This is a genomic window from Marinobacter sp., assembly GCF_041686475.1.
GTDB lineage: Bacteria > Pseudomonadota > Gammaproteobacteria > Pseudomonadales > Oleiphilaceae > Marinobacter.
Genome location: NZ_JAWLDU010000010.1, coordinates 1 through 56,601, shown reverse-complemented (window position 1 = coordinate 56,601; position 56,601 = coordinate 1). Strand labels below are relative to the sequence as shown.

Below are 56,601 nucleotides of genomic sequence, written 5' to 3'. Positions count from 1 at the left end.
CAATCCGCATTTTTATCAATCGGGAGCTGGAAGACCTGGAGGCGGGGCTCAGTGCTGCCGCCGAAAAGCTCATGCCCGGCGGAAGGCTGGTGGTGATCAGTTTTCACTCGCTGGAAGACCGGCTGGTCAAGCGGTTCATGCGGGACCTGGCGCGCGGTCCGAGGTTGCCAAAAGGGGTTCCGGTAACCGCGGAACAGGAAGCATCGGCATTCCGGCTGATAGGCAAAGCAAACAAGGCAGATACAGCAGAAGTCAGCGATAACGTACGGGCGAGAAGCGCGGTCATGCGTGTTCTTGAACGGATACCGGAACAACATAAGCAGGGGAGCGCGTAACCATGGGCGCGATTGCCATTGAAAAGCCAACAAAAACAGCGCGGCTGAACAAGCAGCGCGTGCGCGACGGCGTGGCTACGGCGGTCAGGTTGTCGCAGCAGGTGTTTGCAGCACTTCAGCAGAAGCGCGTTTTGATCTCCATGGGGCTGGTGATGCTCCTGGTGGCGTCATCACTGGGTGTGGTGGTCAGTGCCCACGAAAATCGGGAGTTGTTCAATACCCTGTCGCAGTTGCAGGAGAGGCGAGACAATTATCAGCGTGAGTGGAGCCAGTTACTGCTGGAGCAAAGCGCGCTGAGCGCACATGGCCGGGTGGAGCAGTTGGCATCCGAGCGTTTTGACATGGTTGTGCCAGGCAAGCAGGACATTGTCCTGGTGCCACTGATGGCGCCCCTTGTCGGGGCGCGCTGAGCAAATATAACAAACCGTAAGGTGAAGACATTGTCTGATCAGGGAAAGACAGCATCATGGGGCCAGCGACTGGCTGCCGGGCTTGGAGCCTGGCGGTATGGCACCGTGCTGGGCGTCTTTCTTCTGGTGGTGGGCGCTCTTGCATGGCGTCTGGTTGATCTGCACGTCGTGGATAACGAGTTCCTGCGAAAGCAGGGCGATGTGAGAACGATACGGGTAGAAAGTATTGACGCTCACCGGGGTGTTGTTTCTGATCGTCATGGCGAGTCACTGGCGGTCAGCACTCCGGTTCAGACTATCTGGGCCAATCCCTCGGAAATCGCGGCCGATGAACCGCGCCTGACCAATGTTGCGAGGTTGCTCGGACTAAAGGAGGCCAGGCTGCGGGAACGCCTGCACAAATATGCGGACAAGGAATTTATATACCTGCGCCGTAAATTGCAGCCGGAAACCGCAAAGCAGGTGCTTGCCATGGGTATTCCGGGGTTGTACAGCCGCCAGGAATATCGCCGTTACTATCCGGCTGGTGAGGTAACCGCCCATGTTGTCGGTTTTACCAATATTGATGAGAGTGGCCAGGAGGGCATTGAGCTTGCCTATAACCAGTGGCTGAGCGGTGAAAGCGGGCGCAAACGCGTGCTCAAGGACAATCGTGGTCGCGTGATCAAGGATCTGACCCTGATTCGTGATGCCAAGCCGGGCCGTAACCTGTCCCTCAGTATTGATCTGCGGCTGCAGTATCTGGCCTATCGTGAGCTTAAGGCTGTGGTCGGCGCCCACGGCGCCAGGGGCGGTACCCTGGTAATGCTGGATGTAGACACCGGTGAAGTGCTGGCGATGGTGAATCAGGGATCCTACAACCCCAACGACCGCACCCAGCTCAGTCCCGACCGGTTGCGGAACAAAGCGATTACCGACCTGTTTGAACCCGGGTCGACCATGAAACCGGTGTCCATGGCGGCAGCCCTGGAGTCGGGAAAATTCAAGGCATCCAGCACGATAGACACGGCGCCGGGGTTCCGGCGCTTTGGTCGTTTTACGATCCGTGATAATCGCAACTACGGCGTGATCAGTCTGACTGATGTGATTGCCAAATCAAGTAACGTAGGTATCAGCAAGATCGCCACCGAACTGGGTGGTGACTCCATCAGGGATCTGTATGCCCGCCTCGGGCTGGGCCAGCCCACAGGCATCGGATTCCCCGGAGAGGCAGTGGGCGTGCTGCCTGCGCCACCCAAATGGAGGCCGGTGGAGGAGGCAACGCTCTCTTACGGCTACGGTATGAGCGTTAATGCGCTTCAGTTGGCTCAAGCCTATATGGTGCTTGCCAATGGCGGAATCCGCTACCCGTTAAGCCTGCTCAAAACGGATGAACGTCCTGTCGGGGAACGGGTGCTTTCCGAGGAAGTCTCATTCCAGGTCAGGGGAATGTTGAGAGAAGTGGTGGAGAACGGAACCGGGAAGCGGGCACAACCCGGGTTTTATTCCGCTGGTGGCAAAACCGGAACCGTTCACCTGGTCGGCAAGGGCGGATATGAAAAGAGCCAGTACAAAGCAATATTTGCAGGTATGGCTCCGATCGATAATCCGAGAATTGTCACGGTAGTGGCTGTTGATGCTCCCCAGTCCGGAGAATATTACGGTGGCGAAGTGGCTGCACCGGTATTCGCCAGGGTCATGGGGGATGCGCTGCGGCTGCTGAATGTAAAGCCGGAACTGGAACTGGGCGAAGCCAAAGAACTGCATCGCACTTCCGGGGAGCGGGGTTAGGGTTATGTGTATTACATCACTCAGCACATTGTTGCAGGGGATCGCGCCGGTGCCGTCGGTATTCGATGTCACTATTCACGGCCTGAAAACCGACAGCCGGGAGGTCAGATCCGGCGATGCGTTTATTGCCCTCGCTGGCGCCCGAACGCCCGCAGACCATTATGTCGAACACGCCATTGGCGCTGGCGCCACTGTTGTGCTGCTGGAAGTGGCGCAGGCCGGTGAATGCCACGAGCACGCGGGCGTGCTGATTGTGCCGGTGACAGATCTACGGGCCCAGCTTGGCAAGATAGCTGACCGGTTTTTCGAGCACCCGTCCCAGCGGCTGCGCCTGATAGGAGTGACTGGCACCAACGGCAAGACCTCGGTGAGTCATTTCCTGGCCACACTTTTGCAGGAAACCGGCACGCCCTGTGGCGTTATAGGCACTCTCGGTTACGGTATGCCCGATGCATTGCAGGAGGGGGGGCATACAACCCCGGATGTTGTCCAGGTAAACCGTGTTCTGTCGAGGATTCTGGCTCAGGGTGGGCGTGCAGCGGCCATGGAAGTGTCGTCCCATGCTCTTGATCAGGGGCGAATTGACAACCTGACCATGACCGGCGCGGTGTTTACCAACCTGACCAGGGATCATCTCGATTACCACGGCTCCATGGAGGCCTATGGTGCTGCCAAGGCGCGTCTTTTCGAACGTGAAGAACTGCATTTCGCGGTGGTCAATTTCGACGATCCGTTCGGCCGGCAGCTTTATGAGCAGCTAGAAGGAAAATGTGACCGTGTCCGTTACAGCCTGCACGAAGCGCAGACTGAACTCTGGCTGACGGAATTCTCGCCATCCATAGACGGGTTCACGGCAAGTGTTGATGGGCTTTGGGGGCACTTCGACATTTCCGCACCGGTATTGGGCAGTTTCAACGTCAGCAATATTCTCGCTGCGATGGCCGCGGTTCTCAGCCTGGGTGTGCCGGTTGAACGGGTTCAACGTGCCGTTGAGAAACTGTCGCCTCCACCCGGGCGCCTTGAGCCGTTCGCAGGTAGTAACGGTGTTCGTGTTGTCGTGGATTATGCCCACACGCCGGATGCCCTGAACAGTGCGCTGGCGGCGCTGCGCCCCCACATCAGAGGTCGCCTGCTCTGCGTGTTCGGCTGCGGTGGTGATCGTGATTCCGGGAAACGCCCTGAGATGGCGCGGGAAGCCGAGAGTGCGGCCGACGTGGTAATCGTGACCGATGACAATCCCCGCAGTGAGGAGCCTGCCCGCATTGCTGCCGACATCATGGCCGGTTTCAACCATCCGGAGCAGGTGACAATTATTCATGACCGCGCCGAAGCCATCCGTCAGGCAATTCACTCGGCCGCGGCGGGCGATATCGTGCTGATTGCCGGTAAAGGGCACGAGGCCTGGCAGGAGACGGCCGGCCAGCGTCTTCCATTCAGCGATGCCGAACAGGTTCGACACGCACTGTCACTGAACGGGGGTGTCGCATGATGCAGACGGTCCCGTTGGCTGATGCAATGAGCTGGGTTGGCGGCACGTCAGCCGGAGCCGACCTGGCAGGCCTAGTATTCCACGGCGTCTCCACTGACACGCGCAACATTGCCAGAGGCGACCTGTTTGTGGCGCTGAGAGGCGATAACTTTGACGGACACGATTACCTGTCTGTTGCCGAACAGGCGGGAGCGGTGGCCGCGGTCGTGGACACAGCGGATACTGCGCTGGCAATTCCGCAAATTCTGGTATCAGACACCATAGACGCACTGGCAAAACTTGCCGCAGGCAATCGGAACAACAGCCCGGCGCGATTTGTGGCCATCACCGGCAGCAGTGGCAAAACCACGGTGCGTGAAATGGTTGCCGCCATCCTTTCGGGTGTCGGCAATACCCTCGCCACCGAGGGAAATCTCAATAATCACATCGGTGTCCCCCTGACTCTGTTCCGGCTTGCCCCGGAGCATGAGTACGGAGTGATAGAGCTTGGTGCCAGCGGGCTGAACGAAATTGCCCATACCGTGAGTATCGTGCGCCCGGACGTGTCGATCCTGACCAATGCGGGGCAGGCTCACCTGGAGGGTTTTGGCAGCTACGACAACATCGTGCGCGCCAAGGGTGAAATCATCGATGGTGTTGTGGAATCCGGCCTGGTGGTACTCAACCGGGACGATCCGGCCTTTGATCAGTGGCAGTTGAGAGCAGGCGCGCGTCGGGTCATGGCTGTCAGCAGACAGACCGAAGGCGGTGGAGATTACTTCGCGGAGAGCGTCCGCGATGATGGCAATTCGCTGGTTTTCCGTGCTTGTGGCCCGGAAGGCTGGGCTTGTGATGTCAGCCTGCCATTGCACGGGGAGCACAATGTTACTAACGCATTGCTGGCAATTGCGGCTGCACGTGATCTGGGTGCCAGTGATGGAGCAGTGCAACAGGGGCTTGCTGCAATGCAGGCGGTCAAGGGGCGGCTGCAGATTCTTGAGCTGTCGCCCTCACTAACGGTTATTGATGACAGCTATAACGCCAACCCTTCGTCGATCAAAGCGGCACTCGGAGTGCTGGCGTCGCGGCCGGCCAGCCGTGTTGCTGTCTTGGGCGCAATGGCAGAGCTGGGGGCAGACAGCCTCGCGCTGCATCGGGAAGTGGGTGAGTTTGCCCGGCACCATGGCATCGAGCGCCTGCTGGTCGTGGGTGATGGCTGTGAAGGATACGTTGAAGGGTTCGGGGATACCGCTGAGGTATGTGCGACCCATGGCGATGCGGTGCGTCGTCTGTTTGAGGGGCCTGCCGATTCACAGACGGTTCTGGTCAAGGGTTCTCGCAGTTCCGCCATGGATCGCGTGGTGGAGGGAATAAAAGAAAAGGTGGGTAACGCATGCTGCTCTGGCTGACAGAGGCTCTTTCACAATATTTTTCCGCGCTGACAGTCTTCCAGTACCTGACGGTCCGGGGGATTTTCGGCGTGCTGACGGCTTTGCTGATTTCCCTGCTCATCGGCCCGTTCATGATCCGCAAGCTGAGCCAGTACCAGATCGGTCAGGCGGTTCGTGACGACGGCCCACAGACCCACCTGAGCAAAGCAGGTACCCCGACCATGGGTGGCGCGTTGATTCTCGTTGCAGTAGGGGTCAGCTCACTGCTTTGGGCTGACCTCAGCAACCGGTATGTCTGGGTCGCGATTCTGGTCACCCTGTTTTTCGGGGCCATTGGCTGGGTGGATGACTATCGCAAGGTGGTGGAGCGCAATCCCCGCGGACTGCCAGCCCGCTGGAAGTATTTCTGGCAGTCGGTGATCGGTGCCACGGCTGCAATTGCGCTGTTCATGAGCTCCTCACTGCCCCAGGAAACGTCGCTCTACGTGCCGTTCCTGAAGAATGTGTCGCTGACGCTGGGGCCGGTACTGTTCATTCTGCTGAGTTACTTCGTGATTGTGGGCAGCAGTAACGCGGTCAACCTCACTGACGGCCTTGACGGCCTGGCGATCATGCCCACCGTCATGGTGGCCGCGGCCCTGGGCATCTTTGCTTATGTATCCGGCCATGCGCAGTTTGCCGACTATCTGCTGATCCCCCACCTGCCGGGCACCGGCGAGCTGATTGTTTTCTGCGGGGCGCTGGTTGGAGCGGGGCTTGGGTTCCTGTGGTTCAACACCTATCCCGCTCAGGTATTCATGGGCGATGTGGGTGCCCTGGCCCTGGGCGCGGCCCTGGGCGTTGTGGCTGTCATTGTCAGGCAGGAGATCGTGCTTTTCATCATGGGCGGTGTGTTCGTGATGGAGACCATTTCCGTGATCCTGCAGGTGGCGTCTTTCCGGCTCACCGGTCGGCGGATATTCCGCATGGCGCCGCTACACCATCATTTTGAACTGAAAGGCTGGCCCGAGCCGCGGGTTATCGTGCGCTTCTGGGTCGTCACCGTTGTACTTGTACTGGTTGGCCTCGCCAGCCTGAAACTGAGATAGGGAAGCAGAGCACCATGGGTGTCATCGTTTCAGATCGTCGCACACTGGTTGTAGGGCTCGGTAAAACCGGGCTCTCCTGCGTGCGCTATCTGTGCGAAAAAGGCCGTGATGTTGCAGTGGCCGACAGCCGTTTGACGCCGCCCGGTCTGGGAGAGCTCGAGTCCGGCTGGCCAGAGCTGCCTGTCTACCTGGGTGATTTTGATCCTGAGGTATTTGCCGGTTTCAACGAGCTGGTGGTCAGCCCGGGAATCAGTGTCGCCGAGCCCGCTATCCGTCACGCGGCGGAAAAAGGCGCCGCTATCCGTGGCGATATCGACCTGTTTGCCGAAGCGGCGGATGCGCCGGTTGTTGCCATTACCGGCTCTAACGGTAAAACCACGGTGACCACACTGGTGGGAGAAATGGCGAAGGCGGCCGGCCGCCAGGTGGAAGTAGGCGGCAACATTGGCACCCCGGCTCTGGATCTTCTTGGCCGAGGTGCTGACCTCTACGTGCTTGAACTGTCCAGTTTCCAGCTGGAGACAACCCGTGAGCTCAATGCGCTGGCTGCGACCGTTCTGAACGTCAGCGACGATCATATGGATCGCTACCCCACCAAGATGGAATATTTCCAGGCCAAGCAGCGGATATTCAATGGCTGCAGGAATGCTGTGGTGAACCTTGATGACGCGTTGAGCACGCCCATGGCGCGGGACAATCTCCGGTTTCTGTGTTTCGGTTTTAATCGGATCAATCCGGAGACTTTCAGCACCCGTGACGATGATGAGGGAACCTGGATAACCTTCGGTTTCGATAACCTGCTATTGGCCGACGAGCTGGGTCTGATGGGCCGCCACAACATCAGTAACGTGATGGCCGCCCTGGCACTGGGGCACGCGGCGGGTCTGCCAATGGAGGTGATGCTGGAGACGGCGAAACAGTTCAGGGGGCTGCCGCATCGCTGTGAGTTCATCCGGCGGGTTGGTGATGTGGACTACATCAATGACTCCAAGGGAACCAATGTGGGTGCCACTGTCGCCGCTATCCAAAGCCTGGCGCCCGTCAACGGGAAAGTTGTTCTTGTTGCCGGTGGTGAAGGCAAGGGTGCGGATTTCTCACTGCTGGCGGAACCGGTCGCGGCCCATTGCAGGGCAGCGGTGCTGATTGGCACCGATGCAGGGCTGATTGCCTCTGCTCTTGGCCCCCGGGTTGACATTGTTAATGCCTCCACTATGGAAGATGCAGTCCGCAAGGCGGCGAGTCTGGCAGAACCGGGGGACAGGGTGTTGTTGTCACCGGCCTGCGCCAGCTTCGACATGTTCCGTGATTACAACGATCGCGGAGACAGTTTCCGTAAACAGGTGGAGGGGCTGTGATGCACGCTGATCTGTCTCTGCCTGGCCAACAGGGCCTGTTCCGCGACCTGCGGCCGCTGCCGTTGCTGATCATCAGTTCCGCCGCGTTGCTGGTGATGGGCATTGTGATGATTTCTTCCGCGTCCATGGACATGGCAGCGGAGACGATGGGCAACAGCTACCACTACGTGATCCGGCAACTGATGTTTGCCGGCATTGGCTGTGTGTTTGCCCTGATTGCCGTCAATGTGCCGATTTCCTGGTGGGAGCGCAGCGGCTGGTTGCTGCTGGGCATCGGGTTGTTGTCCCTGTTGCTGGTGTTGACGCCGCTGGGGCGCACCGTTAATGGCTCCACCCGCTGGATTTCATTCGGTCTGTTCAATGTGCAGGTGTCCGAGATTGCAAAACTTTGCCTGATTGCCTATCTGGCAGGTTATGTGGTGCGTCGGCGGGAAGAGTTGCTGAATACCTGGGCAGGCTTCCTGAAGCCGCTGGGTGTTCTCGGTATCGCCTCTGTACTGCTGGTTATCGAGCCCGATTTCGGGGCCACGGTGGTGCTGGTCGCCGCCGCAGCCGGCATGATTTTCCTGAGCGGGGTTCGTCTCAGCCGCTTTATGCCGCTGATCGGCGTGCTGATCGTAATGGGCGCTGTGCTGGTGTTTACCCAGCCTTACCGCCTGAAGCGTGTTGTCAGTTATCTCGACCCCTGGAAAGACCAGTTTGATACCGGCTACCAGCTTACCCAGTCACTGATTGCCTTTGGCCGTGGCGACTGGGCAGGCACCGGTCTCGGTAACTCGGTGCAGAAGCTGTTCTACCTGCCCGAAGCCCATACCGACTTCATCTTCGCCATTATTGCCGAAGAGTTCGGGTTGCTGGGCTCGCTCATTGTACTGGGGCTTTTCACCGTTCTGGTGGTGACAGGATTCGTGATAGCCCGAAGAGCCGAAAAAGCCGGGATGCCGTTTGCTGCGTGCTTCTCCTATGGCATCACGCTGCTCATTGGTCTGCAGGCGAGCATTAACATGTCCGTCAGCACCGGTCTGCTGCCCACCAAGGGCCTGACTTTGCCCCTGGTAAGCTATGGCGGTTCAAGCCTGATGATCACCGCCATCTGTATCGGGGTGTTGGCACGGGTGGAAATGGAACGTCTTGACCGTGAAAAAGTGGCCGGCGAGAAGTCCCGTAAACCGGCAGCCAGGGGAGGTGCGGCCTATGACTGACAAAAAGCGCTTCCTGATGATGGCCGGTGGTACCGGTGGCCATGTGTTTCCGGCACTGGCAACAGCGAGGAATCTCCAGGAAAAGGGCCACCAGGTTTTCTGGCTTGGCTCCAGGGGCGGCATGGAAGAGCGCCTGATTGGGGAAACCGACATATCACTGTCTTTGATTCAGGTATCCGGTTTGCGGGGCAAAGGTCGGCTCGCGTTGGTAATGGCGCCGTTCCGGTTGATGCGGGCATTGGCGCAGGCGTTTTCGGTTGTCCGTGGTATCCGCCCCCACTGCGTTATCGGGATGGGTGGATTTGTGACCGGGCCCGGAGGTATTGCAGCTTGGCTGACCAAAGCGCCACTGGTGATCCATGAACAGAACGCAATTGCCGGCATGACCAACCGGATCCTGGTGCGTTTTGCCACTACCGTGCTGGAGGCCTTCCCGGGCAGTTTCGGTGCCGACGTGGTAACCCGCTGTACCGGCAACCCGGTGAGGCAGGATCTGGCGTCTCTGGCGGAGCCCGAGCAGCGGATGTCAGGACGTGCTGGCGCACTCAGGTTGCTGGTGGTGGGAGGCAGCCTTGGTGCCCAGGTTTTCAACAGCACCCTGCCGGCGGCATTGGCCAAAATGCCTGAAGACGAGCGCCCGACGGTACGGCACCAGTGCGGTGAAAAGAATGTAGAGGCGGCGGGGGAGGCCTACAGCGAGCATGGTGTGGAAGCGTCGGTAGAGCCCTTTATCAAGGATATGGCCGAGGCTTACGGCTGGGCAGATGTAGTGCTGTGCCGGGCCGGTGCCCTGACCGTATCCGAGCTGTGCGCCGCCGGTATCGGCGCGATTCTGGTGCCGTTTCCCCATGCCGTGGACGACCATCAGACCAGAAACGCACAGCAAATGGTCAATGCAAAAGGTGCCGTCCTGATCCCACAGCCAAAGCTGTCGGCGGAGCTGCTGGCGGAAACACTTACGGATCTGGGTAAGGATCGCAACCGGATTATCGATATGGCGAAGGCGGCAAAGACGCTGGCCCGCCCTGATGCAACGGAGAGAGTCGTGAATTACTGTCTGGAGGCCGCTAATGGCTGAGCCCACTAATCCCCCGCTGGTCTATCAGGTGCCCGAGATGCGCCGTATCCGCAATATTCACTTTGTGGGGATTGGCGGCGCCGGCATGAGCGGTATTGCCGAAGTACTGAAGAACCAGGGCTACGATGTTTCCGGATCGGACATCCGCAGGGGCGCAGTGACTGACCGGCTGACTGCCATGGGCATCGAGGTGTTTATTGGCCATCTCGAGGAGAACAGTGCCAAGGCAGATGTAGTGGTGGTTTCTTCGGCCGTGACCGGAGACAACCCGGAAGTTGCCTCTGCCCGCAGCCGGCGCGTACCGATTGTACCCCGAGCTGAAATGCTGGCGGAGATCATGCGCTATCGCCACGGAATTGCCGTCGCCGGTACCCATGGTAAAACCACAACCACCAGCCTGATTGCCTCAGTGCTGGCGGAGGCCGGGTTGGACCCGACTTTCGTGATCGGTGGCAAGCTCAACAGTGCCGGTACCAACGCGCAGCTGGGCGGGTCCCGCTATCTGGTGGCGGAAGCCGATGAAAGCGATGCATCGTTCCTGCACCTGACCCCGGTTATTTCCGTTGTCACCAATATTGAAGCCGACCATATGGACACCTATGGCGGCGACGTGGGGCGCCTGAAGCAGACCTTTGTGGACTTCCTCCACAACCTGCCGTTTTACGGCATCGCAGTGATGTGCGTGGATGACGCCTATGTGCAGGAGATTATCCCAAGGATTTCCCGCGCCATTATTACCTACGGCATCGATAATCCGGAGGCCGATTACCGCGCCGAGAATATCCAGTCTGACGGACTCAGAACCCGCTTTGTCGTTCGTCGTCCCGGCGGGCGTAGTGACTTGGATGTCGAGCTGAAAATGCCGGGTCGCCATAACGTCCTGAATGCGCTGGCTGCCATTGCGGTGGCCACGGATGAAGGTGTGGAAGATGCAGCCATCTGCAGGGGGCTGGCAGGCTTTGCCGGTGTTGGTCGCCGGTTCCAGGTCTATGGTGACTACAAGACTCGCAAAGGCACGATCACGCTGATTGACGATTACGGCCATCACCCCACGGAAGTCGAAGCGGTTATTCGCGCGGCCCACGACGCATGGCCAGATCGCCGCCTGGTGATGCTGTACCAGCCCCATCGCTACACGCGGACACGGGATCTCTACGAGGATTTCGTGCGCGTGTTGTCGGAGGTGGATGGCCTGCTGCTGATGGAAGTTTACTCCGCTGGCGAAACCGCCATTAACGGTGCTGATGGTCGTGCACTTTGTCGCAGTATTCGTCAGCGCGGCAGTGTTGAACCGGTCTTCGTGGAAGACAACAACGAGATTGAAACACTGCTTGCCAACATCCTGCGTGACGGTGACCTGCTGATCACCCAGGGCGCGGGGGATATTGGTGGTGTCGCCAGCCGACTGGCGGCGGCAGGAGTGATTGCTGATGAGTGAGGTGAACCGGATGGACACGCAGGGTTATCAGGCCGATCCGGAAACCCTGAAGGCGCTCGGGCGAGTCGCTGTCTTTATGGGCGGAGATTCCGCCGAGCGCGAGGTTTCCCTGAAGAGCGGACATGCAGTTCTGTCGGCCCTGCTTTCTGCCGGTGTTGATGCCTATCCGTTGGATGTACAGGGCTGCCTGCTCAAAACCGTTGAGGATCCGCAGTTTGACCGGGTATTCATTGCGCTGCATGGCCGCGGAGGAGAAGACGGCACCATCCAGGCGATTCTCTCCCAGGCGGGTATTCCCTACACCGGCAGTGAACTTCTGGCCTCCGCGCTGGCCATGGACAAACTGCGGACCAAGTATGTCTTCGAGGGCTGCGGACTGCCGACCCCACGGTTCCGTGCCATGGCTTCGGTGGATGAAGCAGACAGCATTCTGCAGGCCTTAACGCTGCCACTGAGTGTGAAGCCTTCGAGAGAGGGTTCCAGCATTGGTATCCGTAAGGTGGCGAACCGGCAGGAACTGGTTGAAGCCTATGGTCAGGCCGCGGTTCTGGACCCACTGGTCCTGGTGGAGGAGTGGGTCGAAGGGCCGGAGTTCACGGTCAGCCTGTTGCAGAACCAGGCACTGCCGGCCATCGGGCTGAGTACGGATCACGTGTTCTATGACTACGACGCCAAGTACCTGGCAGACGATACCCGCTACCAGATTCCCTGCGGGCTTGACCCGGACAGTGAACTGAAACTTCAGCATCTGGCGCTGGAGGCGTTCCGGGTGCTGGGCTGCCGCACCTGGGGGCGCGTGGACATCATGCAGGATCGCAAGGGCGATTTCTGGCTGCTGGAAGTGAATACGGTACCGGGTATGACGGACCACAGCCTGGTGCCCATGTCTGCGAAAGCGGCGGGTATCAGTTTCGAAGAACTGGTCGTGCGGATTCTTACCGACACGCTGGAGGCTGGTGATGCTTGAACGGCTGCTGATCCGGAGTCGGGCGGTACCGTCCGATCCGCCCAGGCGCAGGGGAGCAACTTCCCTGGGGCCGGAGCGGGACCGGTTTGGTTTGCTGAAGGCGGTGCTGGCTGCGGCGCCGTGGGGCCAGGTGGTGATGGGTGCGGCCATTGTTCTGCTGGCTGCCATGGTGCCCTGGGGAACCAGCCAGGTTCTCAGTGCCATGGACCGACAGGTGATGGGCATTGATGTGACCGGCACTCTGGTAGGCGAGAACCGCACGTCGCTGGAGCGAAGTGCCGGCAAATGGATCGGGCGGAGTTTTTTCGCCACGGATCTTTCTGAAATCAAGGACAGCCTTGAACAACGTCCATGGGTCGAGTCTGCTGCGGTCAAACGGGTCTGGCCGGACCGGTTGCAGGTAGAGGTTCGCGAGAAGAAGCCGTTGGCCTACTGGAACAGCGACCAGTTGGTGAGCCGCAATGGCGAGCTGTTTTCGCCGGGCAATCCCGAAGTCGCCGGCAAACTGCCGCGGCTCGCCGGCCCGGACGAGCGGGTAAACGAGGTGATCACCATGGCACGTGACATGGCAGACACGCTATCGGGTCACGACCTGGGATTTGCGGGGCTGAGCCTGGAGCAGCGGGGAGCCTGGACGCTGACCCTCGCCAACGGCATCGAAGTGGTGCTCGGCAGGGATCAGGTGGAACAACGGTTTGAACGGTTTATTACGGTTTATCAGGAACGGCTGGCGTCACGTTCGGACGAAGTCAGCCGGGTGGATGCCCGCTACAGCAATGGAGTGGCGGTTCAGTGGAAGCCGGTAGAAACGGCATCCCGGTCAAAATCATAGCAACGCACAATTCAGACCTACGGTTTGGTGGAATACATGTCATCGGTTGAAACGGAAAACATGATTGTCGGCCTCGATATCGGAACCTCGAAAGTGGTTGCGATTGTCGGCAAGCGCAAAATGGACGGGACCATTGAGGTGGTGGGAATTGGTTCCAACCCGTCCCGCGGGCTCAAGCGTGGCGTGGTGGTCAATATCGAAACCACGGTCCAGGCGATACAGCGGGCCGTGGAAGAGGCGGAGCTGATGGCAGGCTGCCGGATTCACTCGGTTTATGCGGGTATTGCCGGCAGCCACATCAAGAGCCTGAACTCCCATGGCATTGTCGCCATCCGCGACCGGGAGGTAACCCAGGCGGATATCGACCGCGTCATAGACGCGGCCCAGGCGGTGGCCATTCCGGCGGACCAGAAAATCCTTCACATCCTGCCCCAGGAGTTCGTGATTGACAGCCAGGAAGGCATCAAGGAACCCATGGGTATGTCCGGGGTTCGCCTGGAGGCCAAGGTACACCTGGTGACCTGTGCGGTGAACGCCGCCCAGAACATTGAAAAGTGCGTGAAACGCTGCGGCCTGGAAGTGGATGACATCATTCTGGAGCAACTCGCCTCCAGCCACGCCATCCTCACCGAGGATGAAAAGGAGCTGGGTGTCTGTGTTGTGGATATCGGTGGTGGCACCACGGACATCGCGGTGTTTACCGGTGGTGCCATTCGTCATACGGCGGTAATTCCCATTGCCGGCGACCAGGTCACCAACGACATTGCCATGGCTTTGCGCACGCCGACGCAGAATGCCGAGGAAATCAAGATCAAGTACGCCTGCGCCCTGACACAGCTGGCCGGTGCGGACGAAACCATCAAGGTGCCCAGTGTGGGTGATCGGGCGCCGCGGGATCTGTCCCGCCAGGCCCTGGCCGAGGTGGTGGAGCCACGCTACGAAGAGCTGTTCACCCTGGTGCAGTCAGAACTTCGCCGTTCGGGATTTGAAGACCTGATCCCGGCCGGCATCGTGATTACCGGCGGTTCCTCCACCATGGAAGGTGTGGTGGAACTGGCGGAGGAAATCTTCCATATGCCGGTAAGGCTGGCCTGTCCGCAGGCGGTCTCCGGCATGACGGAAGTGGTCAACAACCCGATCTACGCCACCGGCGTGGGTTTGTTGATTCATGGCTTCCGCCAGATGGATCTGGGGCGGGCGCCGGCGCTTAAGGGTGAGGATGCACCCACGCTGTTTGAGCGCATGAAAGCCTGGTTTACCGGTCATTTCTGACGGTAGCCAGTAGAAGACGTACACGAAGGTATCTCGAAAATCATAATCTCGAAAAATCAGTCTGGAAAAGGCTGATAAACAGCACGAAGGAGTAGGGGAATGTTTGAACTCGTCGATAATGTCCAGCAGAACGCTGTCATTAAAGTAGTGGGAGTTGGCGGTGGTGGCGGCAACGCCGTTCGCCACATGCTCAACAGTGATATTGAAGGTGTGGAGTTCATCTGCGCCAATACCGATGCCCAGGCCCTGACGGACCTGGATGCGCGTCAGATTATCCAGCTTGGTGGCAACATCACCAAGGGCCTGGGTGCTGGCGCCAACCCGGAAGTGGGGCGCCAGTCAGCCCTGGAAGACCGGGACCGCATTGCCGAAGCGCTGAAAGGTGCCGACATGGTCTTCATTACCGCGGGCATGGGTGGTGGAACCGGTACCGGTGCTGCGCCCGTGGTTGCTGAAGTTGCCCGGGAACTGGGCATCCTGACCGTGGCGGTGGTTACCAAGCCGTTCATGTTCGAGGGTGGCAAGCGCATGAGTGTTGCCGATGTCGGCCTCAAGGAACTGGAAGAGACCGTTGACTCGCTGATCACCATCCCCAACGAGAAGTTGCTGGCGGTGATGGGCAAGAAAACCAGCCTGCTGGATGCGTTTGCCTCGGCCAACGACGTTCTGCTGGGCGCGGTTCAGGGTATTGCGGACCTGATTACCCGCAACGGAATGATCAATGTGGACTTTGCCGACGTAAAGACCGTGATGTCGGAGATGGGCAATGCCATGATGGGTACCGCGCGCGCTACCGGCGAGAACCGGGCCCGTGAGGCCGCAGAAGCCGCAGTACGCAGCCCGCTTCTGGAAGATATCAACCTGCAGGGCGCCAAGGGTATCCTGGTCAACATCACCGCGGGTATGGATCTCAACCTTGGCGAATTCTCCGAGGTTGGCGATATTGTTCGCGAATTCGCATCGGATTCCGCCACTGTTGTGGTGGGTACGGTGATCGATCCGGATATGACCGACGAACTCAAGGTGACGGTGGTTGCAACCGGCCTGGGTGGGGATCGTGATAAGCCCACCAAGGTAGTGGACAACACCCGAAGCCTTGACGGAACAACGGATTACAACCAGCTTGATCGTCCCGCAGTTCTGCGTCGCAGGGCAGTAGCCCATGGCAACGTGGCGATTGATCAGAGCAAGGACAGCGAAGAGCAGGGTGTCGACTATCTCGATATTCCCGCATTCCTTCGTCGTCAGGCTGACTGATAATCTGTTGCAAATGCGTTCAAAAGTGGAACCATTTTCGCTGATTGACGTGTGCTGACTATCTGTCCCCGGCCCCGCGCCGGTAAACCAGTCGGGAAGTTACCAACCGACACGATTGGTTAAATGGTATTCAGTTTTACTTTCTGGTATTCTCCGGGCAGATTTTTGCCCAGACTATATCGCACTTATGTGACGGAAATATGTACCGATGATCAGACAACGGACACTCAAAAACACCATCCGTGCCACCGGTGTTGGGCTTCACTCAGGTGAAAAGGTTTACCTGACCCTGAAGCCGGCACCCGTGGACTCGGGAATCGTATTCCGCCGTACCGATCTCGACCCTGTGGTCGAAATCCGGGCCTGTGCGGAAAACGTGGGTGAGACCATGCTTTCCACGACACTGCTGAAAGACGGTGTCCGGGTTGCAACAGTAGAGCATTTGTTGTCAGCCATGGCTGGTCTCGGGATCGATAACTGCTTCGTCGAACTCAGCGCAGCGGAAGTGCCCATCATGGACGGCTCAGCCGGACCTTTTGTGTTTCTTCTGCAGTCTGCCGGCATTGCCGAGCAGGACGCGGCCAAGCGATTTATCCGCATCAAGCGCGAAGTGACGGTTGAAGAAGGTGACAAGAAAGCGACCCTGCTGCCTTTCGAAGGCTTCAAGGTGAGCTTCGGCATTGACTTTGACCACCCAGTATTCAAGGGGCGCGCCCAGACCGCCACCGTTGATTTCTCCAGCACGTCTTTCGTAAAGGAAGTCAGTCGCGCACGGACTTTCGGGTTCATGCGTGATATCGAAAAGCTGCGGGCGATGAACCTGGCGCTGGGCGGGAGTGTGGATAACGCGATTGTCGTTGACGATTACAAGATCCTCAACGAAGACGGTCTGCGTTACGACGATGAATTCGTCAAGCACAAGTTGCTGGATGCCATCGGTGATCTCTACCAGTTGGGTAACAGCCTGATTGGCGAGTTCCGTGGTATCAAATCCGGCCATGACCTGAATAACAAGCTGCTGCGCAAGCTCAGGGCAGAAGAGGATGCATGGGAAGTGGTGACCTTCGACGATGAGGCCGCTGCCCCGATTTCCTACATGAAACCTGTGCTGGCGGCGGGCTGAGGCAGGACGCCTTAGTCCCGGACGTGGCTTGCGAGTTTTTCGAGAACCTCGCGTAACTGTTTGTCCTTCGTGTGCCCGGCTTCCTCTCTGAGGAGCCGGGCATTTTCGTTACTCAGGGGTGTCATCTTCACTTTGGGTCGTTCGCTGAACCTGGGTGGGGCCACCTTGACCTTGAGCTTCCAGACAAAGCGGAACAGCTCCTGTTTGCGCAGCTCTTCCATGATTTCATGCTGGCGAAAACGTATCTGGCTGGCGGTAGTCGCAGCAGAGGCGGAGAGTATCAGCTCGCCTTCCTTGCAACTGACAAAACGTGTGCCTTTCGCCAGGCTCTCCGGCAGCGCCGCAACCACCAGTTTTTCCGCCTGGGCGTGATGCTGGGCCTTTGCCATCAGCTCACGCAGGGTTGAAGCTCTGGAAAAGCTGTCTGGTGTCAATTCGAGGTCGGTTTTCTTTTTCATGGCAATCAGTAGTTCTCGACGACAACGGTAACGATTGGTTACACTTCGGCACGGTTAATAGGCAGAGCCTGTATTACACTCGTTTTACATTGTCTGACGCGTGTATGTCCACGGGTGACTGCTATTTTATCAAATGTAGTCGTTGCAATGGATGGCACGTGCGTTTTCAGGCGCGGTCTATGCTGCCCAGGATTGAGTAGTCGGAGAGGAGCTCCGCAATCTGGCAAAGGATGCCTCGGCAGGCCCAGTCAGATCACTCGGGATGCAACACTACAGGATCAGGTTGCGTCCCCATGAAACCAGAAGACGATATGAATATTATCCTAGTTGGCAAGCGCCATGGGCAATCCCGTGCGGTTTCGATAAACGCTCCGGTCGCAGTCGGCCTGGTGTTTATCGTAACCGCGCTACTGGCATTGGCAGGCTGGTCTGGTTATCAGGTGGCTTTAGGTCAGGTTGAGCCGGCCGAATCCGAAGAGTCAGAGTTGATGGCAGAATGGCGTTCAAAACTCCATCAACAGAAAGACGAACTCGCGCAACTGGAGCAGAATGTCCAGCAGCAGGTGGATGCCCTAACACTTCGCCTGGGTGAAATGCAGGGGCGCCTGCTGCGCCTGGACGCGCTCGGCCAAAGGTTCGTGGAATCCGGCCTGGTGGCCAGTGACGAATTCGATTTTGATCAGCCGGCGGCAGTAGGTGGTCCCGAGGACAGTCTGGACGGTGATTCCTACACGGCCCCCGAGCTTACCGGTATGATAGACAAGCTGGCCAAGCGTATTGAAGACCGTGAACAGCAGCTTCGCATGCTGGATATGGTGACCTCCCGCCAGAAGCTCGAAAAAGAACGTTATGTGCAGGGCCGCCCAATCACCTGGGGCTGGCTATCGTCCAAGTATGGCTACCGCTCGGACCCTTTCACCGGAAAGCGTACCTGGCATGCCGGTGTCGACCTTGCAGGCAAAGAGGGTAGCGATATCATCTCCGTTGCCGGCGGCGTAGTGACCTATGCCGATGAGCGCTATGGTTACGGCAACCTGGTGGAGGTTGACCACGGCGACGGTCTGGTTACCCGTTACGCACATGCCAAGACGATCGAGGTCAACGTGGGAGATGTTGTCCAGAAGGGTGAGGTTCTGGCTCTGATGGGCAGTACAGGGCGCTCTACCGGCCCGCACGTGCATTTCGAGGTGATTCGTAACGGCAAGAGCGAAAACCCGGAAACCTATATCAAGCGAGCCAGCCGCTAAGCGGTCTGTCAGGCGTCCCAGGCGGCGCCTGACTCCTTCCTGTTACCCCGGCCCGACCTTTTTTTCAATCTTTTCAGCGTTGTGACAGGCTTCTATAAGCCCTGACTTTTGTACTGCTGCGAAATAAGGTTAGAATGCCGGCTTCCTCCGTTTAATCAAAGAAGCAGTGGTCTATGTTCACAAAGCTTGCAACCAAGATGTTCGGCAGTAAGAACGCCAGAGAAATCAAGCGAATGCGCAAAACTGTCTCGCGCATTAACGAACTTGAAGAGCAGTATGGCAATTTGTCGGACACCGAGTTGCAGGGCAAGACCGCGGAATTCCGCCGCCGCTACGACGAAGGCGAGACCCTCGATGCATTACTTCCGGAAGCCTTTGCCACCACCAGGGAGGCAAGCCGGAGAGTCATGGGCATGCGTCATTACGACGTACAGATGATCGGCGGTATCACGCTGCACGAAGGCCGGATTTCCGAAATGAAAACCGGTGAGGGTAAAACCCTTGTGGCCACTCTGGCCGTCTATCTCAATGCCCTGACCGGAAAAGGCGTTCACCTGGTTACGGTAAACGACTACCTGGCCCGCCGGGACGCAGAATGGATGGGCAAACTCTACCGTTTCCTTGGCCTGCAGGTGGGCGTTGTTGTCGCCGGCCAGCCTCAGGAAGAGAAGCGCGCGGCCTATCAGGCTGATATTACCTACGGCACCAACAACGAATTCGGCTTCGATTACCTCCGGGACAACATGGCGTTCAGTACCGAAGACAAGGTACAGCGCACTCTGCACTTTGCCATCGTGGACGAAGTGGACTCCATCCTGATCGATGAGGCCCGCACACCGCTGATTATTTCCGGTGCGGCTGAAGACAGCTCGAAACTCTACCAGGCCATCAATGAACTTGTGCCCAGGCTGGAACAGGGCGAAGTGAGTGAAGAAGAGGGGGAGCCCAGTGGCGACTTCACTATCGATGAAAAATCGCGTCAGGTGGAACTCACGGAAGGTGGTCATGAGAGAGTGGAAGAGCTTTTGCTGGAGCGGGGCCTTTTGAAAGAGGGCGAGAGCCTGTATTCCGCTGCCAACCTCAGCCTGCTGCACCATATCCATTCGGCCCTCAGGGCCCATCATCTGTTCCAGAAAGACGTCGACTATATCGTCCAGGGAGACCAGGTGGTTATCGTGGACGAGCATACCGGCCGCACCATGCCCGGCCGCCGCTGGAGTGAGGGTTTGCACCAGGCGATTGAGGCCAAGGAAGGGGTCCGTATCCAGGCAGAGAGCCAGACCCTGGCTTCCACCACTTTCCAGAACTACTTCCGCCTTTACGACAAGCTGGCCGGCATGACCGGCACCGCCGACACCGAAGCCTTCGAATTCCGCCAGATCTACGGCCTGGATGTTGTGGTTATCCCGCCCAACAAGCCAATCCAGCGGATCGACTACAACGACCTGATCTACCTGACCCAGGAAGAAAAATTCCACGCCATTATTGACGAGATCAAGGACGTTACCGCCGAGGGCAGGCCGATTCTGGTGGGTACTGCCTCCATCGAGGCGTCCGAACTGCTGTCCATGCTGCTCAAGAAGGCGCGGATAGACCACAAGATCCTCAACGCCAAGCAGCACGAAAGCGAAGCCCAGATCATCGCCCAGGCTGGTCGCCCTGGTGCCGTCACCATCGCCACCAACATGGCCGGCCGTGGTACCGATATCGTCCTGGGTGGTAACTGGGAGTTCGAGGTGGCGGGTATGGACAACCCCACCGAAGAGGAAGTTGCCCGTATCAAGGCAGAGTGGACTGAGCGCCACAATCAGGTGCTGGAAGCCGGCGGCCTCCATATCATCGGTACCGAGCGTCACGAATCCCGTCGTATTGACAACCAGCTTCGCGGCCGTGCCGGCCGTCAGGGTGACCCTGGCTCGTCGCGTTTCTTCCTGTCCCTGGAAGATAACCTGATGCGGATCTTTGCCCCGGACCGGGTGAAGAGCCTGATGCAGGCCATGGGCATGAAGAAAGGCGAGGCCATAGAGCATCGCATGGTCACCAATGCGATCGAGAAGTCCCAGCGCAAGGTGGAAGGCCGCAACTTTGATATGCGGAAAACCCTGCTGGAATACGATGACGTTGCCAATGATCAGCGTACGGTAATCTACGACCAGCGTAACGAGGTGATGTCCTCGGAAGACATTTCTGACATGGTCAAGACCATCCGCGAGGATGTAGTCGACTCGCTGATCAGCGAATTCATACCACCGCAGAGCATGCCCGAGCAGTGGGACGTGCCTGGCCTTGAGAACCAGCTGCAGTCGGAGTTGGCCATCAACCTCCCGATCCAGAAGTGGCTGGACGAAGACAGTAAACTGTTCGAGGAAAATCTCCGTCAACGAATCCTGGACGAGGTTGTTGCAGCCTACGACGCCAAGGAAGAGATTGCCGGTTCCGAACCGATGCGCAAGTTCGAGAAGCAGGTGTTCCTGCAGGTGCTCGATACCCTGTGGAAGGAACACCTCTCGAACATGGATCATTTGCGCCGCGGTATCCACCTGCGCGGTTATGCCCAGAAGAATCCGAAGCAGGAATACAAGCGCGAGGCGTTCAATCTCTTCGAGACTATGCTTGAAACCATGAAGCGCGATGTCGTGCGGGTACTTTCCCACGTTCGCGTGCAGAGCCGTGAAGAGATGGAAGAGGTGGAGCGTCGCCGCAAGGAAGAGCTGGAGAGAGAGCTCGCCCAGGCCCGTCTGCGCCATGACGAGACCAGCATCACCGGCCAGAAGCAGGATGACAATTCCGCTGCTGCCGGCGCACAGTCCCAGAGTACTCCGGAAACCTTTGTGCGGCAGGACAGAAAAGTGGGCCGCAATGAGCCCTGTCCTTGCGGGTCCGGCAAGAAATACAAGCAGTGTTGCGGAAAGGTCAGCTGATTCCCGATACTGGCCAGTAGAATACCGACCCGCACCCTGGTTCACTCAGGCTGCGGGTTTTTCGTTTGGTAGCGATTGATGAAAGGAGATTGAAGATGGCAGTTGGTCCAGGAGCCTTGCCGACATTTTTCCCGGTTGCCGGCGTCAAGCTGGGTATCGGTAGCGCAGGTATCAAGAAACCGGGCAAAAAGGACCTTGTGGTTATTGAGCTGGCCCGGGGCAGCCGTGTGGCCGGTATCTTTACCCGCAACCAGTTCTGCGCGGCGCCTGTACATATCGCCCGACGCCATCTTGCCAGCGACGCCCCCCGATACCTGTTGATCAATACCGGCAATGCCAATGCGGGTACCGGGGAGCGGGGCATTCAGGATGCACAGGCCTGCTGCCAGGCGCTGGCTGACAATGCCGGGGTAGCTGTTGACGCGGTGCTGCCCTTTTCAACGGGCGTGATCGGTGAGCCCCTGCCGGTGTCCAGGATTGTGGAGGCATTGCCACAGGCTCTGGCAGATGTATCGGAGTCACACTGGGCCGAGGCGGCCTCCGGAATCATGACTACGGATACCCGGCCAAAAGGCGCTAGCCGCCAGATTGAACTGGAAGGCCATAGGGTATCCATCTCGGGAATCAGCAAGGGCGCAGGGATGATTCGCCCCAACATGGCCACCATGCTCGGGTTTATCGCCACCGACGCAAAGATTGCTCCGGATCTGCTGTCCGCCCTGACGTCGGAACTGGGAGAGAAGTCTTTCAACCGCATTACCATTGATAGCGACACTTCCACCAACGATGCCTGCATGCTGATTGCCAGCGGTCAATACGATGGCCCGGAAATCACTTTCGACAGCCCCTGTCTTCCGGAACTCAGGGCGGCGCTGCAGGACGTGTTCCTGGAACTGGCTCACGCCATTGTCCGCGACGGCGAGGGCGCCACCAAGTTTGTCACCATCGAAGTCAGCCGGGCCGGGTCGGTCCAGGAGGCTCTGGACGTTGCCTACACTGTGGCCCACTCACCCCTGGTCAAGACCGCTCTGTTTGCGTCTGACCCCAACTGGGGGCGGATCCTGGCGGCTGTAGGCCGTGCCGGCGTTGAGGGGCTGGATCTTGAGGCACTGGAAATATGGCTGGGGGATGTCTGCCTGGTACGCAATGGTGGCCGGGCAGAGGATTACAGTGAGTCCCGGGGGCAGGCGGTGATGGACGCAGAGGAAATTACCATTCACATCGACCTGAAGCGTGGTGATGTCATGGAGCGGGTCTGGACCTGCGACTTTTCCCACGACTATGTCACCATCAATGCCGAGTATCGTACCTGACTATGGGGGCTGTTGAGGAAATACACGTTGCGGTGGGGGTCATTTTCCGCGCGGGAAAAGTACTGATTGCCCGGCGCCCGGATCATCTCCACCAGGGTGGCCTGTTGGAGTTTCCGGGCGGCAAGGTAGAGAGCGGTGAAACCGTTCAGCAGGCGCTGGTCAGGGAGATTCTTGAAGAAACCGGGCTGCGGATTGCACCAGACTCCCTTGAACCGGTTATCGAGGTTCGTCATGACTATGGCGACAAGCGTGTGTTTCTCGACGTCTGGGAAACGTCATCAGCCGAGGGAGATCCGGAAGGTCTTGAGGGTCAGGCGATACGCTGGCTCGATCCCGGCCAACTGAGCGACGCTGACTTTCCTGCTGCCAACCGGCCGATTATCCGCGCGCTGCGCCTGCCCAGCCACTACGCCATTACCGGGGCCGCAGCCGATGGCAATGCATATGGTGAACAACTGACGCAGAGTCTGACTGCCGCAGCGCCGGAGCTTTGCCTGTTGCGGGCGCCGGAGCTTGGGGACGGTGCCTATGAAAAGCTGGCCGAATGGGCGCTTGAGGCCTGCGCCGCATGCGGTGCAGAACTGATGCTGCATGGCGCGCCAACGCTGATCAGGCAGTTTCCCCGAGCCCGCGGTCTGCATCTGCCGTGGCGTGAAGCCAGACAGATTTCTGCCCGCCCCCTCACAGCTGATTACCTGCTGGCGGTCTCCTGCCACAATGAGGAGGAGATTGCTCATGCGTTGCAGCTTCAGGCAGATTTCATCACCCTGGGACCGGTCAGGCCCACCCCCTCGCATCCTGGTGAGCCGGGAACAGGATGGCCTCGTTTCCGGGAGCTGGCGGCAGCCTCCACGGTTCCCGTGTATGCCCTGGGTGGTCTTGATTTGACCGATATTGCTGAAGCCCGCAGTGCCGGCGCTCAGGGTATTGCCGGCATCAGTTTCTGGTGGCATAACGCCTGATATTGGTCAGGCCGCAGGCATTGCACCCTCTGGTATGATGTACAGCTCAAACCCACCCCATGATGATTCCCTGGAGCGATTGTGAGCAAACTGACGCATCTTGATGAAAAAGGCGCCGCGAGGATGGTGGACGTAACGTCCAAGGCCGTCACTGAACGCGAGGCGAGAGCAGAAGCCCTGATCAGAATGGCGCCTGAAACCCTCTCAATGATTGTGGAAGGGCAGCACCCCAAAGGTGATGTGCTGGCAGTCGCGCGAGTGGCAGGCATTATGGCGGCCAAGAAAACCCATGACCTGATTCCGCTTTGCCATGCGTTAAACCTGACATCGGTAAAAGTGGAACTGACACCGGGCGAGGATGGTGCATCGGTTCATATTGCCACTTTCTGCAAGCTCTCAGGGCAGACAGGTGTGGAAATGGAGGCCCTGACCGCCGCCAGTGTTGCAGCACTGACACTCTACGACATGTGCAAGGCCGTTGATCGGGGCATGGTTGTGGACAATGTCCGCCTGCTGGAAAAGAAAGGTGGCCGCAGTGGTCACTGGTCTGCATCAGACTCCGCTTCGTAAGTCCTGTACGAATCAGTTATACCGGAGGATAGACCGTGCAGAGACTACGCCAGGACGGTGGCCACGTGATAGAATGCGCGGCCCGATTGACTGAACCACGAGGAAGCACTGTGGCCGTTCGTTACATCCAGACATGCCGGTTGCCCACCCCTTTCGGCGTTTTCGACATGCACGGCTTCGAAGAGCCGGATACCGGGAAGGAACATGTGGCGCTGACGCTGGGTGACCTTGGCAGCCCCGAGCCGATGCTGGCGCGCACTCATTCCGAGTGCCTGACTGGAGACGCCCTGTACAGCATGCGTTGTGATTGCGGTTATCAACTGGAAGAAGCGCTGCGTAGCATTGCCCGCGAAGGTCGTGGCATTCTGATGTATCTGCGCCAGGAGGGCCGTGGTATTGGCCTGCTGAACAAGATCCGCGCCTATAATCTGCAGGATCAGGGCGCCGATACGGTCGAAGCGAACGAGCAACTTGGGTTTGCGGCTGATCTGCGGGACTACAGTATGTGCCGCGATATGCTGGAGCATCTGGGCGTCAGCAGCCTGAAGCTGATGACCAATAATCCCCGCAAGGTGGACGCCCTGGCCGACCTGGGGATCGAAATTGCAGAGCGTGTACCTCTGCACGTAGGACGCAACCCCCACAACGAGCACTACCTGAACACCAAACAGAGCAAGCTCGGCCACTGGTTCGAAACACACCAGGACGACGATCCCACCGTCTGATTTTCAGCGCTCCTACTTTACCGCCTTGAGTGACTGGTTGTATTTCATGTACTCCAGGCGGCCTTCGATAGTGCGCTTGATGCCTTCGGCGTCGAGACCGCAGGAAGACAGTAGCTCACCGTGTTTGCCGTGATCGATGAAGGTGTCCGGAAGGCCAATCTGCAGCACGGGCTGGCTGACATCTCGGCTATTGAGAAACTCCGTTACCGCACTGCCTGCACCGCCCGCAATAGCATTCTCTTCGACGGTGACCAGAAGGCCATGCTGTTCCGCCAGTGACAGAATCAGCTCCTCGTCCAGCGGCTTCACAAATCGCATGTCGGCGACGGTTGCTCCCAGAGCCTCGGCGGCTTCAAGGGCAGGCGTCAGCAGGGTGCCGAAGTTCAGGATGGCGATACCCGAGCCTTCTCTGACCAGGCGACCCTTGCCGATGGGCAGGGCAGCGAGTTCGCTGACGATCTCTGTGCCTGGCCCGGTTCCCCGGGGATAGCGCACCGCCGCAGGGCCTTCGAACAGCATGCCGGTATGGAGCAGCTGACGGGTTTCGTCTTCGTCAGAGGGCGCCATCACGATCATATTGGGGATGCAGCGCAAATAGCTGATGTCGAAGGCACCCGCATGAGTGGGGCCGTCCTCACCCACCAGGCCGGCGCGGTCAATGGCAAACAGAACGTCCAGGTTCTGTATGGCGACATCGTGGATCAACTGGTCGTAGGCGCGTTGCAGGAACGTGGAATAAATTGCCACTACCGGTTTTGCGCCATCGCAGGCAAGACCTGCCGCCAGTGTTACCGAATGTTGCTCGGCAATGGCGACGTCGAAATACCGGTCCGGGAAGCGCTGTGAAAATGCCAGCAGATCAGAGCCTTCACACATGGCCGGGGTAATACCGACAATGCGTTCGTCCGCTTGCGCAGCGTCGCACAGCCATTGACCAAAGACATTGGCATACTTGGGCCTGGATGGCTTTGGTGTAACCGGCTCCGGTTTGCTGGGCGGTACCGGCTCGATCTTGTTGATGGCGTGGTAGCCAATGGGGTCGACTTCGGCAGGGGCAAAACCCTTGCCCTTGGTGGTTACCACATGCAGGAACTGGGGGCCATCAAGCTCGCGGATGTTCTCCAGGGTTTCCACCAGCAGGGGCAGGTCGTGGCCGTCGATGGGGCCGATGTAGTTGAAGCCGAGCTCCTCGAACAGGGTGCCCGGAGCAATCATGCCCTTGAAGTGTTCCTCGGTCTTGCGGGCCAGGGCCATGAGGTGCGGTGCCGCCTGCAGTACCCGTTTGCTGCTGTCGCGCACCTGGTTGTAAGTGCGGCTTGCCAGCAACTTGGCGAAATAGTTCGACAGCCCACCCACATTGCGGGAAATGGACATGTCGTTGTCGTTGAGGATAACCAGCATGTCAGCGTGCAGATGGCCGGCATGATTCAGCGCCTCAAAGGCCATACCGGCGGTCATAGCGCCGTCACCGATGACCGCAATGCTCTTGCGGCCGGTTCCCTGCAGGCGCGAGGCCACGGCCATGCCCAGTGCTGCACTGATCGAGGTGCTGGAGTGACCCACGCCGAAGGTGTCGTATTCGCTCTCGGCCCGTTTGGGGAAGCCCGCCAGTCCGCCCTTGCGCCGTATGCTGTTCATACGCTCGCGCCGACCGGTGAGAATCTTGTGGGGATAGGCCTGGTGCCCAACATCCCACACCAGACGGTCTTCCGGGGTATTGAACACATAATGCAGGGCTACTGTCAGTTCCAGAACCCCCAGTCCGGCACCGAAGTGCCCACCCGTCTGGCCCACAGACCAGAGCAGGAACGCACGCAGCTCTCGGGCCAGCTGAGTCAGCTGGTCGTCTGCCAGCTCTCGCAGCTGTGCTGGAGCATCAATCCTGTCCAGAAGCGGCGTGTTGGGCCGTTTTGACGGGATTTCCTTGAAAGTATATGTATCCTGCATCTGCTCGGGTCTTTTCCGGATGGTTCAAAAATGTCGGTACTATTATAGGGGATGAAGTGGCCCGGTTTCACACCGATCGGGCCAGTCGGGTTCCACAAGTTTTGTACAACCAGTGTGCACCCCAGTCCCCCGGTGTATCAATGGGTGCGGGCCACCACATAACCGGCCATGTCCCTGAGAACATCGCCTTCCTTGCCAAACCCCTCCAGACTGGACAGGGCAGAATCCAGAAGCTGGGACAGGTAGGCTCTGGCCCCGGCCGTTCCAAGCAGGGATGGATAGGTGGGCTTGGCGCGGGCCATGTCCGACCCCTGGGGCTTGCCGATCACTGTTGTATCACCTTCGATATCCAGCAGATCATCCTGTACCTGAAAGGCAAGCCCGAGAGTTTGTGAATATACGGTAAGAGCTGCCAGTTGGTTGTCACTGACTTCGGGGGCAGTCAATGCCCCCATGCGGACACTCGCAGCAATCAGGGCGCCGGTTTTGTGGCGGTGCATTTTCTCCAGCTGGTCGATGGTCAGACTCTTGCCAACCGACTCCAGGTCGATGGCCTGGCCGCCCACCATGCCTCTGTGCCCGCTGGCGGAGGCCAGCTCCCGTATCATCGAAAGACGCACCTGCTCATCCAGTCCCGGTGCCTCTGCCAGCCAGCCGAACGCCATGGTCTGCAACGCATCGCCTGCCAGAATGGCCGTTGCCTCGTCAAAGGCGATATGGGTTGTGGCGCGGCCCCGGCGCAGTTCGTCATCGTCCATGGCCGGCAGGTCATCGTGAATCAGCGAATAAGCGTGGATCAGCTCCAGGGTGCACGCAGGAACAAGTGCGTTTTCCTGTGGCTGGCCCACCGCGATCGTCGCAGCGATGCACAGGGCAGGGCGAATGCGCTTGCCGCCGCCCAGCACGCTATACCGCATGGCCTGCTGAAGGCGCTCAGAACCGCTGCCGGCTCCGGAAAGCTGGAATTCCAGTTCCGCGTCGATCCGGTTGCGGCAATGTTCGAGGAACGTCTCCAGGCGGGTATTCGATGTGGGCATCAGGCAGGTTCGTCCGGTGTAAAAGGCCTGGTTTGCAGGGTCCCATCGCTGTTTTCAACCAGCTGTTCCACGCGCTGCTCTGCCGTCTTGAGGGCCTGCTGGCACTCGCGTGTGAGCTTCACGCCCCGTTCAAAGGCTGTCAGCGATTGCTCCAGGGACAGTTCGCCCTGCTCGAGGTCACGGACCAGTTTTTCCAGCTCATCCAGGGACTTTTCAAAGTCGGCGATGGACGCCGTGCTTTTCTCACCGGCCATACAGGGCCTCCGGTTGCTTCGCGGAATTTCGCGGATTATACCAAAGCTTCACGCCGGCCGCTGCCAGCAGAATGCCCCGGCACCTTCCTTTTTGCCGCCCGGGCCCCATACCTGTTCTGTTACGCGGATCTCACCGGAGGCACTGACGGTAACCACGGTAGTGGCGCGGGTGCCGTATTCGCTGCCGACGATAAACGGAGATGACAGGAATCGCTCTCTCTCGAGGCCGATACCCGTGTCCGGCAGCTCATGGTCAGGGGCAGGGGTGGTGTCATACAAACGCTCGATCAGGTTCTGGTGGAGCGCCTCTGTGGTTCCGGAGCCGGCACTCTCCAGCAGCCCGGTGACCGAGTTCCTGAGCCGGAGCAGCTTGGGCCATGGCGTTTGCAGCAGGTGATTGCTGAGGCCGTAGGTGCCCCGGTGGACGTGGCGTCCGTGGTGAACGTCGTGATTGCTGAAATACCAGCCGTGTCGGGTATTCAGGCTGACCAGGTTGAATCCCGAATACTGGTTCCCCCGTTCCCGTACCAGGGATTCAAGGGTTCCGGTTTCCCCGGCCAGAGCCATCAGTGGGAGTTCTCCCCGGGATTTCGGGCCCGCTACCGGAGAAGCTTCCCGCACATTGGTGACGGCTGACACCCGGCCATCAATGTCTACGGCAAGCCAGGTACCGCCTGAGAGCAGATCGCGGCCTGCAAGCACCTGCCGCCCGGCGATTTCGCTGTTCCACCAGTCCATGGCTGCGGTGGGGCGTTGAAAGAACTCGTCACGGTTGGCGGCCACCACCAGTGGGAAGTCAGGATTCTGTCGCAGGGAAAAAACTATCAGGCACATGAGGCGGGCTCTTCCATCGCGAGTGAACAAAGATGCGTCGGTGTGTATCATACCAGCCTGTTTTATTCTCTGCGTGTGGCTGAGTATGACCCTGATTGCTGTAATTGGTCTGTATCTGGCTCTGGGCGCCCTGGCGGGCACCATGGCTGGCCTGTTTGGTATTGGCGGCGGCCTGGTCATCGTGCCGGTGCTAATCTTCAGTTTCGGCCTGCAGGGGATCAGTAGTGAAATAGCGGCACATCTGGCTGTCGGTACCTCCCTGGCCACCATCGTTTTCACGTCAGTCAGTTCCATCCGCTCCCATCATCTGCATCAGGCTGTTCGCTGGGACATTTTCCGGCCCATGACCGCCGGCATTATTATCGGCGCGGTACTGGGTGCCTGGACGGCGTCGATGCTCAGTGGCGATGCCCTGGAGCTGATTATCGGTGTGTTTGTCATTCTGGTGGCTCTGAAGATGTTGCTGTCAGTCAACCCGGAAGCCGGGCGCGATGTACCCGGGTCTGCCGGGCTGGGTGGCGCCGGGGCTGGTATTGGCTGGGCCAGCGCCATTTTCGGTATCGGCGGAGGCACCCTGACCGTTCCTTTCCTGAGTTGGTGCAATGTGCGCATGCAGCAGGCCGTGGGCACCTCCGCCGCCTGTGGCCTGCCTATTGCCGTTGCCGGAGCGCTGGCCAACATTGTCACCGGCTGGCAGAACCCCCACCTGCCTGAGCTTAGCGTGGGGTTCATTTATCTGCCCGCATTTCTGGGCATTGTCCTGACCAGCGTCTTTTTCGCCCGGGTGGGCGCCAACCTGGCCCACCGCCTGGATGCGGCGCTGCTCAAAAAAATATTTGCCATGGTATTGATCGTGGTGGGTATCCGTTTTCTGTTATGACCTGAGGGGTTATTGATGCTTCAGCATCCGCAAATCGATCCGGTGGCCATTGCCATCGGGCCCTTGAAAGTGCATTGGTATGGCCTGACCTATCTGGTCGGTTTTCTTGTGGGCTGGTGGCTTGGCCGTATCCGCGCCCGCAAGCCCTGGTCACCCATCAATGAAACCCAGATGGGCGACATGCTCTTTTATATTGCCCTCGGGGTCATACTGGGTGGCCGTTTCGGCTATGTTATTTTCTACAACTTCGGAGCTTTTGCGTCCGACCCGTTGATGCTGTTGCGGGTCTGGGAAGGAGGCATGTCCTTCCACGGTGGCCTGCTTGGCGTGATGTTTGCCATCTGGTGGTTTGGCCGAAAAGTGGACCGTACCTTCTGGCAAATTGCCGATTTCGTCGCGCCGCTGGTGCCGGTGGGACTCGGTGCAGGGCGCATCGGCAACTTTATTAACGGCGAACTCTGGGGCAAACCCACGGATCTGCCCTGGGGCATGGTCTTCCGTACGGCACCCGACGCACTGGCGCGCCACCCGTCCCAGCTTTACCAGTTCGCGCTGGAAGGCGTGCTGTTCTTTATTATTCTGTGGTGGTTTTCCTCGAAACCCCGGCCCCGTATGGCGGTGTCTGGCCTGTTCCTGATGTGTTATGGCATCTTCCGCTTCCTGGTGGAATTCGTACGCCAGCCCGACCCCCAGCTTGGCTACCTCGCCTTCGACTGGCTCACCATGGGTCAGGTTCTGTCGTTCCCGATGATCCTGGCCGGCGCCGGACTGATTGTTTTCGCTTATCGGAGAAACGCTGAATGAAAGCCTATCTCGACCTGATGAAAGACGTGGTGGACAACGGCACGGACCGCGGCGACCGCACCGGCGTCGGCACCCGCTCCGTATTTGGCCGCCAGATCCGTTTCAACCTGCAGGACGGCTTCCCGCTTGTGACCACCAAGAAAGTCCATCTGCGCAGCATTATCCAGGAACTGCTGTGGTTCCTTCAGGGTTCCACTGACAATAACTGGCTGAAAGAGCGCAACGTCTCGATATGGAACGAATGGGCCCTGGAAAGCGGCGACCTGGGACCGATCTACGGTAAACAGTGGCGCAGCTGGCAATGCCCGGACGGCGGCACTGTCGATCAGATCAGCGATGTGATCGACCAGATTCGCAACAAGCCCAACTCCCGCCGCCTGATCGTCTCCGCCTGGAACCCGGCCGAACTCCCCGACGAATCCGTCGGCCCTCAGGACAACGTCCGCCAGGGCCGCATGGCACTGGCCCCGTGCCACTGCCTGTTCCAGTTCTACGTCTCCGACGGCAAGCTATCCTGTCAGCTTTACCAGCGCAGTGCCGACCTGTTTTTGGGTGTACCGTTCAATATCGCGTCCTACGCCCTGCTGACCCACATGATCGCCCAACAGTGCGATCTGGGTGTCGGTGAGTTTGTGCACACATTCGGTGATTGCCATCTGTACCAGAACCACCTGACCGACGACATTGTCTTCGAGCAGTTGAAACGGTCGCCCCGGGCGTTGCCTCAACTGGTGATCAAACGGAAGCCTTCGTCCATCTTCGAGTATGAGCTGGAGGATTTCGAGTTTGATGGGTATGACCCTTATCCGGGGATTAAGGCGCCTATTGCGATTTGACCCTTTGGCCTGGTTTCCGGCCCTTTGGTTTGGGGGCTGCAGGTCAGCGGGTGGGGCTTTCAGGAAAACGCCTCGAGACGTCCGTGTGCGGCTTGGGCTCCGCCATCCATGGCTCCGCACATTTCCTGAAAGCCCCACCCGCTGACCTGCGACTGAACAACAGAGTTCGATTATCTGGAAGGTTAAGCCAGACTAAGGGGCTATTCCGAATTAAACTCAGTTAAGTGTTCTATCCCGCAATGATCATGGGTCAGCGAACTGCATTGTCGAATCGCGAGAGGGCGGGGAAGAGTGTCCAAAAATGTGCGGAGCCATGGATGGCGGAGCCCAAGCCGCGCATGGATGCCTTGAGGCGTTTTTTGGACACTCTTCCCCGCCCTCTTGCAGCCACAACACCAGAGAGCCGGCAAAACTCCCAAGCAAGAGGGTAAACAACCGATGAGGAAAGCACTCATAGTGGCCATGTCCCGCAACAGGGTCATCGGCCGTAATAACAAGCTGCCATGGTATCTGCCAGGGGATCTGAAATACTTCAAACAGGCCACCATGGGCAAGCCCATTATCATGGGGCGGAAAACCTGGGACTCCATAGGCCGGCCATTGCCGGGGCGGATGAACGTGGTGATTTCGCGGAACCCGGAATGGGAGGCGCCGGCAGGAACAGTGGCTGCAAAGTCACTGGACGAAGCGCTGGTCAAGGCCGAAGCTCAGGCCGAGATCGAAGGTGGGGACGAAGTGATGATTATCGGTGGCGGGCAGATTTACGCCGAGGCCCTGCCGATGGTGGATCGAATCTATATTACTCAGGTGCACGCAGAGGTAGAGGGGGACGCATTCTTTCCGGAAGTGAACTGGGAAGAGTGGGAAGAAATCGGACGGGAGGATTTCTCCGCGTCCGATAACAACCCTTACGACTACAGCTTCGTAGTCTATCAGCGCCTCAGTCAGTCTTGAGCGACTGAATCAGCCCTGACGGGGCGGGCGTTTGCCGGCGGGCTTGCCGCCTTTACCCGGGGGCTTGCCCTTCGGGCCCGGGCCGCTACGGCCCTTGGGGCCTTTCTTGAAGCCAGGCTTGTACCCTGGCTTACCACCCGGGCGACCACCGCCGCCCTTGCGGTCACGGCGTGGCGGTGCATTGGCTGAAATCTCCGGCAGGGCCTCTGGTTGCTCCAGCGGCAGTGAGCCGGGCTGGGATGCTTCCAACCAGCAGGCCAGGGCACCGGCGACCATTGCCGTGTCCATGTCATTGCGCTCGGCAATCTCATCCAGAAGCGCCATGGCCTTGGCCAGCTTGCCATCCTCTGCAAAACCCAGAAGCTGCGTTTCAAACTGCTCTTCACGCATCTTCTTGAGTTCTACGGGCGAGGGCAACTGGTAGGACTCCATCGGCGAGTTGGTGGCACGCTCGAGCGTACGCAACCAGCTGCGCTCCCGGGGAGTTACCAGCAGAATCGCCTTACCTTCACGGCCGGCACGGCCGGTGCGGCCAACCCGGTGGATGTAGGCTTCGGTGTCGTAGGGCACGTCGTAGTTGATGACGTGGGTGATCCGGGGCACGTCCAGACCACGGGCCGCTACGTCTGTTGCTACGATAATATCTTTCTTGCCACGCCTGAGGTCTTCTACCGTCTGCTCACGCTGGCGCTGGTTCAGGTCACCGTTCAGTGGCGCCACTGCGTGCCCGCGGGCCGAGAGTTTTTCTGCCAGCAAAGTGGTTTCAGCCTTGGTGCGGACGAAAACAATGGCGGCATCCAGTGGCTCTACCTCAAGAATGCGCGTCAGTGCATCGAGCTTGCGCTCGGCATAAACTGGCAGCACGAACTGTGAAATACGCTCAACCGTGCGGGTTTCGCTCTCGATTTTTACTTCCGTGGCATCACGCAGGTAGGTCTGGGCAACTTTCTTGATCTGCGGCGGCATGGTTGCGGAGAACAGGGCGCGCTGGCAGTTTTCAGGTGTCTTCGCCAGAATCGCTTCCACGTCGTCAATGAAGCCCATACGAAGCATTTCATCAGCTTCGTCCAGTACCAGCGCCTTGAGGCTGTCCAGCTTCAGGGTGCCCTTGCGCAGGTGGTCCAGCATGCGCCCCGGCGTTCCCACGATGACTTGGGCGCCGCGACGCAGGCCCTTGATCTGGGGGAAGAAATCCTGCCCGCCGTATATCGGCAGTACATGGAAGTTACGGAACTTGCTGGCGTAAGTGGTAAATGCCTCGGCCACCTGGATGGCCAGCTCACGTGTTGGTGCCAGCACCAGAATCTGCGGCTCCATAAGGGAGGCATCAATTCGGCTCAGCAACGGCAGTGCAAAGGCGGCAGTCTTGCCGGTACCGGTCTGGGCGACACCCAGGAGATGTTTGCCGGCCAGCAGCGCAGGAATGGTCTGGGCCTGTATGGGCGAGGGTTTTTCGTAACCGACGGCGGCCACAGCTTCAAGGACAGCTGGATCCAGGCCGAGTTCGGCAAAAGACAATTCAGACATTAATGTACTCGGAATTCGAAGGGTAGAGCATTGCATTGCAATGCATGATGTGGCGTGGATTATAACTGGTTTCCTGCATCTTTAACACGGCTAATGCCAGCGGCGCGGTAGGTAGTTGCCGGAGCCGGCGGTTGCGTTAATGGCGGATATTCGGCAATCTCCGGGTTGTTTCGGTTAGGATGCTAATGAGGTAGGCTAATGAATTTTGACAGATTAATGGAAGCGGTCGCGCAGGGTGGAGAGGTTACCATCCCGTCAACCTGGAGCCAGGGGCGCGCCTCTTTCGGTGGTGTGGCGGCGGCGCTGGTGTTCGACCGGATGGCTCATGTGGTTGCTCCAGATCGCCCTATGCGATCCATGCAGGTGTCGTTCGTGGGCCCGGTTACACCGGATGAGCCTGCGACAGTTGAAGCCGAAATCCTGCGCGAAGGCAAGGCGGTCAGCCAGGTGTTGGGCCGTATCGTCCAGGACGGTGAGCCCAAGCTGGTGGCACTGGCCAGTTTTGCCGGGGACAGGGATTCAGCGGTGCGTGTTGACGCCTTGCCGGCGCCGGAAGCGAAGCCGGCCAGTGAGTGCCGGGGGCTGGATTACATTGCAGGCGTCACACCGGAATTCATCCAGCAGATCGAGATGCGCTGGGCGTTTGGCAATCTTCCTTTCACTGGCAAAGGTGGTCGGGAGCTTGGCGGGTGGATGCAGTTCAGGAACACGCCGGAAACCTTTTCAGATGCCCATATTATTGCACTCGTTGATGCGTGGCCGCCTGCTGTTTTGCCGCACGTAAAAGGGCGAGTGAAAACCAGTTCTCTGAGTTGGGCCCTTGACATCGTGCATCCCAGGCCCGTTCTTGAGCCGGGAGATTGGCTGCTGTATAAGGCGATGATTGATGAGGCAAGCGCCGGATACGGACACACTCATGCGGGAATCTGGACCGAAAGCGGGGACTTGGTGGCCCTGAGTCGGCAAACGGTAACGGTATTCGGATAGTGGTATAAGGCGTTTCCGTGAAATCAATAGAAACAATAAAAGTACTGGCTGCCAGTGTGATCGCGGTTGTGGTCATGGTGGGTATTGCCCGGTTTTCCTATACGCCAATGATTCCCGAGATGGTCGACGCGCTTGGCCTGAGCACGTCCCTGGTCGGAATGCTGGCGACGGTGAATTACGCCGGCTACCTTACCGGTGCGCTGCTTATCACCCGGATCAGCGATCTCGGGCTCAAGGTAAGGCTTTACCAACTCGGTCTCGTCGTCGCGGTAGTCTCAACGGTTCTAATGGGGTACACCACCAATGTGTGGTTGTGGTCCATATTGCGATTTATCTCCGGGCTCAGCACCTCGGCCGGTATGTTGTTGGGGGCGGGTCTGCTCATGGGCTGGCTGATCAAAAACAATCAGAAATCCGAGCTTGGCGTTTTCTTTTCCGGTATCGGGCTCGGGATTGTTCTCACAGCGGTGGTGGCCGAGCTGATCAAGGATGCCTTTACCTGGGATACGCAGTGGGTAATCTACGGACTGGTGGCGTTGGTGTTGCTGGTTCCAGTCTGGCGCTGGATGCCTGACTACCGGGCCTGCGCGTTGCCGCAAACCACAAGCAAAGCTGCGAGGGAAGGGCGGAGCCGCTTTATCCGCATCTTGCAGTTGGCCTATTTTTGCGCCGGTGTTGGCTATGTGGTCACAGCCACCTTCCTGGTGGCTATCACGGAGTCCATGCCACAGCTTGAGGGGAACGGATGGCTGATCTGGCTTGTTGTTGGTCTTGCCGCCACGCCGGCTTGTTGGCTATGGGATGTGTTCTCGCGCCTTTGGGGGCAGTGGCTTGCACTTTACCTGGCGTACACCCTCAACTCTGTCAGTATCTTGATGCTGATCGTCAATGCCGAAATGGTAAGCGTGATACTCAGTGCCGTGATCTATGGCGGCAGCTTTATCGGCATTGTCAGCATGATGCTGGCTATGGTGGGGCGTGTTTTTCCTGAGAATCCGTCCCGGCCGATGAGCCGGCTTACATTCAGTTATGGCATTGCTCAGGTGCTGGCGCCTGCCGTTGTGGGTTACCTGGCCGATGTGGAAGGTAATTACACCAACGGGCTCTGGCTTACATTGGTTGTGATGGCGCTTGGTGTGGTGGTGCTGCATCTTGCACGAAGAATGGAGCAGCGGGGGCAGGGCAGGTCTGCAATCTCCCGCTAACAGCGGCCGTGATACTCCACTTCGGGGAGCGGTTATTTCATTTCTGGCAGGGCTTCGGTGACAGTGCCTGCATCGCGAAGGCCACCGAAGCGTTTGTAGAACTTCTCCCCTGGTCCTGGCAGCGGGCCGGACGCATTTTCCAGCGTTTCGTCGAGCCACTGTTCGGCCCGCACATAGATCTTGCGGTAAAGGTTGCGACAAAGCTGCTTGGCGCTTCGGCCTTCCCAGTCACCCGGTAACAGTTCATCTGGCAGTAGAGGGTCGCGGAGCAGAATCTTGCGATATTCGTGGATCAGCAGAACCCGCAGGAGCAGACATTCCTCCGGACTGAGGGTGTCCTCGGACTGAAGTTCCCGCCATAGCGGGCGGAACTGTTTCAGAAAACGTCGGTACCGCCCTCCCAGCTCCTCCAGGTTCCAGCTCTCCCGGACCTGCAGGCGAAGCGCCCTGGGGCTCTTCTGCTCCATGGGCATGGTCTCCATCACGATGGTGTCCTCTAGGGCTCCCCATTCCTGCAACATTGGGATCAATTCATTGCGGGTAAATCTGGGGTGCTCCATCAGGCCCGGTGCCATGCTGCCAAAGCTGAGCCACTTAAGCTCTTCCCGGACTTTCTGGCGAAGCTCCGGTGCCAGTTGATTCAGGTACACAAGGCACCAGCTGCCGCTCCACTCTTCAGTATCCAGGTTGTAAACGTGCTGGAACGCCTGCTCGAATCGGCGCAGGCCGGGACCTGTCAGACTGTAATAACTGCAGCGGCCGACCTTTTCGGTTTGCAGCCAGGACTCCTGAACCAGGCGATACACGGACGTACGCACCAGCCGTTGGCTGATTCCCATGGGCTCTACCAGTTTCATCAGGCTGCCAAGCCAGACGTTGCCGCCACGGGGAACGATGGCGTCGCCATAGATGGTAATGATGAGAGAGCCGGCGCGGAGTGGCCGTTTCTTCTGAAAATTCTTGATGAGCAGTTCTAGTTGGCTTTTTGCAGTCATGGTCCGGGTCCGCAAACAGGAATCAATGAAACAGGTTGCAGGTATTATGCGGGTCTTGCGTGTCAGGTAAAGGCTTGTCTGTCTGATGGCTTTGCTGGCGCGTTGCGCCAGCGTCAGCTTTACTTGGAAGGCAGCGATCCACCGCCCTGAAATCAGTTGACATGGAAGTTATGATACAATAAATTCGTTTGATATTCGTCAACGGTATCGAATTTTACCGGGAGCGAAGAAGGACTGCTGTAATCACGGATGAAGAAAAACAAACATACTCATGCCCCTGCACAATTCGGGAGAACAAAAACAATGTTAAAAACTATGATGCGTCGCGCAGGAAAATGCGCAGTAGTAGCTGCGGCAAGTCTCATGATGATGAGTGCCCAGGCAGCCGAACCAATCAAGATCGGGTCGTTTCTGTCAATTACAGGTCCGGCCTCTTTCCTTGGCGATCCTGAGGTGAAAACCCTTGAGATGTACGTCGAGAAAATCAACGAAGAAGGCGGCGTCCTGGGGCGTCAGCTGGAGTTGATACATTACGACGACGTTGGTAATTCCTCCTCTGCTCGCAACTTCGCCAGCCGCCTGATCCGCTCGGATAACGTGGATATCATCGTCGGTGGCAGCACGACGGGTGCGACCATGGCGGCGGTACCATTGATTCAACAGGCAGAGGTTCCGTTCATCTCCCTGGCCGGCGCTGTGGTTATTACCACCCCGGTGAAAAAGTGGGTTTTCAAGACACCCCAGTCTGACCGCATGGCCGCGGAACGCATCCTGACTGACATGAAGGATCGCGGAATCACCAAGATCGGGTTAATTTCCGGCACTGGTGGTTTTGGTAGTTCCGGCCGTACCCAGACTCTGGAAGTGGCAGAGAAGATGGATATGGAAGTGCTGGCCGATGTCACCTACAGCGGATCTGATACAGACATGACCTCCCAGTTGACCAATATCGGTAACACAGAAGGTGTTGAAGCGGTCCTGAACTTCGGTTTCGGGCAGGGCCCGGCCATTGTGACCCGCAACTATGATCAGTTGGGCATGGAGCTTCCTTTCTATCAGTCCCACGGCGTGGCATCTGACGGCTTCCTTGATCTGGCCGGTTCTGCGGCTGAAGGCCTGCGTCTGCCGGCATCCCCGCTGCTGGTTCCGGATTCTCTGCCGGATGACGATCCCCAGAAAAAAGTGGTTCAGGACTACAAGGCAGAGTATGAAGCTCGCTGGGATTCCAGGGTTTCAACCTTTGGTGCCTATGCCTACGATGGTCTGATGCTGGCTGTACGCGCAATCGAAGAAGCCGGCTCTACTGATCCTGAAGCCGTACGTGAGGCTCTGGAAAACATCGAGGGCTACGTCGGTGTTACCGGAGAGTTCAACATGTCTCCGGATGACCACAATGGCCTCGACCCAGAGTCCTTCCGTATCCTGGAAGTCCAGGATGGCGAATGGCAACTGATCGACTGATATTCCTTTTCACCTGTCTCGCGGCTGGCGGCTGTCCTTCTGGATAAGTCGCAGGCCGATGTTCGACCGGAAACACCGTTATGCTTGCAGAATTCTTACAGTACCTGTTCACCGGGATTACAATCGGTGCAACCTATGCCCTGATAGCCCTCGGTTTTACCCTGATTTATAACGCCAGCCATGTCATCAACTTCGCCCAGGGCGAATTCCTGATGATCGGAGGTATGGCGACTGTTTCGCTGATGGCCATTGGTGTACCCATGATAATTGCCATCGTTCTCGCCATTATCCTTGCCGGGGTTCTGGGTTTGGCGCTTCAGCGTTTCGCCATTGCGCCGGCAAAGCAGGCGGACGTGGTTACACTGATCATAATCACGATTGGTGCTGCCATATTTATCCGTGGCATTGCCCAGATTGTTTGGGGCAAAGGCTACCATGTGATGCAGAATTTCAGTGGCGATGAGTCCATCCGCGTGTTCGGTGCTGTCCTGAATACCCAGAGTCTCTGGGTTCTGGGCGTCGGTGCTGTTGTGGTGGTGGCCCTTGCGCTGTTCTTTACCAAGACCCTGACAGGAAAGGCCATACTTGCGACGTCGATGAACAAGGAGGCTGCCCGACTGGTTGGCGTCCGGACACAGATGGTGCTGATGCTGGCCTTCATGGTGTCTGCGGTGCTCGGCTCCGTTGCCGGTATTGTAGTTGCGCCGATTACCTTTACCTCTTACGACATCGGCATCATCCTTGGCCTGAAAGGCTTTGTTGCTGCGGCAATCGGTGGGCTTGGCAGTGGTGTGGGTGCTGTTGTCGGTGGCATTGTGCTCGGAATTGTTGAAGCGATGACGGCCGGCTATATCTCCTCCGATTACAAGGACGCGGTGGCGTTTGCCACTATTTTGCTAGTGCTCTTCTTCATGCCTCGCGGACTCTTTGGCGCCAAAGTAGTGGAGCGTGTCTGATGTTGAACCGTTTTATGCAGTCTCGTCTCCGTGGGTTGGTGGCCCTCGCGCTGATTCTTGTTGTTATTCCGGCCTTTCTGACCAACTCCTTTCAATACGGAATGGTTACACAGATTGCCATTCTTGCTGCCACGGTTGTCGGCCTGAATCTTCTGGTTGGCTTTGCCGGCCAGATCAGCCTCGGTCATGCTGGGTTCTTTGGTCTCGGTGCTTACTTCTCGGGCATTGCGACGGGAACTTATGGATGGTCCTCTGTACCGGCGCTGCTGGTGGGTGCCGCACTGGTTGGCGTTATTGCCTGGATCGTCGGGCGGCCGGTTCTGCGCCTAAAGGGGCATTACCTGTCCATGGCCACGCTCGCGGTGGGCTTCATAATCGCGATCATCCTGAACAACGAACGCGACCTGACCGGTGGCCCGGACGGCATGCCGGTACCGGCCTTTGAGATATTTGGCTGGGAATTGAGTTCTTTCGGCCGGTATTCACTGTTTGGTTTCGAGATGGAAGGTTTCGAGGCATGGTATATCTTTGCCAGTGCCGTATTGCTGGCGGCTGTCTGGTTTGCGCTCAACCTCATTGAGTCACCGATAGGCCGCGCCTTGCGCTCGGTGCACGGGTCCGAAGTCGCAGCACGTGTCGTTGGAGTCAACACTGCAAAGTATAAGAGCCTGGTGTTTGTGATTTCTGCGATCTATGCCAGCCTGATGGGCAGTCTCTACGCTCACTTTCAGGGCTTTATCACCCCGGCGGTGGCCAGCTTCGAATTTTCCATTCTCTTTATAACCATGGTTGTTCTGGGCGGCATGGGTTCCACCTTTGGTGTGATTATGGGTGCCGCGGTGCTGACCCTCCTGCCGCAGCTGCTGGCGGATTTCCAGGACCTCGAAACCGTCATGTTTGGCCTGATTCTGATGCTGACGATGATTTTCATGCCCAAGGGCCTGTTGCCCACGCTAACCGCAACCGTTTCCAGAAGAATGCGCAAGAAAGCGGGAGGTGAGGCATGACAGCGCTGGTTGAAGTAAAAGGGCTGGATAAGGCCTTTGGTGGCGTTCACGCTGTGGAAGATGTCAGTTTCAACGTGGAGGCGGGGCAGGTCTATTCGGTTATTGGTCCTAACGGTGCCGGCAAGACCACACTGTTCAACCTGATTACCGGCCTCTACGTACCCACGAAGGGTGAGGTCCGGCTGAACGGAGAGAGCACTGCCAAACTGGAGCCGAACCAGCTTGCGGAACGGGGGATGTGTCGGACTTTTCAGCAGATGCAGATCTGCATGAACATGACCGCTATCGAAAACGTGATGCTCGGCCGTCACCTGCAGCTAAAAAGCAGCCTGTTCACCACATTGTTCCGGTTACCGGCTTTGCTGAGGGATGAGAAGACTGCCTTCAAGCGCGCTGCTGAACTTATGGAGTACGTGGGCTGTGGCGAGTACGTTGGTGCAGAGGCCTCTGCGATGTCCTACGGTGCACTGAAGCGGCTCGAGATTGCTCGGGCTCTGGCGGCGGAACCTAAGGTCATTCTGCTGGATGAACCAGCAGCAGGTCTTAACGCAACAGAAACCGCAGCGTTGGAAGATCTGATCCGGAAAATTGCAGATCAGGGCATAACCGTGATGCTGGTTGAGCACGATATGAAACTGGTTATGGGAATATCAGACCGTTTGCTGGTGCTTAACTATGGTCGCGTTCTGGCCGAGGGCACGCCCAAGGAAATCCGTCAGAATCCGGACGTTATCGCCGCCTATCTTGGTGGCTGAGCAAGGAGACATTTCATATGAGCGAGCAACACACTGAAATGGCGCCTGCCCAGTCACGCAGCGAGCAGGCCGTCCGAATTATTGTTCATGAACATCAGGCGCTTTGGCGGGTCCTGGACCTGCTGGATCAGCTTCTGAGTGATATGAACCTCAACGACCAGCGGCCGGATGAGCGGCTGCTGACCACGATCTTTGATTACATTGAACACTTCTCCCAGCGGGTCCACAGTACCCCCACGGATATCGAGCTCTACAAGCGGCTCAGTGAGAAGTCCCCGGAAACGGCGCCTCTGCTTGAGAAGCTGGCAAGGGGCTACGTGATCGGGCATGAGAAGCTGGTGGAGTTGCGTGCACTGCTGGCGGACTGTGAAGAGCGCTGGCCGGAAGGCCGTGAGGATTTCAGTCATGCCCTGGCACGTCTCACAGAAGCCCTGCGCAAGCATATCCGCAAGGAAGAAGGCGTGGTTATTCCGCGGGCCCGGAAACTGCTGACCGAGGAAGACTGGCAGCAGATTATCGAAGCGCGGGATGTGGAAAATGACCCTCTGTTTGGTGAACGGGTCCGGGAAGAATTCCGGGAGTTGCGTCACCAGATTGTCAGTTATACTCCGGAAAAGTTCGGGGGGCTGGGTCTCAAACACGCAGAGCGGGTCACCGCGCCTCATGCAAAAGAGGAAATGCTGTCTATCAAGGGGCTTGTTACCTCCTATGGCCAGATCGAGGTTCTCCACGATTTGGATATCCATATCAACAGTGGCGAGATTGTCTCCCTGGTGGGTGCCAACGGCGCGGGCAAGTCCACATTACTGATGACTATCTCCGGGCTGCAGCCGGTGGACCGGGGATCAATAAGCTTCGAGGGAAAAGACCTCGGGAAAATCAGCACCGACCGGCGCGTGGCCCAGGGGATTGTGCAGGTGCCTGAAGGCAGGCAGGTGTTCAAGGACCTGAGCGTCCACGACAATCTCCTGATGGGTGCTTACACTCGCGGCAGAACTGCTGAAGTCATGGATGATATTGAGCGTATGTATACCAGGTTCCCCATCCTTCGCCAGAAGCACCATAACCTTGCCGGGGAACTTTCAGGCGGTCAACAGCAGATGTTGGCCATGGGACGGGCGCTGATGGCCCGGCCGCGACTATTGCTTATGGATGAGCCGAGTATGGGTCTTGCGCCCCTGATCGTTGAAGAAATCTTCAATATCGTCAAGGAGCTCAAGAAGGAAGGCATAACCATCTTCCTGGTGGAGCAGAATGCCTCCCAGGCGCTGGCGCTGGCTGATCGAGGCTATGTGTTGGAGACCGGTAAGGTGGTGATTGAAGGGACTGGCCGTGAGCTGCTCAGCAATGAGAAGGTTCGCGAGGCTTATCTGGGCATGTAATTGCCCTGAAGTTTCCTTGCACCAATAAAAGGGGGACAGGTCTTGCGACCTGTCCCCCTTTTATTTGCCTGACGCTTTCTCCCTGGGGTCCAGGACAGGGAGAGAGCAGGTAAGCCCGGTGTTACTCGGGCTTTTTGGCAACCAGTGTCAGGATGTCATAGCTCGCAACCATTTCGTCGTTCTGATTGTGAACCTGAACATCCCAGACCACCACACCCTGGGGGTGCCCGTCCGGAGATGTCCGACCCTGATCGATCTTGCGCTTGCAGGTCAGCCGTGCCCGGATGGTGTCTCCCGGCGCAACCGGCTCGATAAAGCGCAGGGTATCTAGGCCGTAGTTCGCCAGAACCGGGCCTTCGCCCGGATAGACGAACAGGCCTGCCGCAGCGGAAAGCACGAAGTAGCCATGGGCAATGCGCTTGCCGAACTGGGAGTTCCGCGCCGCAATTTCATCGAAATGCATGTAGAAGTGATCACCGGACAGGCAGCCGAAATTGACGATATCCGCCTCGGTCACTGTGCGTCGGTGGGTGAGCAGGGATTCGTTGATCTGCAGATCTTCGAAATGGCGGCGGAACGGGTGCACTTCGGTTTCGATCAGATTGGCACCACGCACGTACTCGCGAGTTACTGCAGCCAGCATCGTCGGAGAACCCTGGATGGCGGTTCTCTGCAGGTAATGATGGACCGCGCGGATACCACCGAGCTCTTCGCCACCGCCGGCGCGGCCCGGGCCGCCATGCTTGAGCATGGGCAGCGGCGAGCCGTGGCCGGTGGATTCCTTCGCAGCTTCTGCATCCAGCAGGTGCAGACGCCCGTGGAAGGCAGCAAGCAGGGGGGCGATCCGGCACGCAATGGCCGGATCCCGGGTGGTCAGGGTGGTGACCAGTGAGCCACGGCCTTCGGCGCACAGGGAAACCGCGTCTTCCATGGTGTCGTAGGGGATCACCGTTGCCACCGGGCCGAAGGCCTCGATGTCGTGGGCACCACAGCCATTCTCCGGGTTCCGGCACAGCAGCAGGTGCGGTTCGATGAACGCGCCTTTGTCGGTGCCTTCGCCGGTCGGCTGGAAATCGCCGGTGCCGCCGGTAACCAGTTCGCTGGTTTTCAACAATTCCTGGATGTTGGCTTTGACGTCTTCAAGCTGGTCGACGGACGCTAGGGCTCCCATGCGGACACCTTCAACCGAAGAATCGCCGACGGTAACCTTCGAAAGGCGCTCCCGGAGCTTTTCGCAGACCGCGTCTACCTGGTCTTTTGGCACCAGGACCCGTCGGATAGCAGTACACTTCTGGCCGGCCTTGGCCGTCATCTCGCGGCCCACTTCCTTTACGAAGATATCGAACTCGTCGTGCTCGGGGGTTACATCCGGCGCCAGAATGGCACTGTTCAGCGAATCCGCCTCGGCGTTGAACGGAATCGAACGGTTGATGATGTTCGGGTGATTCTTGAGTTTGCGGGCGGTTGCAGCCGACCCAGTGAATGTGACCACGTCCTGTTCTTCCAGGTGGTCGAACAGGTCGCCGGTGCTGCCGATGATCAACTGCAGGCTGCCTTCAGGCAGAGCACCGGATTCCTGCATCAGGCGCACGGCCAGTTCAGTGACGTAACAGGTAGAGGTAGCTGGCTTCACGATGGAAGGCATGCCCGCCAGGAAGGTGGGCGCGAACTTTTCCAGCATGCCCCATACCGGGAAGTTGTAGGCGTCAATGTGGACAGCCACGCCGCCCCGGGGCACCAGGATATGGGTGCCTGCAAAGTGGTTATTCTTGCCGAGCGGAGTCACCGGACCCTCGTGAACAACATTGCCGGACGGCAGTTCACGACGCCCCATGCTGGCGTAGGAAAACAGTGTGCCGAAACCGCCATCGATATCGATGCCGTTATCGCCCTTGGTGGAACCGGTATGCATCGACAGGGCGTAAAGTTCTTTTTTGTGTTCCTGGAGATACATGGCCATGGCCTTCAGGGCCAGAGCGCGCTCCTGGAAATCCATCGCCATCAGGTTCTTGCCGCCAACCTTGCGGCCGTACTCCACAGCGTTCCTGAAATCGAGGGTGTCGTCGTGGGTATGCGCCACAATCTCGCCGTTAACGGCGCTGGGCAGGGCCTTGGCGGCCTTTTCACCGACCCATTGGCCGGCAATGAAACTTTTCAGGACTGACATGGGAAACTCCATTCGTTTCTGAAACGCCAAGGCAAGCCCGGTTTTCGCGAGGCTTGCCTTGCTGGTGTCTTACTGTTTTCTGGTCGGAAACTACATCTCGTCGTAGTCCAGAACCACCTTGTCGCTGACCGGGTAGCACTGGCAGGAAAGCACGTAGCCGGCTTCCACTTCGTAGTCCTCAAGGGCAAAGTTCTGGTCCATTTCCACTTCGCCTTCCACAACCTTGGCACGGCAGGTGGAGCAGACGCCGGCCTTGCAGGAGAAGGGCAGGTCCGCGCCTTCTTCGTTGCCGGCCTCGAGAATGCTCTTGGTGTCTCGAACCAGAGGGAAAGTCAGGGAGCGGCCATCGGCGATGACGGTCACTTCGCTCACCGATTGTGGATCCACCTTGGAAGGGGCTCTGTCCTTGCGGGCCTGGGGCGCACCACCGACCGGCGTAAACAGCTCAAAGTGAACTTTGCTTTTATCCATGCCATGGCGAAGCAGGGAGTCCCTTACGTCCTCAGTCATTAGCTGGGGGCCGCAGATGAAGGCAGCGGTAAGATCCTTGGCGTTGATCCAGTGATCGAATAGGGCATCGCATTTGTCGTGGTTAATGCGCCCGTTGTACAGGTCAATGTCCTGCTCTTCACGAGTGAAGATATAAACCAGGTTCAGACGCGCCATGTACTCATTCTTAAGATCCTGGAGTTCGTCCCGGAACATCGTGCTGCTGGTGGCCTTGTTGCCGTAGAACAGGGTTACTGCGCTCTTGGGCTCGGTTTCCAGAGTGGTCTTGACGATCGACAGGATCGGGGTGATGCCACTGCCCGCAGCCACTGCCAGGTAATTACCGTCGCGCTCGGGATCCAGGTCGATGGAAAAATGGCCCTGGGGTGGCATGACTTCAAGTGTTTCGCCGGGTTTCAGCTGCTCATTGGCAAACGTGGAGAAGCGACCACCGGGAACCTTCTTCACGGCGATACGCAGCTCCTGATCGTTGACACTGCGGCAGATTGAATAGGAACGGCGCACTTCCTCGCCATCCAGTTTTGTTCTGACAATCAGGTGTTGGCCTTGCTTGTAGCTGAACTTGTCCGCCAGATTATCAGGCAGGTCAAAAGCAAGTGATACGGCGTTTCTTGTTTCAGGTCTGACCTCTTTGAGGGTCAGTGGATAGAATTTATTCATGATCGTATCGGCTCTAGATGCATTTGAAATAGTCGAATGGCTCGAGGCATTCCTTGCAACGATAAAGGGCTTTGCAGGCGGTAGATCCGAACTCGCTGACCCGCTCGGTGTCCTTGCTGCCGCAGTGGGGGCAAGCAATCACTTCCGGTTCTCCGAGCAGGCTCATCTTGCTGGAGCTGCCCTCGGGTGGCGCGATTCCGAATGCACGAAGCTTCTCTTTGCCTTCGTCTGTGATCCAGTCGGTGGTCCATGCTGGTGTCAGCACCTGATTGATTTTCGGATCCCGGAAGCCCGCAGCGCGCAGGGCTTCAGAAATCAGCTCTTCAATCAGTTCGGTAGCCGGGCACCCGGAGTAGGTCGGGGTCACATCAATGGACAGCTCTTTACCGTCCCAGTGAACCGCCCGGACAATGCCGAGCTCCACGACACTGACTGCCGGCACTTCAGGGTCTTTGACCTCTTCAAGCAGTGCCCAGATGTCGTCCTCTGTCAGCAGATTGGGGCGGGCGTTGGCCGGCACCCGATCGCTGGCAATCAGGATGTCGACCGCTGACCGGGTGTCTGAATCACCATGTTGTGGCATCGGGATAGGCCCTCTGCAGGAACTGCATTTCTGCCAGAATGAAACCGAGGTGTTCGGTGTGCTCGCCGCGCTTGCCGCCCATATACATCCAGGCGTCTTCTGAGCCCGGTGTCAGGGTAGCCTGGGTGAGCACTTCATTGACCATGCCGCGCCAGTCTCTCGCCAGCTGGTCCGGGTCCGGGCCGATGCCCGCCTCGGCCATGACACGATCCGTGTCATCAGGGGTGATCAGTTCGCCGGTAAAACGCCAGAGGATATCCACCGCGTCCTGCATACGTTGATGGCTTTCTTCAGTACCATCGCCCAGACGCTTGACCCACTCGGATGACCGGCGCAGGTGGTAGGTGGCCTCTTTCAGGGCCTTGGCTGCGATACCGGCAATGCGCTCATCGCTGGATCCGGTCAGGCTCTTGAGTGTGAAGTAGTGCCATACGTCAAAGAAGAACTGCCGGCCCATGGTGACCGCGTAATCCTCGTTGGGCTGCTCGGTGAGCAGTAGGTTGCGGTAATTGTGGGCATCACGGCGGAACGCCAGTTTGTCGGCATCGCGACCATCATCAATCAGCTCGGCGGCATACTCATACCAGTTGCGGGCCTGGCCGACGAGGTCGAGGGCAACGTTCATCAGTGCCATTTCTTCCTCAATTGCCGGCGCCTTGCCACATAATTCACTCAGGCGCTGGCCCAAGATCATGTCAGAATCTGCCAGTCGCAGCAGGTATCCCTGTAGTGCTTCTGCTTGTGTCATTGGAACCGCTCCTTACATGTGTCCGACTTCATCGGGCAGCTCGTAAAAAGAAGCGTGCCGGTAAATCTTGTCTTCCGACGGGTCGAAAAGTACTTCCTTCTCGTCGGATGCGGAGGCCGTGATGGTGTCGGAGGGCACAACCCAGATGCTCACGCCTTCATTTCGGCGTGTGTATAGGTCACGGGCGTTTTCCATAGCCATCTCGGCGTCAGATGCGTGCACGCTTCCCACGTGTTTGTGGTTCAGACCGTGCTTGGACCGCACAAAAACTTCGTAAAGGCGCCATTCAGACATGTTGTATTCCTCCGGTATCACGCGGCTTGCGCGCGCTGTTTTTGTTTTTTGGCATAGGCGACGGCCGCTTCGCGGACCCAGGCGCCCTCGTCAATTGCGTTCTTGCGAGTTTTGATGCGCTCGCGGTTGCAGGGGCCGTTGCCCTTGAGAACGTCGTAGAATTCCTGCCAGTTGATCTCACCGAAATCGTAATGGCCGGTTTCTTCGTTCCACTTCAGATCCGGGTCCGGCGCGGTGCATCCCAGGAATTCAAGCTGCGGAACCGTCTGGTCAATGAACATCTGGCGCAGCTCATCGTTGCTCTTGCGCTTGATCTTCCAGGCCATGGACTGCTGTGAGTTCGGAGACTCGTCATCGTGCGGGCCGAACATCATCAGGGCCGGCCACCATAGGCGATTGATGGCGTCCTGAACCATGGCTTTCTGCTCTTCGGTGCCTTCACGCATCATGTCCAGCAGGATCTGGTAACCCTGACGCTGGTGAAAGCTCTCTTCTTTACAGATGCGGACCATGGCACGGGAATAGGGACCGTAGGAGGTACGCTGAAGAACAACCTGGTTGACGATGGCGGCACCATCCACCAGCCAGCCCACGGCGCCCATATCGGCCCAGTTCAGGGTAGGATAATTGAAGATGCTGGAGTACTTGGCTTTGCCCTGATGCAGTTTCTCGATCTCTTCGTCGCGGTCTGCACCGAGGGTTTCCATGGCGCTGTAAAGATACAGGCCGTGGCCTGCTTCGTCCTGGATCTTGGCCATCAGCTGGAGTTTGCGCTTGAGTGTAGGCGCACGGGTAACCCAGTTTCCTTCCGGCAGCATGCCGACCACTTCGGAGTGGGCGTGCTGGGAAATCTGGCGAACCAGGGTTTTCCGGTAGCCTTCAGGCATCCAGTTCTTGGGCTCAATTTTGGTTTCGGCGTCGATCTTCTCCTGAAACTCGCGCTCTTCAGGGGACATCTCTTCTTTGGTCTTCAGGCGCTTGGCGCCGGTTTCAACGAGCTGAGCGTACATAAAATACCTCCGGATCGGGCTTGTTGTTCTGTGGCTCCATGAACATTGGCGCCCTCAGATAACATCGGAGGGCCAATGTCTCCATATTATATGATACTGAATAAATATCAAGAATAGTCTTTGTGTGTCATGTCATATCTATAAGGTTGAGCTCCGTTGCTTATAGGACTGATTTCCATGACAAAAAAAATGATACGTGACTAAACGCTATTGAGATCAGCGACGGGAAAGTAAAATTAAATCGGTAAATGTGGGGAGCTGACGGTCAGGCAGGGGGCGGAGAGCCGGTCGCAACGGTTGCGAGCCGGCTCTCTGTGAGTCATACCGTCCTAGTTTTTTCGGCGGTCAAAAACACGCTTGGCCTTGCCTTCCGAGCGCGCCAGGCGGTTGGTTTCCACCACTTCTATACGGGTACTGATGCCGATATAGGACTTGATATGATGCGCCAGTTCCTTGGCCGCCGCGGCGCGGCTTTCCGGGCTGTCGGTTGCACCGGGTTTCAGTTCGGTCCGGATATCCACGCAGTCCATGTTGCCTTCCTTGTAAACCTCGATCTCGTAGTGGGGTGCCAGGGCTTCGCACTTGAGCACCTGTTCCTCGATCTGGCTCGGGAACACGTTCACACCACGGATAATCAACATGTCATCACTGCGACCGGTAATCTTGTCGATCCGGCGCATGGGTCGCGCGGTGCCCGGCAGCAGGCGGGTGAGATCCCGCGTGCGGTAGCGCAGGATAGGCAGGGCCACCTTGGTCAGCGAGGTGAAAACCAGCTCACCGTATTCCCCATCGGGCAGAACTTCGCCGGTTTCCGGATTGATGATTTCCGGGTAGAAATGATCTTCCCAGATGGTGGGGCCGTCTTTGGTTTCGACGCATTCCATGCCTACACCGGGGCCCATGACCTCGGAAAGGCCATAGATGTCCAGGGCCTGGATGCCGAGCCGCTGCTCGATCTCGGTACGCATGGCGTTGGTCCAGGGTTCTGCCCCGAAAATACCCAGGCGCAGTGGTAGTTTGTGCGGATCAATGCCCTGGCGATCCATCTCGTCGGCAATGTTCAGCATGTAAGAGGGCGTTACCATGATGATGTCCGGCTGAAAGTCCTGGATCAGCTGGACTTGCTTCTCGGTCTGGCCACCGGACATTGGGATCACCGTACAGCCAAGGCGCTCAGCCCCGTAATGGGCACCAAGGCCGCCCGTGAACAGGCCGTAACCATAGGCAACATGAACCTTGTCACCGCGGGAGCCGCCACCGGCACGAATAGACCGGGCAACAACGTCGGCCCAGGTGTTGATGTCGCTCTGGGTGTATCCTACTACGGTTGGTTTACCGGTTGTTCCGCTAGAGGCGTGTACCCGCACCACGTCAGACATGGGTGTGGCGAACATGCCAAAGGGGTAGTTGTTGCGCAGATCTGCTTTGGTAGTAAACGGTACCTTGGCTAGGTCTTCCAGGGAGTTGATGTCCATTGGCTTCAGCCCGATGTCATCAAAGGCCTTCCGGTAGAAGGGCACATTGGTGTACGCATGAATCAGGCTCCAGCGCAGGCGCTGAAGTTGTTCATGGCGGAGCTCGTCAATACTGGCGGTTTCCATGCGGTCAAGTTTGCCGATTTTCTGCAGTGGTAAGCTCATGATTCTGTCCTGCGTTGTTCTTGTGCCGTGATGATCATCTTCTGGTGAGAGCGGCGGGATTAGTGCGCCGCATCCACCCGCTCAATTATGATCGCAATGCCCTGCCCGACACCGATACACATGGTGCACAGGGCGTAACGGGCTCTCTTGCCTGCTGCGTGGCGACGTTCCAGTTCATACAGCGCCGTAGTCATCAGCCGGGCACCGCTCATGCCGAGAGGGTGTCCGAGTGCGATGCCACCACCGTTCGGATTCACATGTTCCGCATCGTCCGGTAGCCCGAGATCCCGGGTGACCGCCAGGGCCTGTGCAGCAAAGGCTTCATTGAGTTCGATCACGTCCATGTCTGCCAGGTCCAGCCCCGCCGTTGCCAGCACCTTGCGGGTTGCCGGTGCCGGGCCAAAGCCCATGATCCTTGGCTCAACACCGACGGTTGCCATAGCAACCACTCGTGCTCTGGGCTTGAGGCCGTATTCTTTCACGGCGTCAGCACCAGCAAGCAGAAGGGCGCAGGCACCGTCGTTGACGCCCGATGCGTTACCCGCTGTCACGGTTCCGTTTTCGCGGAACGGTGTCGGCAGCTTGGCCAGTTGCTCCAGGCTGGTTTCGCGAGGATGCTCATCGGTGTCTACAACCAGCGGATCCTGCTTGCGGCGGGGGATGGTCACCGGCGTGATTTCTTCGGCCATGCGTCCGGCTGTCTGGGCCGCAGCGGTACGCTGCTGGCTGCGCAGGGCGAAAGCGTCCTGATCTTCCCGGGAAACGCCGAAATCGGCAGCCACGTTCTCTGCGGTCTCGGGCATGGAATCAATGCCATACTGTTTCTTGAGCACCGGGTTTACAAAACGCCAGCCGATGGTGGTGTCGAAGATTTCCGCCTTGCGGCTGAATGCCGACTCGGCCTTGCCCATGACAAACGGGGCCCGGGACATGGACTCAACGCCACCGGCGACCATCAGCCGGGCTTCGCCGGTGCGGATGGCACGTGCGGCGGTGCCGATAGCATCCATGCCCGAGCCGCACAGGCGGTTGATGGTGCTTCCCGGTACGTCAACCGGCAGCCCTGCGAGTAGTAACGACATGCGGGCAACGTCCCGGTTGTCTTCACCGGCCTGGTTGGCACAGCCATAAAGCACGTCATCAATTTTTGACCAGTCCAGGTCCGGGTGCCGTTCGGTCAGTGCCTTGATGGGGATAGCACCCAGGTCGTCCGCACGCACTGCGGAGAGAACACCGCCGTAGCGGCCGATGGGGGTGCGGATGGCATCGACGATGTAAGCGTCTTTAAGAAGATTGTCCGCGCTCATGAATTGTCCTCCGAATTGCGAACGGTGCCGCGAACCTCATAGGAACGGCCCCGGAACAGGGCGACCTTGCGGCCGTCCTGATTGGTTAGTGTGATGTCGTAAACGCCGGTGCGGCCGCCGCGGGCCTGCTCTTCGGCAGTGGCGGTCAGCCGGTCACCTTCCTTGGCGCCGGACATATAATCAATGCTGCAACCGGAGGCGACGGTGGCCCGGTCATAACTGTTGCAGGCGAAAGCAAAGGCGGAATCGGCCAGCGTAAACAGATAGCCACCATGGCAGGAGCCGTGGCCCTGAATCATATTGCCGGTCACGGTCATGGTAATAACCGCTTTGCCCGGGGCGACGGATTCAATGTTCATGCCCAGGTTCTGGCTGGCCCGGTCACGGGCAAACATGGCTTTCGCGCATTCCTCGGCGAGTGTTTGCGGGTCCATCTCGCTCATGAATAAAACCCCTTCTGTGCAAATGCGTTTTTCCGGAGCAGCAGGGCAGGCCGATAGCGATCTTCGGCATAGCTGTTCTGGATGTTTGTCAGCACGTTAAAGACGTGGCCTGCCCCAAGACGGTCGCTCCAGCTCAGAGGGCCATCGGGATAGTTCAGGCCTGCTTTCATGGCCAGATCAATGTCCGCCACGGTGGCAACACCATGGAGGGCGGCATCGGCGGCTTCGTTGGCCAGTGTGGCGACGGTGCGCATAACCACCAGTCCAGGGCGATCTGCTATCAGGCTTACAGCAATACCCGCTTTCTGCAGTAAAGCACAGGCACAGGAAACTGCCGCGTCTGAGCTCTGGTCTGCCGGAGCCAGAGCAAGCCGGGATGCCTTGCTGTAGTCGAATGCCAGATCAAACAGCACCAGGTTGGAGGTGCCGTTAGCCGCAGCTCGCTCGGTGGCCATGCGGCCATCGGTCAGGGCCAGAACGGCGTCACCAAAGCGAAGCTGGCCTGGGCCGTCGCGCTCGACAATGGTCAGGCCTGATTTTTTCAGGCGCTGGACGAGAGGGGCTGAAGCACCGGGGTTGCCCTCAACAATAACCACCGTTTCGTCGCGCCGGTGCTCCGGTTCTGTCTGTGGCTCCGGCTTTTCAGCCTCTTCGCCATAGGGATAGAAGCCCTGGCCGGTTTTGCGTCCAAGGCGCCCGGCTTCCACCAGGTCTTTCTGGATCAGCGACGGCAGGAAGCGAGGGTCCTGATAGTACGAATTGAACACGGAGTTGGTGACCGCATAGTTGACGTCGTGGCCGATCAGATCGGTCAGTTCGAACGCGCCCATACGGAACTGACCGGATTCGCGGATGAGGGCATCCAGCGTTGCCGCATCGGTTGCCTGTTCCTGCAGCAGGCGCAGGCTTTCCGCATAAAAAGGGCGAGCGACGCGGTTGACGATGAAGCCGGGAGTGGAGGTGGCGTAAACGGGTTTCTTGCCCCAGGCGGTTGCCGTGGCATGAACGGTTTCGGCAACGGCCTTGCTGGTTGCCAGGCCCATCACCACTTCTACCAGTGCCATCAGGGGTGCCGGATTGAAGAAGTGCATTCCCACCAGGCGCTCGGGCTTCTTCATTCCGGCGCCCAGGGCCGTGACGGAGATCGAAGAGGTATTGGTGGCGAGGATGGTATCTCCGGAACAGAGCTCTTCCAGGTTTGCCAGCAACTGGCGCTTGATTTCGAGGTCTTCGATGATTGCCTCAATCACGAGCCCGGCATCTGCCACCTCATCAAGGCTGGCGACCGGTTGGATGCGGCCGATGATGGCATCCAAGTCCTGCTGCTCCATCTTGCCTTTGTCGACACGGCGCTGAAGCTGTCTGGCAACGCCGTCGCGCCCATTCTGGGCGGCGCCTTCCCTCTGGTCATGCAGGTAGACCCGGTGGCCGGCCTGGGCTGCTACCTGGGCGATGCCGGAGCCCATGGCGCCGGCGCCGATCACGGCGATGCTGGTTTGGGTGTCGAGTGCCATGAATTATTTCCCCTTGAACGCTGGCGTGCGTTTTTCCATGAAAGCGGAGACGCCCTCACGGTAATCCACGGTGCGTCCGGCCATGCGCTGCAGATCTCTTTCAAGATTGATCTGTTCTTCAAATGTGTTGCTGGCGCTGGCATGCAGTGCGCGCTTGATCAGGGCGAGACCCTTGGTGGGCTGGGTAGCGAAATACCGGGCCAGCTTCATGGTTTCTTCCATGAGCTGCTCGTTATCCACGCAGCGCCAGATCATGCCCCAGCTCTCTGCCTGTTCGCCGCTTATCTTTTCGCCCAGGAGCGCCATGCCTTTGGCCCGGGCCATGCCGGCCACACGGGGTAAGGTCCAGGTGCCGCCGGAATCCGGTACCAGTCCCAGCTTGCAGAATGCCTGAACAAAATTGGCGGAGCGGGCGGCCAGAGTGATGTCACAGGCAAGGGCGATGTTGGCGCCGGCACCGGCAGCAACACCATTGACGGCGCAAAGGACCGGCATCGGCAGGTCCCGAAGGCTCCGCATCAGCGGGTTGTAGTAGTTCTCCAGGGATGTGCCAAGGTCTGGTGCTTCCTGGTCCGGTGATACGCTACGGTCTGCCAGGTCCTGTCCGGCACAGAAGCCGCGACCGGCACCGGTAATGACCAGCACGCGGACGGATTCGTCCTTGCGCACAGTGCTGATGGCTTCACGCATGCGCTCATGCATCTCGACATTGAAGCTGTTCAGATTGTCCGGGCGGTTGAGGGTAAGCAAAGCCACACCCTGATCGATTTCGAGAAGAATGCTCGGCTGAGTCATGGCGTTATCCTTTAAATAAAGTGGTGGATGGCTCTGTGGTAGGGACTATTGGCCCTTGAATTGAGGTTTTCGTTTTTCACGAAATGCATCAAGGCCTTCCTGGCGGTCTGCCGTACCGGCAAGCACTGTGAAGGCATGTCTTTCAAAGCGCAGGCCTTCCGCGAGGTTCATGTCATTGGCTTTACGCACTGATTCCTTGGTGAGCCGGACAGCAATAGGTGCTTTCCTGGCAACGGTGCGAGCAATCCCGATGGCTTTCTCAACGGTCAGTTCGGGCTGGCAGACTTCGCTGACGAGACCTGCCTGGAGCGCCCGCTTTGCATCGATCGACTCGCCTGTCAGCGCCATTTGCATGGCCAGGGATTCGCCAACCTTTCGTACCAGGCGCTGGGTGCCGCCAGCCCCGGGCATGATGCCGAGATTGATTTCCGGCTGGCCGAAGCGGGCATTCTCACCGGCTATCAGGATGTCGGCGTGCATGGCCAGTTCGCAGCCGCCGCCAAGTGCAAACCCGTTAACTGCTGCAATGATGGGCTTGGTGAAGCGGCCAATTCGCTCCCAGTGAGCGATCCGCGGATCTTCAAAAATGCCGACAAGATTACGAGCTGCCATTTCGTTGATATCGGCACCGGCTGCGAATGCCTTTCGGCTACCAGCGATAACAACGGAGCGAACCTTGGGGTCGGCTTCTGCGTTGTCGAGAGCCGTAGACAAGTTACCCAGCATCTCGGTATTGAGGGCATTGAGTGCGTCGGGGCGGTTCAGAGTCAGCACCAGAACCCCTTCTTCAGGTCCTTCGACGAGTAGGTTGTTTGGCATAAGCAATCCGAAGTGGCTTTATTGTTGTCTGAAGCATATTTCAGCTGCCCGGAATCAGACCTGCCATAAGGATCTGCTCCAGCCGTCAGTGATGTTGTTTGGCAATTAGTATATCTATTAATTGATACTCGTCAAGGTCCAAGTTGGCGCCATCTTGTATCACATTATTTTTTTAGGCCAAAGCTTGTTTAGTGTCTGAAAGTTATACTAATACAATGAAATTAAGCTGCGTTGTAAGCGCATTTTTGCAATGTTGGGCGGTTTGAAACCCCGGAAACTCTGTAAATGCATCCCCAATAAGAGGTAGAGTAATGAGCAAAGTGAATCAGAATTTATGATCGCATTCTGAGCTTGTTAGTGATGGAGAAAAATATGCCTAGTTACAGTATTGAAGGCGTTCAGCCAGTCGTGCATCCGTCTGCGTATGTCCACCCAACCGCCATTCTGATCGGAGATGTGTGGATTGGCCCAGACTGTTACGTTGGCCCGGCAGCCTCTTTGCGCGGCGACTTCGGTCGCATCGTGTTAAGGGAAGGGGCAAATATTCAGGATACCTGCGTTGCACACGCTTTTCCGGGTAAGGATGTGGTGGTCGAGAAGGACGGGCACGTTGGACATGGCGCCATTCTTCACGGGTGCACCGTGGGAGAGGGGGCAATGGTAGGAATGAATGCAGTGGTCATGGACGAGGCCGTCATCGCACCCCGCTCCATTGTTGGTGCCGGCGCTCTGGTTAAAGCCGGTTTTAAGTGCGAGCCTGCCTCATTGGTGGTAGGTACACCGGCCAAGGTGTTGCGGACGTTAAGTGATAATGAAGTAGCCTGGAAAGCAGAAGGAACGAAAGAATACCAGAGGCTGACTAGGCGTTGCTTTGAAAGCCTGGTGGAATGCCAGCCGCTGGAAGAGGCGGATTCTGATCGGCCCGGAGTTGATGCTGGCAGTTACCAGCCCAAGCACCGAACCTGATGGGATAAAACTGGTTGCCCCGCACTACCATTTAATGCTTCAGGCTGCCATTTCCGACTTGCACGCATCAATGATGATGCGGGCGAAGTGGTCCGGAGAATCTTCCTGCAGGAAATGGCCGCCACGCAGCGTAATGTGAGGT

At 58.1% G+C, this 56,601-nt stretch carries 52 protein-coding genes and 1 pseudogene (1 of these 53 only partly in view); 34 read left to right on the top strand and 19 right to left on the bottom strand.

Annotated features, from left to right (window positions below; genetic code table 11):
• The 15 genes from rsmH to lpxC all read left to right on the top strand — a co-directional run.
• Window positions 1-335, top strand: the 3' end of a protein-coding gene (gene rsmH, locus ACESMB_RS04205; protein ID WP_372970976.1) for a 16S rRNA (cytosine(1402)-N(4))-methyltransferase RsmH. The gene continues 646 nt to the left of window position 1, outside the view; only the last 335 of its 981 coding nucleotides appear in the window; its start codon lies off the left edge, out of view; the stop codon is at window positions 333-335.
• Window positions 336-337: 2 nt separating this feature from the next.
• The gene (gene ftsL / locus ACESMB_RS04200; RefSeq protein ID WP_372925935.1) at window positions 338-745 is read left to right on the top strand and encodes a cell division protein FtsL; all 408 of its coding nucleotides are present in this window, start codon (window positions 338-340) and stop codon (window positions 743-745) included.
• A 30-nt stretch (window positions 746-775) separates the two neighbouring features.
• Entirely contained in the window at window positions 776-2,515 is a 1,740-nt protein-coding gene (locus tag ACESMB_RS04195; RefSeq protein ID WP_372925936.1) for a peptidoglycan D,D-transpeptidase FtsI family protein, read from the top strand.
• A gap of 4 nt (window positions 2,516-2,519) precedes the next feature.
• Complete coding sequence (locus ACESMB_RS04190) at window positions 2,520-4,004, top strand: UDP-N-acetylmuramoyl-L-alanyl-D-glutamate--2,6-diaminopimelate ligase (protein WP_372970975.1); 1,485 nt, start codon at window positions 2,520-2,522, stop codon at window positions 4,002-4,004.
• Window positions 4,001-5,392 (top strand): UDP-N-acetylmuramoyl-tripeptide--D-alanyl-D-alanine ligase, encoded by a 1,392-nt coding sequence (locus tag ACESMB_RS04185; protein ID WP_372925938.1) that lies wholly within the window; start codon window positions 4,001-4,003, stop codon window positions 5,390-5,392. The genes ACESMB_RS04190 and ACESMB_RS04185 overlap by 4 nt, the downstream gene beginning before the upstream one ends.
• Window positions 5,377-6,462, top strand: a complete 1,086-nt coding sequence (gene mraY, locus ACESMB_RS04180; protein WP_372925939.1) for a phospho-N-acetylmuramoyl-pentapeptide-transferase — start codon at window positions 5,377-5,379, stop codon at window positions 6,460-6,462. Before ACESMB_RS04185 ends, mraY begins: the two co-directional genes overlap by 16 nt.
• Window positions 6,463-6,476: 14 nt before the next feature.
• Window positions 6,477-7,817: a UDP-N-acetylmuramoyl-L-alanine--D-glutamate ligase gene (gene murD / locus ACESMB_RS04175; protein ID WP_372970974.1), complete on the top strand. Its 1,341-nt coding sequence runs from the start codon at window positions 6,477-6,479 to the stop codon at window positions 7,815-7,817.
• Complete coding sequence (ftsW, locus tag ACESMB_RS04170) at window positions 7,817-9,019, top strand: putative lipid II flippase FtsW (RefSeq protein ID WP_372925941.1); 1,203 nt, start codon at window positions 7,817-7,819, stop codon at window positions 9,017-9,019. The genes murD and ftsW overlap by 1 nt, the downstream gene beginning before the upstream one ends.
• Complete coding sequence (murG, locus tag ACESMB_RS04165) at window positions 9,012-10,097, top strand: undecaprenyldiphospho-muramoylpentapeptide beta-N-acetylglucosaminyltransferase (RefSeq protein WP_372925942.1); 1,086 nt, start codon at window positions 9,012-9,014, stop codon at window positions 10,095-10,097. The genes ftsW and murG overlap by 8 nt, the downstream gene beginning before the upstream one ends.
• Complete coding sequence (murC, locus tag ACESMB_RS04160) at window positions 10,090-11,535, top strand: UDP-N-acetylmuramate--L-alanine ligase (RefSeq protein WP_372925943.1); 1,446 nt, start codon at window positions 10,090-10,092, stop codon at window positions 11,533-11,535. Before murG ends, murC begins: the two co-directional genes overlap by 8 nt.
• Entirely contained in the window at window positions 11,528-12,502 is a 975-nt protein-coding gene (locus ACESMB_RS04155; RefSeq protein WP_372925944.1) for a D-alanine--D-alanine ligase, read from the top strand. Before murC ends, ACESMB_RS04155 begins: the two co-directional genes overlap by 8 nt.
• A complete protein-coding gene (locus ACESMB_RS04150) occupies window positions 12,495-13,334 on the top strand; it encodes a cell division protein FtsQ/DivIB (RefSeq protein WP_372925945.1) in 840 nt (279 codons plus the stop codon). Before ACESMB_RS04155 ends, ACESMB_RS04150 begins: the two co-directional genes overlap by 8 nt.
• Window positions 13,335-13,370: 36 nt before the next feature.
• Window positions 13,371-14,606: a cell division protein FtsA gene (ftsA, locus tag ACESMB_RS04145; RefSeq protein ID WP_348296778.1), complete on the top strand. Its 1,236-nt coding sequence runs from the start codon at window positions 13,371-13,373 to the stop codon at window positions 14,604-14,606.
• Between the two features lie 99 nt (window positions 14,607-14,705).
• The gene (gene ftsZ, locus ACESMB_RS04140) at window positions 14,706-15,863 is read left to right on the top strand and encodes a cell division protein FtsZ (protein ID WP_372925946.1); all 1,158 of its coding nucleotides are present in this window, start codon (window positions 14,706-14,708) and stop codon (window positions 15,861-15,863) included.
• A gap of 208 nt (window positions 15,864-16,071) precedes the next feature.
• Window positions 16,072-16,986, top strand: a complete 915-nt coding sequence (gene lpxC, locus ACESMB_RS04135; RefSeq protein ID WP_007154571.1) for a UDP-3-O-acyl-N-acetylglucosamine deacetylase — start codon at window positions 16,072-16,074, stop codon at window positions 16,984-16,986.
• A gap of 11 nt (window positions 16,987-16,997) precedes the next feature.
• Here lpxC and ACESMB_RS04130 read toward each other — a convergent pair whose 3' ends face one another.
• Window positions 16,998-17,444, bottom strand: coding sequence for a DciA family protein (locus ACESMB_RS04130; RefSeq protein WP_372925947.1), 447 nt, complete (start codon window positions 17,442-17,444; stop codon window positions 16,998-17,000).
• Window positions 17,445-17,737: 293 nt separating this feature from the next.
• Here ACESMB_RS04130 and ACESMB_RS04125 point away from each other — a divergent pair, with 293 nt between their 5' ends.
• From ACESMB_RS04125 to ribA, 6 genes are all read left to right on the top strand, one after another.
• Window positions 17,738-18,691 (top strand): M23 family metallopeptidase, encoded by a 954-nt coding sequence (locus ACESMB_RS04125; RefSeq protein ID WP_372925948.1) that lies wholly within the window; start codon window positions 17,738-17,740, stop codon window positions 18,689-18,691.
• A gap of 173 nt (window positions 18,692-18,864) precedes the next feature.
• Entirely contained in the window at window positions 18,865-21,612 is a 2,748-nt protein-coding gene (gene secA / locus ACESMB_RS04120) for a preprotein translocase subunit SecA (protein ID WP_372925949.1), read from the top strand.
• A gap of 95 nt (window positions 21,613-21,707) precedes the next feature.
• Window positions 21,708-22,925: a bifunctional glutamate N-acetyltransferase/amino-acid acetyltransferase ArgJ gene (gene argJ / locus ACESMB_RS04115; RefSeq protein ID WP_372925950.1), complete on the top strand. Its 1,218-nt coding sequence runs from the start codon at window positions 21,708-21,710 to the stop codon at window positions 22,923-22,925.
• A gap of 2 nt (window positions 22,926-22,927) precedes the next feature.
• Window positions 22,928-23,887 (top strand): Nudix family hydrolase, encoded by a 960-nt coding sequence (locus tag ACESMB_RS04110; protein ID WP_372925951.1) that lies wholly within the window; start codon window positions 22,928-22,930, stop codon window positions 23,885-23,887.
• An 81-nt stretch (window positions 23,888-23,968) separates the two neighbouring features.
• Window positions 23,969-24,457, top strand: a complete 489-nt coding sequence (moaC, locus tag ACESMB_RS04105) for a cyclic pyranopterin monophosphate synthase MoaC (protein ID WP_372925952.1) — start codon at window positions 23,969-23,971, stop codon at window positions 24,455-24,457.
• Window positions 24,458-24,567: 110 nt separating this feature from the next.
• Window positions 24,568-25,182 carry a GTP cyclohydrolase II gene (gene ribA / locus ACESMB_RS04100; protein WP_372925953.1) on the top strand — a complete coding sequence of 205 codons (615 nt, stop codon included), beginning with the start codon at window positions 24,568-24,570 and terminating at the stop codon, window positions 25,180-25,182.
• A 12-nt stretch (window positions 25,183-25,194) separates the two neighbouring features.
• Here the strand turns inward: ribA and dxs are convergent, their stop codons facing one another.
• The 4 genes from dxs to ACESMB_RS04080 form a co-directional block, all read right to left on the bottom strand.
• Complete coding sequence (gene dxs, locus ACESMB_RS04095) at window positions 25,195-27,129, bottom strand: 1-deoxy-D-xylulose-5-phosphate synthase (RefSeq protein ID WP_372970973.1); 1,935 nt, start codon at window positions 27,127-27,129, stop codon at window positions 25,195-25,197.
• A gap of 137 nt (window positions 27,130-27,266) precedes the next feature.
• Complete coding sequence (locus ACESMB_RS04090; protein WP_372925955.1) at window positions 27,267-28,166, bottom strand: polyprenyl synthetase family protein; 900 nt, start codon at window positions 28,164-28,166, stop codon at window positions 27,267-27,269.
• Window positions 28,166-28,420: an exodeoxyribonuclease VII small subunit gene (locus tag ACESMB_RS04085; RefSeq protein WP_372925956.1), complete on the bottom strand. Its 255-nt coding sequence runs from the start codon at window positions 28,418-28,420 to the stop codon at window positions 28,166-28,168. Before ACESMB_RS04085 ends, ACESMB_RS04090 begins: the two co-directional genes overlap by 1 nt.
• A 48-nt stretch (window positions 28,421-28,468) precedes the next feature.
• On the bottom strand, window positions 28,469-29,254 hold the full coding sequence (locus tag ACESMB_RS04080; RefSeq protein ID WP_372970972.1) for an NRDE family protein: 786 nt from the start codon (window positions 29,252-29,254) through the stop codon (window positions 28,469-28,471).
• Between the two features lie 85 nt (window positions 29,255-29,339).
• Here ACESMB_RS04080 and ACESMB_RS04075 point away from each other — a divergent pair, with 85 nt between their 5' ends.
• The 4 genes from ACESMB_RS04075 to ACESMB_RS04060 all read left to right on the top strand — a co-directional run bounded on the left by ACESMB_RS04075 (window position 29,340) and on the right by ACESMB_RS04060 (window position 32,728).
• The gene (locus ACESMB_RS04075; RefSeq protein ID WP_372970971.1) at window positions 29,340-30,134 is read left to right on the top strand and encodes a sulfite exporter TauE/SafE family protein; all 795 of its coding nucleotides are present in this window, start codon (window positions 29,340-29,342) and stop codon (window positions 30,132-30,134) included.
• 15 nt (window positions 30,135-30,149) lie between these two features.
• Window positions 30,150-30,938: a prolipoprotein diacylglyceryl transferase gene (gene lgt / locus ACESMB_RS04070; protein ID WP_372925959.1), complete on the top strand. Its 789-nt coding sequence runs from the start codon at window positions 30,150-30,152 to the stop codon at window positions 30,936-30,938.
• Entirely contained in the window at window positions 30,935-31,774 is an 840-nt protein-coding gene (locus ACESMB_RS04065; RefSeq protein WP_372925960.1) for a thymidylate synthase, read from the top strand. The genes lgt and ACESMB_RS04065 overlap by 4 nt, the downstream gene beginning before the upstream one ends.
• 438 nt (window positions 31,775-32,212) lie before the next feature.
• Window positions 32,213-32,728: a dihydrofolate reductase gene (locus tag ACESMB_RS04060; RefSeq protein ID WP_372927497.1), complete on the top strand. Its 516-nt coding sequence runs from the start codon at window positions 32,213-32,215 to the stop codon at window positions 32,726-32,728.
• A 9-nt stretch (window positions 32,729-32,737) separates the two neighbouring features.
• On the opposite strand, the gene ACESMB_RS04055 is transcribed toward ACESMB_RS04060, so the two are convergent.
• On the bottom strand, window positions 32,738-34,255 hold the full coding sequence (locus ACESMB_RS04055; RefSeq protein ID WP_372970970.1) for a DEAD/DEAH box helicase: 1,518 nt from the start codon (window positions 34,253-34,255) through the stop codon (window positions 32,738-32,740).
• A 198-nt stretch (window positions 34,256-34,453) separates the two neighbouring features.
• Here ACESMB_RS04055 and ACESMB_RS04050 point away from each other — a divergent pair, with 198 nt between their 5' ends.
• Window positions 34,454-35,242, top strand: a complete 789-nt coding sequence (locus ACESMB_RS04050; RefSeq protein ID WP_372970969.1) for an acyl-CoA thioesterase — start codon at window positions 34,454-34,456, stop codon at window positions 35,240-35,242.
• A gap of 17 nt (window positions 35,243-35,259) precedes the next feature.
• Window positions 35,260-36,447: a YbfB/YjiJ family MFS transporter gene (locus tag ACESMB_RS04045; protein WP_372970968.1), complete on the top strand. Its 1,188-nt coding sequence runs from the start codon at window positions 35,260-35,262 to the stop codon at window positions 36,445-36,447.
• Between the two features lie 32 nt (window positions 36,448-36,479).
• Here ACESMB_RS04045 and paaX read toward each other — a convergent pair whose 3' ends face one another.
• A complete protein-coding gene (gene paaX / locus ACESMB_RS04040) occupies window positions 36,480-37,442 on the bottom strand; it encodes a phenylacetic acid degradation operon negative regulatory protein PaaX (RefSeq protein ID WP_372970967.1) in 963 nt (320 codons plus the stop codon).
• 303 nt (window positions 37,443-37,745) lie between these two features.
• Here paaX and ACESMB_RS04035 point away from each other — a divergent pair, with 303 nt between their 5' ends.
• The 6 genes and pseudogenes from ACESMB_RS04035 (at window position 37,746) to ACESMB_RS04010 (ending at window position 43,003) form a co-directional block, all read left to right on the top strand.
• Entirely contained in the window at window positions 37,746-38,903 is a 1,158-nt protein-coding gene (locus ACESMB_RS04035) for an ABC transporter substrate-binding protein (protein WP_372970966.1), read from the top strand.
• Between the two features lie 80 nt (window positions 38,904-38,983).
• Window positions 38,984-39,859 (top strand): branched-chain amino acid ABC transporter permease, encoded by an 876-nt coding sequence (locus ACESMB_RS04030; protein WP_372970965.1) that lies wholly within the window; start codon window positions 38,984-38,986, stop codon window positions 39,857-39,859.
• Complete coding sequence (locus ACESMB_RS04025; protein WP_372970964.1) at window positions 39,859-40,866, top strand: branched-chain amino acid ABC transporter permease; 1,008 nt, start codon at window positions 39,859-39,861, stop codon at window positions 40,864-40,866. The genes ACESMB_RS04030 and ACESMB_RS04025 overlap by 1 nt, the downstream gene beginning before the upstream one ends.
• The gene (locus ACESMB_RS04020) at window positions 40,863-41,621 is read left to right on the top strand and encodes an ABC transporter ATP-binding protein (protein ID WP_372970963.1); all 759 of its coding nucleotides are present in this window, start codon (window positions 40,863-40,865) and stop codon (window positions 41,619-41,621) included. Before ACESMB_RS04025 ends, ACESMB_RS04020 begins: the two co-directional genes overlap by 4 nt.
• A 17-nt stretch (window positions 41,622-41,638) precedes the next feature.
• A pseudogene (locus ACESMB_RS04015) lies at window positions 41,639-42,088 on the top strand (hemerythrin domain-containing protein); the annotation flags it as partial.
• A gap of 210 nt (window positions 42,089-42,298) precedes the next feature.
• The gene (locus ACESMB_RS04010) at window positions 42,299-43,003 is read left to right on the top strand and encodes an ABC transporter ATP-binding protein (protein WP_372970979.1); all 705 of its coding nucleotides are present in this window, start codon (window positions 42,299-42,301) and stop codon (window positions 43,001-43,003) included.
• Between the two features lie 121 nt (window positions 43,004-43,124).
• Here ACESMB_RS04010 and paaZ read toward each other — a convergent pair whose 3' ends face one another.
• The 12 genes from paaZ to paaF form a co-directional block, all read right to left on the bottom strand.
• Complete coding sequence (gene paaZ / locus ACESMB_RS04005) at window positions 43,125-45,170, bottom strand: phenylacetic acid degradation bifunctional protein PaaZ (RefSeq protein ID WP_372970962.1); 2,046 nt, start codon at window positions 45,168-45,170, stop codon at window positions 43,125-43,127.
• Between the two features lie 90 nt (window positions 45,171-45,260).
• Window positions 45,261-46,340 carry a 1,2-phenylacetyl-CoA epoxidase subunit PaaE gene (gene paaE / locus ACESMB_RS04000; protein WP_372970961.1) on the bottom strand — a complete coding sequence of 360 codons (1,080 nt, stop codon included), beginning with the start codon at window positions 46,338-46,340 and terminating at the stop codon, window positions 45,261-45,263.
• A gap of 13 nt (window positions 46,341-46,353) precedes the next feature.
• Window positions 46,354-46,923, bottom strand: coding sequence for a 1,2-phenylacetyl-CoA epoxidase subunit PaaD (gene paaD / locus ACESMB_RS03995; protein WP_372970960.1), 570 nt, complete (start codon window positions 46,921-46,923; stop codon window positions 46,354-46,356).
• Complete coding sequence (gene paaC / locus ACESMB_RS03990; protein WP_372970959.1) at window positions 46,907-47,671, bottom strand: 1,2-phenylacetyl-CoA epoxidase subunit PaaC; 765 nt, start codon at window positions 47,669-47,671, stop codon at window positions 46,907-46,909. Before paaC ends, paaD begins: the two co-directional genes overlap by 17 nt.
• Before the next feature lie 12 nt (window positions 47,672-47,683).
• Window positions 47,684-47,965 (bottom strand): 1,2-phenylacetyl-CoA epoxidase subunit PaaB, encoded by a 282-nt coding sequence (paaB, locus tag ACESMB_RS03985; protein ID WP_027831090.1) that lies wholly within the window; start codon window positions 47,963-47,965, stop codon window positions 47,684-47,686.
• Between the two features lie 17 nt (window positions 47,966-47,982).
• Complete coding sequence (gene paaA, locus ACESMB_RS03980; protein WP_372970958.1) at window positions 47,983-48,975, bottom strand: 1,2-phenylacetyl-CoA epoxidase subunit PaaA; 993 nt, start codon at window positions 48,973-48,975, stop codon at window positions 47,983-47,985.
• A gap of 329 nt (window positions 48,976-49,304) precedes the next feature.
• Entirely contained in the window at window positions 49,305-50,615 is a 1,311-nt protein-coding gene (paaK, locus tag ACESMB_RS03975; protein WP_372970957.1) for a phenylacetate--CoA ligase PaaK, read from the bottom strand.
• 59 nt (window positions 50,616-50,674) lie between these two features.
• Window positions 50,675-51,922, bottom strand: coding sequence for a 3-oxoadipyl-CoA thiolase (pcaF, locus tag ACESMB_RS03970; RefSeq protein ID WP_372970956.1), 1,248 nt, complete (start codon window positions 51,920-51,922; stop codon window positions 50,675-50,677).
• Window positions 51,919-52,365, bottom strand: a complete 447-nt coding sequence (gene paaI / locus ACESMB_RS03965) for a hydroxyphenylacetyl-CoA thioesterase PaaI (protein ID WP_372970955.1) — start codon at window positions 52,363-52,365, stop codon at window positions 51,919-51,921. The genes pcaF and paaI overlap by 4 nt, the downstream gene beginning before the upstream one ends.
• Window positions 52,362-53,879, bottom strand: coding sequence for a 3-hydroxyacyl-CoA dehydrogenase PaaH (gene paaH / locus ACESMB_RS03960; RefSeq protein WP_372970954.1), 1,518 nt, complete (start codon window positions 53,877-53,879; stop codon window positions 52,362-52,364). Before paaH ends, paaI begins: the two co-directional genes overlap by 4 nt.
• Window positions 53,880-53,882: 3 nt before the next feature.
• Window positions 53,883-54,674, bottom strand: a complete 792-nt coding sequence (gene paaG, locus ACESMB_RS03955; protein WP_372970953.1) for a 2-(1,2-epoxy-1,2-dihydrophenyl)acetyl-CoA isomerase PaaG — start codon at window positions 54,672-54,674, stop codon at window positions 53,883-53,885.
• Between the two features lie 45 nt (window positions 54,675-54,719).
• On the bottom strand, window positions 54,720-55,493 hold the full coding sequence (gene paaF / locus ACESMB_RS03950) for a 2,3-dehydroadipyl-CoA hydratase PaaF (RefSeq protein ID WP_372970952.1): 774 nt from the start codon (window positions 55,491-55,493) through the stop codon (window positions 54,720-54,722).
• 372 nt (window positions 55,494-55,865) lie between these two features.
• On the opposite strand from paaF, the gene ACESMB_RS03945 reads away from it, so the two are divergent.
• On the top strand, window positions 55,866-56,459 hold the full coding sequence (locus ACESMB_RS03945) for a phenylacetic acid degradation protein PaaY (RefSeq protein ID WP_372970951.1): 594 nt from the start codon (window positions 55,866-55,868) through the stop codon (window positions 56,457-56,459).
• Window positions 56,460-56,601: the final 142 nt, after the last annotated feature.

What these genes read in the sequence shown, in the direction of transcription:
- ftsL (WP_372925935.1), top strand. Translation starts at nt 338, where the DNA reads ATGGGCGCGATTGCCATTGAAAAGCCAACAAAAACAGCGCGGCTGAAC.
- ACESMB_RS04190 (WP_372970975.1), top strand. Translation starts at nt 2,520, where the DNA reads ATGTGTATTACATCACTCAGCACATTGTTGCAGGGGATCGCGCCGGTG.
- ACESMB_RS04185 (WP_372925938.1), top strand. Translation starts at nt 4,001, where the DNA reads ATGATGCAGACGGTCCCGTTGGCTGATGCAATGAGCTGGGTTGGCGGC.
- mraY (WP_372925939.1), top strand. Translation starts at nt 5,377, where the DNA reads ATGCTGCTCTGGCTGACAGAGGCTCTTTCACAATATTTTTCCGCGCTG.
- murD (WP_372970974.1), top strand. Translation starts at nt 6,477, where the DNA reads ATGGGTGTCATCGTTTCAGATCGTCGCACACTGGTTGTAGGGCTCGGT.
- ftsW (WP_372925941.1), top strand. Translation starts at nt 7,817, where the DNA reads ATGCACGCTGATCTGTCTCTGCCTGGCCAACAGGGCCTGTTCCGCGAC.
- murG (WP_372925942.1), top strand. Translation starts at nt 9,012, where the DNA reads ATGACTGACAAAAAGCGCTTCCTGATGATGGCCGGTGGTACCGGTGGC.
- murC (WP_372925943.1), top strand. Translation starts at nt 10,090, where the DNA reads ATGGCTGAGCCCACTAATCCCCCGCTGGTCTATCAGGTGCCCGAGATG.
- ACESMB_RS04155 (WP_372925944.1), top strand. Translation starts at nt 11,528, where the DNA reads ATGAGTGAGGTGAACCGGATGGACACGCAGGGTTATCAGGCCGATCCG.
- ACESMB_RS04150 (WP_372925945.1), top strand. Translation starts at nt 12,495, where the DNA reads ATGCTTGAACGGCTGCTGATCCGGAGTCGGGCGGTACCGTCCGATCCG.
- ftsA (WP_348296778.1), top strand. Translation starts at nt 13,371, where the DNA reads ATGTCATCGGTTGAAACGGAAAACATGATTGTCGGCCTCGATATCGGA.
- ftsZ (WP_372925946.1), top strand. Translation starts at nt 14,706, where the DNA reads ATGTTTGAACTCGTCGATAATGTCCAGCAGAACGCTGTCATTAAAGTA.
- lpxC (WP_007154571.1), top strand. Translation starts at nt 16,072, where the DNA reads ATGATCAGACAACGGACACTCAAAAACACCATCCGTGCCACCGGTGTT.
- ACESMB_RS04130 (WP_372925947.1), bottom strand. Translation starts at nt 17,444, where the DNA reads ATGAAAAAGAAAACCGACCTCGAATTGACACCAGACAGCTTTTCCAGA.
- ACESMB_RS04125 (WP_372925948.1), top strand. Translation starts at nt 17,738, where the DNA reads ATGAAACCAGAAGACGATATGAATATTATCCTAGTTGGCAAGCGCCAT.
- secA (WP_372925949.1), top strand. Translation starts at nt 18,865, where the DNA reads ATGTTCACAAAGCTTGCAACCAAGATGTTCGGCAGTAAGAACGCCAGA.
- argJ (WP_372925950.1), top strand. Translation starts at nt 21,708, where the DNA reads ATGGCAGTTGGTCCAGGAGCCTTGCCGACATTTTTCCCGGTTGCCGGC.
- ACESMB_RS04110 (WP_372925951.1), top strand. Translation starts at nt 22,928, where the DNA reads ATGGGGGCTGTTGAGGAAATACACGTTGCGGTGGGGGTCATTTTCCGC.
- dxs (WP_372970973.1), bottom strand. Translation starts at nt 27,129, where the DNA reads ATGCAGGATACATATACTTTCAAGGAAATCCCGTCAAAACGGCCCAAC.
- ACESMB_RS04090 (WP_372925955.1), bottom strand. Translation starts at nt 28,166, where the DNA reads ATGCCCACATCGAATACCCGCCTGGAGACGTTCCTCGAACATTGCCGC.
- ACESMB_RS04085 (WP_372925956.1), bottom strand. Translation starts at nt 28,420, where the DNA reads ATGGCCGGTGAGAAAAGCACGGCGTCCATCGCCGACTTTGAAAAGTCC.
- ACESMB_RS04080 (WP_372970972.1), bottom strand. Translation starts at nt 29,254, where the DNA reads ATGTGCCTGATAGTTTTTTCCCTGCGACAGAATCCTGACTTCCCACTG.
- ACESMB_RS04075 (WP_372970971.1), top strand. Translation starts at nt 29,340, where the DNA reads ATGACCCTGATTGCTGTAATTGGTCTGTATCTGGCTCTGGGCGCCCTG.
- lgt (WP_372925959.1), top strand. Translation starts at nt 30,150, where the DNA reads ATGCTTCAGCATCCGCAAATCGATCCGGTGGCCATTGCCATCGGGCCC.
- ACESMB_RS04065 (WP_372925960.1), top strand. Translation starts at nt 30,935, where the DNA reads ATGAAAGCCTATCTCGACCTGATGAAAGACGTGGTGGACAACGGCACG.
- ACESMB_RS04060 (WP_372927497.1), top strand. Translation starts at nt 32,213, where the DNA reads ATGAGGAAAGCACTCATAGTGGCCATGTCCCGCAACAGGGTCATCGGC.
- ACESMB_RS04055 (WP_372970970.1), bottom strand. Translation starts at nt 34,255, where the DNA reads ATGTCTGAATTGTCTTTTGCCGAACTCGGCCTGGATCCAGCTGTCCTT.
- ACESMB_RS04050 (WP_372970969.1), top strand. Translation starts at nt 34,454, where the DNA reads ATGAATTTTGACAGATTAATGGAAGCGGTCGCGCAGGGTGGAGAGGTT.
- paaX (WP_372970967.1), bottom strand. Translation starts at nt 37,442, where the DNA reads ATGACTGCAAAAAGCCAACTAGAACTGCTCATCAAGAATTTTCAGAAG.
- ACESMB_RS04035 (WP_372970966.1), top strand. Translation starts at nt 37,746, where the DNA reads ATGTTAAAAACTATGATGCGTCGCGCAGGAAAATGCGCAGTAGTAGCT.
- ACESMB_RS04030 (WP_372970965.1), top strand. Translation starts at nt 38,984, where the DNA reads ATGCTTGCAGAATTCTTACAGTACCTGTTCACCGGGATTACAATCGGT.
- ACESMB_RS04025 (WP_372970964.1), top strand. Translation starts at nt 39,859, where the DNA reads ATGTTGAACCGTTTTATGCAGTCTCGTCTCCGTGGGTTGGTGGCCCTC.
- ACESMB_RS04020 (WP_372970963.1), top strand. Translation starts at nt 40,863, where the DNA reads ATGACAGCGCTGGTTGAAGTAAAAGGGCTGGATAAGGCCTTTGGTGGC.
- ACESMB_RS04010 (WP_372970979.1), top strand. Translation starts at nt 42,299, where the DNA reads ATGCTGTCTATCAAGGGGCTTGTTACCTCCTATGGCCAGATCGAGGTT.
- paaZ (WP_372970962.1), bottom strand. Translation starts at nt 45,170, where the DNA reads ATGTCAGTCCTGAAAAGTTTCATTGCCGGCCAATGGGTCGGTGAAAAG.
- paaE (WP_372970961.1), bottom strand. Translation starts at nt 46,340, where the DNA reads ATGAATAAATTCTATCCACTGACCCTCAAAGAGGTCAGACCTGAAACA.
- paaD (WP_372970960.1), bottom strand. Translation starts at nt 46,923, where the DNA reads ATGCCACAACATGGTGATTCAGACACCCGGTCAGCGGTCGACATCCTG.
- paaC (WP_372970959.1), bottom strand. Translation starts at nt 47,671, where the DNA reads ATGACACAAGCAGAAGCACTACAGGGATACCTGCTGCGACTGGCAGAT.
- paaB (WP_027831090.1), bottom strand. Translation starts at nt 47,965, where the DNA reads ATGTCTGAATGGCGCCTTTACGAAGTTTTTGTGCGGTCCAAGCACGGT.
- paaA (WP_372970958.1), bottom strand. Translation starts at nt 48,975, where the DNA reads ATGTACGCTCAGCTCGTTGAAACCGGCGCCAAGCGCCTGAAGACCAAA.
- paaK (WP_372970957.1), bottom strand. Translation starts at nt 50,615, where the DNA reads ATGAGCTTACCACTGCAGAAAATCGGCAAACTTGACCGCATGGAAACC.
- pcaF (WP_372970956.1), bottom strand. Translation starts at nt 51,922, where the DNA reads ATGAGCGCGGACAATCTTCTTAAAGACGCTTACATCGTCGATGCCATC.
- paaI (WP_372970955.1), bottom strand. Translation starts at nt 52,365, where the DNA reads ATGAGCGAGATGGACCCGCAAACACTCGCCGAGGAATGCGCGAAAGCC.
- paaH (WP_372970954.1), bottom strand. Translation starts at nt 53,879, where the DNA reads ATGGCACTCGACACCCAAACCAGCATCGCCGTGATCGGCGCCGGCGCC.
- paaG (WP_372970953.1), bottom strand. Translation starts at nt 54,674, where the DNA reads ATGACTCAGCCGAGCATTCTTCTCGAAATCGATCAGGGTGTGGCTTTG.
- paaF (WP_372970952.1), bottom strand. Translation starts at nt 55,493, where the DNA reads ATGCCAAACAACCTACTCGTCGAAGGACCTGAAGAAGGGGTTCTGGTG.
- ACESMB_RS03945 (WP_372970951.1), top strand. Translation starts at nt 55,866, where the DNA reads ATGCCTAGTTACAGTATTGAAGGCGTTCAGCCAGTCGTGCATCCGTCT.